Genomic DNA, 57671 nt, shown 5'->3' with positions numbered 1-57671 from the left:
GATCCAGGGGCCAATCGGACCGTGACCGTCCAGGCTCTTGCCCTTGAACCATTGGCCGCCATGATCGACCTGCATGTCCCGCGCAGTCGTGTCGTTGATTACGGCATAGCCGAACACATACTGCATCGCGTCGGCTTCCGCGATGTTATGGCCACGCTTGCCAATAATGACCGCCAATTCGCCCTCCCAATCGATCTTCACGGACACCGATGGATTAAAGGGGATGGGGTCAAAGGGACCGTTGATGGTATGCGTGCCCTTGGTAAAGAACACCGGGTGCTTCGGCAGAGCTGCCTGCTTCGCGGTCAGACTCTCGCCAAAATGCTCCAGATAGTTCCAGCCGACAGCGTAGACGTTGCGGGCAGGCACCGGGATCGGCGCGAGTAGCCGCACGCCGTCAAGTGACGCATGCGCTCGCCCGGAGGCCGCGCATCGACGCGCCTGCGCGACGGCATCGGGCCCGGCGGCTATCAACGAGACCATGCTCGCCGGGTCGAAGGCCAGCGTCATACCTAACTCACGAGCAGTCGCGCCAACGTCGATTACCATGCCCTGCGCCGTCACCACTCCAAGGCGCGGCGCTTTTGCGGCAGCATGTTGATAGGTCACCAGCCGCAACGCATCGCCAGCCAGTCCCGAGTCTGCGGGAACCTTGATTGCTACAGGAGTCGCTCCAGCCCAAGTGGTTACCGCCGAACTGAGGGCGAACCCCGTGCCTATTTTAAGGAGAGTGCGACGCGATTTGTCCAAGATCGTTCCTTTGGAGTAGTAGGCCTGAATAACAGTGCGTGGCAAGCCTGGCAACGTAGGGTCAACGCGGTCAGCTTCCAGCTAGTTCGCCTGTGAAACAGCGTCGAATCCATTCGCTTTCAATGACGCCTGCACTGCCGGTCCGGTGAGATAAGAGAGCAGCTTTTTTGCCAACGCCGGTGACCCGCTGTTGGCGCCGATACCCACTGCGTAGGTCGTCTTGAGCTGCAGGTCCTCTGGAATAGGCCCGACGAGTGTGACGCCATGAACGGGCTTGATTTCGCTGATCTGCCCCAGTCCGACGGATACTTCGCCCCGCGCCATGGCCTCCATAGCCGTTTGTCCTTCGGCGTAGTACTTGATCCGGGCGTCTACCCGGTCACCGATCCCAAGGCGGTCAATCAGTTTGGCGAGATAGATGCCCGACGTCGCTCCAGTTGCCGGGTCGGCCATACCGATCGATGGAGCGTCGAGCAAGACCTGCGCGAACGCCTGGTCATCCCCGATCGAGGGCACAGCGGTGCCGGTCTTGACCGCCATACCGAGTCGCACGCGAGCGAGGTCTTTTTCCGACCCCTCCAGCACCAGATGACGCTCGACCAGATTGGCGAGCGGCGTGGGAGGAACAATGACGAGATCGAAAGCTTCGCCCGACACTGCCCGATCGTGCACCTGGCCTGCGGTGCCATAGATCAATCGGACATGGTCGCCACTCGCCGCAAAGTATTGCTCTGGCAGTTTCTCAAGAGCGCCCTTCAGCGCGGCCGCCGAAAAAACTACCAGATCCGCTGCGTGAGCCGGCTGAACCCCCGCGAGCAGCACGCCGATCAAAAATCCCGCTTTGACTTTCACGAGAACTGTCCTCACGATTAGCCTCATTGAGTACTGTAGACGCCGATGCAACCACCGCACGGACCACCTGTCTTAGGAAGCGGTACAAACACGTGCCCATTCACGTCGCTCGTGGCAACCGAGTGGGCATTACCGCCCGTCGGGATGCTCTGCAAGAGCGTGTTGGTCCTGGCGTCGATCACGCCCAGAACCGGACCATTCGGCATCTGCCGGCCGCTAATGTAGTACTGCCCGTTTTTGGCGCTATAAGCCACTTCGTCAGCTGCGCCCATATCGGGGACCGAGGCGACAACTGCCCCGCTATCTCCGTTGACGATCAGCGTAACGGGCTTGAGCGTCGATTTCTTGCCGCCGGCGTTGCAACCGATCACCAGGTTCTTTCCCGGCCCGCGTGCCAGCCCGGCAGGTGTGCAGTCGGAAACCTTCATGACATTCGTGACTTCGCCCTTGAGCGGATCGATCATGGCGATTCCGCCCGTTGACTTGTCGCCCTTGATCTCTGGAACCGTCATCAGGAAGATGCTTTTCGGTGCGTAATAGATCGGCTGCTCGATTCCGTCGGTCGCGTCATTGAAGACGATCTTTTTGAGGATCTTATGTCCCGGCCTGGTCGAGATCAACGTCACGAAAGGAGGATCATCCGCATCGTTGGTGACGATAAAGATATGGTGCCTGGGATCGTATGCCATCTCGTCAGCGCGGTTTTTCCCGCCCGTCTTGATCGTATCGACGATTGTCTGGGACTTGAGGTCGATGACCTTGACCGAGCTGTCCCCATCGCCGGCCCAGGCTTCTTTGCCAATGACCAGGACGCCGTTAGGCCCTGCCGTATCGTTGTCCTTGTCGAAGCCGACAAAACCGGGGATCTGGCCGACTACCTTCTCTGTGGCTCCGTCAACAATATCAACGGCCTTGTTGCTTCGGTCGGCCAGGTAATACCGATTTGTCTTCTGGTCGACATAACTGATGTCGAACGAATCCAGGGGTGCGCCCGGAACCTGCACTTTGGAAATCATCTTGAGTTCAGCGGCGCCGACATGGCCGGTCAGGACACAAGAAAACACGCTGCCGAGCAGCGCGAGCGACTTTAGCTTGTATGACATCGTCTCGATCCTTTTTGTGTTACTGCCATTACTTGCTTCAGATTTAACAGCCGATTTTTTTGCACGAGTGGTGCCTTGCGGCGGCATCGAAAGAACCCGCTTCCTTCGCGCGTTGCCTGCAAGGTGTTCGTGAATCTCAGGTTCCATTTGCCAGCCGGATAATTTTTCAAGACACGCGTTCCGTCTGAGACGCCGCGGCAGTGACTATCAAAACGCTCGCGGCTTCTGCATGCGTCGTCAGAACTTGTGGGTAATGCCCATCATAAAAGCGACCTGATTTGGCGTGCTTGAGCTGGATTCGAGGTCACCCACCGAACCGCCGGCGGCCACGACGCTATTGCCGTCTGCGCTGAAGGTGGTGCCGTGTGCATGCGAGTAACCGCCGATTGCGTAGACGGTCGTACGCTTGGACAAGGAGTATTCCGTGCCTGCCGCAACAGTGTTGTACGTAGCCGAAGAAGCGCCGCTTGATCTCGTATAGGTGTAGCCGACGTTCACCGCAAGCGCTGACGTCACCTGGTAGTCGAGAGATGTGGCTCCGGTATTGAAGGTTTCGGTACGGTTGAATGCCGCGAAGCTTGTATAGGGTTTCCACTGCGCATTGCTGTACCGCACGTTAACGGTAAATAGTCCGATAGCATACTGAGCTGCAACGTGGGTGATCAGCCGTGAACCTACAAACGCGACGCTGCCAAAGAGCGGCGTGACGGAGTTGTTCTGAGTCTGATCGGCCGTGCCCAAACCGCCGGGACCGTCGTTCTTGGCGAAGATATAACCGACGGCTAGTCCCAGGCCGCCGTTGGTGTACGACGCAGCAGCCGAGGAAAGTTCCTGCGAAGATATGTTGCCCGCCACGCCGCCCAAGCCGTACATCAATTCATACTGCAGGCCGCCATAAGTCGGGCTCGTGTACTTGATTGAATTGTCAACCCGGAAGGTATTGTCGTTGTTGTCGGCATCTCCCGGGGTCGTAAACGCGGGACCATAACCGTCGGCCGTAAAGGGTTGAACCAGATCAACCGTCGGATCCAGCTGGCGACCGATCGTGATCGTGCCCAGGGTAGTGCTCGACAGACCCACCCATGCGTTCTTTCCAAACTCGCGGCCACCCTGCCTCAACTTGCCGGTGTTGATGTCAAAGCCGTTTTCCAGGTTGAAAATCGCCTGAAAACCACCACCCAGGTCCTCCTTGCCTTTAATGCCCCACTGGTTGGTGGCCAGGTCAGCACCCTGCATCGTAACCAGGGAGGCGTGACCCACATTGTTGTAGTACGCCAAGGCATCATCAATCTCGCCGTAAAGCGTGACACTGCTTTGGGCTTGGGCGATAGAAGCCGTGGACAGCATGGTCAGGGTAAAACACGAAATTGCGAGACGTCTCATAAAATCTCCAAGATATTATGGGTATAAGAATCCATAAATCCAGTCAGTTAGTAGACCGATTTAATTTGTGAGGAAGTGCCAACGCAAGACGCTGCGGCGCCCGGTGGAACGGATCGGCAGACCAAGCGATTCAAGCAGTGGAAAGCAAGGGATTCGGCTACGTCGATACGCTCTCACGCGCAGTCACGCAGTCATTCAAGGGCCTCCGTTGTCACTGTAATTGTCATCAACAATTACGCAAACAGCGTGCCAGTCTGTGCGACCACTAAGCGATTGATTTAAGGTGCGTTTGCCGTTTGTTCATTCGGCCTGATTGCGGAAAACCAGAAAAACGGCCATTTGATGGCTGGAAATATGGTCAAGGTCTTCCTGCCCCTGATCCAGGCCGCTTTATTTGAACTCCTCGGTACTGATGCCCAAGCGGCGCATCTTGTCGTACAGAGTTTTTTTGGGTACGCCCAAACGCTCGCACGCGACAGCCGCGCGGCCCGAACATCCGCGCAACGCCTCTTCGATCAATTGGCGCTCGAACAGATTAAGTTTGGTCTCAAGCGAGGGTTTCCCGGTATTGTCGTCGCTGCTGGCTGGGTCTACTCGCGTCGGCATACCTAACGTAAAGCGCTCAGCGACGTTACGTAGTTCCCTTACGTTTCCCCCCCATGGTCTCGACATCAGATCGTGCCTTTGCGCTGGCGAGATTTCCGGTATCGGCCTGTTGTATTCAGCCGCAGCCCGTACGACAAAGTGCTCGAACAGGAGGGGGATATCCTCGCGGCGTTCCCGCAGCGGAGGAATCTCAAGCACCATGACGCCTAGCCGGTAATACAAGTCATCGCGAAAGTGGTTTGTTGAAGACAGCGCCAACAGATCCGCCTTGGATCCCGCGACGATCCGGCAATCCATCTCAAGCAGATCGTTGGAGCCGACACGCTCGAACTTTTTCTCCTGCAGCAAGCGCAACAGTTTTACTTGCAGCGACATCTGCATTGTTTCAATCTCGTCGAGAAACAGCGTGCCTCCCCGGGCATACTCAATCTTCCCGATACGCCGCTTGATCGCGCCTGTGAAAGAACCAGCCTCATGGCCGAACACTTCACTTTCGAACAATAGCTCGGGAATACCCGCACAATTGATCGCCGCGAAATTCTTCGCCTTTCGATGCCCGTAATCATGCAGTGAACGGGCGACCAACTCCTTGCCCGTTCCCGTTTCGCCGAGAATCAGTGCATTTGCGTCGGCGTCGGCAAGTTCCAGGATCATTCGGCGCAGGCGTTCGATCGCTGGAGAACGTCCGAGAATCCTTGCTTCTATATTGTCCCGATGCGCAAGTGCCTGACGAACGGTTGCGAGTTCAAGCGTCAGGCGACGTTTTTCGAGCGCGCGCTGCGATACGTCGACGAGTTGTTCCGACGAGTACGGTTTCTCGACAAAATCATAAGCACCGCGGCGCATCGCGTCGACCGCCATCGGGATGTCACCGTGACCAGTCACGAGGATGACCGGCAGCGATGCGTCAGTTCCAACCGTATGCTCCAATAATGCGAGGCCGCTCATGCCAGGCAACCGGAGATCGCTGACCAGAATGCCGGGGAAGCCAAACTCTATATAACGCAGGGCATGTTCGGCCCGCTCGAAGGACTGGACCTCCAGGCCGCTCAAACGAAGTGCTTGTGTGCCGCCAAGGCGCACCGCCGCGTCATCTTCCACAAATAGCACTTTTAGATTATTAGACATTGTCTTCTCACAGTGTGGCCCGTTTTAGCCTGACGGTGAATTCAGTGCCGTCTGGTCTGTTTTTGGCGACCAGGGTGCCTCCGAACTCCTGGATGATGCCGATCGAAATCGTCAAACCCAATCCCAACCCTTCGCCCTTGTCTTTAGTCGTAAAAAACGGCTCGAACAAGTGATTTCGAACCTCGTCCGATATGCCCGTGCCGGTATCGCGCACGCCAATCGAAACGTGATCCGCTTCGTCACAGACGATAATTGTCAGCACGCGCGATCGAGCCAGTCCGTCGATGCCGATTTCGGCCATCGCATCCAGTGCATTACTAATCAGATTGATAAATACCTGCTCAAGACGGTTAGGTTCCGCGATCGCGTATACACTTTCTTCTGGCTCTTCGCGCACTAACTCGACATTGCCGCTGCGAATCCGGGCATCAAGCAGGAAGATGGCGTTGGAAATGGCTGAGCCGATCAGGACCCGTTCGAGGTAAGTGGGCGATTTGCGCGCAAAGCGTTTGAGCTGGCTGGTGATTTTTCCCATGCGTTCGGTCATGTCGCAAATGACTCGCAGGTTTTGACACGCCTCGTCGAATTCAAGCCGCTGCATGAACATCAACGCATTCGAAGACAACGTCCGTAGCGCCGCCAAAGGCTGGTTCAGTTCATGTGTGATGCTTGCGGACATCTGCCCGAGCGCTGCCATTTTTCCGGCCTGGACCAACTCCTGCAATGTCGATTTGAGTACGGTTTCTGCACGCCGGCGCTCCGAAATCTCAAGCTCCAACGTCTTGTTCATTCGATTCAACGCGTCGGTTCGGCGCGCTACTTTGCGTTCAAGTTCCTCATTCATGTGGCGCAGGTTTTCCTTGGCCGCAAGTTCCTGCGCGACGATCCGCCGCCGCTGCAAAAGATACAAAATGAAAACCATCACCAACGTCATCCCCAACCCGACCCCAAGGGCGACGTTCACTGCTGATACTTCTGCGGGCGTGATGTCCGACAGCGTGCTTATCGTCCAGCTTGTATCAGGCACCGCGCGGCTCAACAGCAAAAAACGGGATGTTAGAAAAGCCGGGGCGTGTGGGCTCAAATTGGCCTTAGGCGCGAATCTGGCTATATTGGCCGTGTCCCCTGCCGGCTCTTGCATGATCAAGCCGACCGGTTCCAGTGCGCCCGGCGCATCATATTGATGGTTGGCAATGATCGCCGCGCGCGCCTGCGCCGATAAGACGCCGAGTGACTTGAATCTCCAGCGGTCCTGAGTCGATAGAAAAATAACGCCGTGAATATCGCTGATCGTTGCCGTATCGCCCGCACGTTGCCAAATTTGCTCGATCTTGCTGAGGTTGATCTTGACGGTCGCGATTCCAACGACTTTTCCGCTGGCGTAGATTCGCTCGGCATAGAAGTAGCCAGCTTCCTTGCTTGCGGCCCCTAAGCCGTAGAACGTGCCACTGCCCGTCGAGAGCGCTTCCTGAAAATAAGGTCTGTAGCCGTAGTTAATTCCGACGAAACTGTAGGGCTGGTCCCAGTTACTCGACGCCAGCGTGTTGCCCTGTACATCCATGATGTACAGCGTATCCGAGTGCGCCCCCCGATTGACCGCGGCTAAATATTGGTCGACCCGCCCGGTGAGCGCGGCATCGTTAGGCTCGAGCAACAGTTGCACCACTTCGGGATTGAGGTTCACGAGTGACGGCAAGTAGGCATAGCGTGCCAATTCGCTCTTTAGTGCAGTGTCGTAGATATCGATGCGATGGACCGCCGCTCGGCGAATAGTCTCGATGCCGAGTTGCTCGGCATATTGATAGGACCAGTAGATGCCCGCAACAATGAGCAGCACGACTCCTGCATATCTCTTCAACCATTGCTGAGCATGCACGTGCTGGCAGAGCCAGTTGCGCACTGGCCGATCGCGTACTTCCAGCCTGGGACTAACGCCACCGCGTGGCATAGGCAGCTCTCGCTAATGCGGCGACGCAACAATGCGGCAAGCCGGATCGCTCGCTCTCCGGGCGACCGGCACGGGGCATCGCCCACTTGGTGATATAAGCAATGGCGCGGAGAACCGCCCGCGCACGCATATCAACCGCCGCGGCATTCACCGCGACAGCGCTTTAACTTGATCAGGCGCGAGACTTCGCGGTGAATAGGTTCTGGGTTGTTGGCGGCGCGTTCGCCATGTGTGCAAGAGGCGTCGCCAAATACGGAATGCGCAAGACGCGCGCTGCCAGCATGGTCGCTTCACCATGCCATTGCGCCGACCGCGACCCGATGACTGCATCGCCGGTGCCGGCATGATTGAGTGTGAAAGTCAGAACCGAGCCGGCCCGGTCGATCGAGACCGGGTGCGGCAAAGATGTGTTATCCAAGTTGTCTCCTGCTATATGATTATTTTATAGTTATTGTATACAGGGTATTCACCGAATAACAGAATGTCAATGGCCGCTGCAACGAAAGGCACGCTGGCGGGAGAAACCGTCGAAGGGCTGGACCAGGTGCTCGATGCCATCGGCCGCAAATATTACGCGCGGATGCGCACGGTCGATGCTCCCCCGGCATCGGTTGTAGCCTGTCCGGTGACCATTTGTTACGGCCATACCTTGCCCCGCAGTCTGGACAGCGATAAGGCGCAGGTCACTTCCGTTCAATCTCTGACGAACATTAGCATCGGGCGTTTTTGCGTATACCAAGTGCCCCGTTAAGCCTTAGCGCTTCACGGGGGTTTTTTGTTGCCCATAATTCCCTTGCGTTCCGCTAACAAACGACGCTCAGATCTGCGCTCTGCCCCCGTCGACGAAGAGTTCGATGCCCGTGACGAAACTCGAATCGTCTGAAGCGAGAAACAAAGCCGCTTTGGCAACTTCGTCGGCTTGCCCCATGCGTCCCATCGGGATGGTAGATAAAATCCTCGCAATAGCGTCCGCAGGCTGCTGACCAATGATCGGCGTATCAATTGGCCCCGGACTCAGTACGTTTGAACGGATGCCACGGTCCTTCAACTCCACAGTCCATCCTCGTACGAAATTGCGGATAGCGGCCTTGGTCGCGCCGTATACCCAGAAGGCATGCGTCCCCTTGGCGCTCGCGACGGAGCCCATGAGAATGATCGATGCACCGTTGTTCAAGAGCGGCAGAGCCTTTTGGACGGTGAAGAGCACGCCCTTCACGTTGGTATTGAACAGTTTGTCGAAATGCGCTTCAGTAATATCGTCCAACGTGGCGAACTCAGCGATGCCAGCGTTGGCGAAGACAATGTCGATTCTTCGCCCTGTCGCGTTGACGCTCTCATAAAGACGATCAAGATCATCCAGATTGGCGACGTCTCCACGGATGCCGGTCACATTGCCCCCGATGGCCCTCACGGCTTCGTCAAGCTCCCTCTGGCGACGGCCGGTGATGAAGACGTAGGCGCCCTCGGCGACAAAGAGCTTCGCGGCGGCGAGGCCTATCCCTGACGAGCCGCCGGTGATGACAGCCACCTTTCCCTGCAACTTATCCATAGCAACTACTCCGTTGATTGCGAATACCGGTTGGCACCTCTGGGCTGACGGCCAGTTGCCAAAAAATCACCGGACGTCGTGTCCGTCACATCGTCAAAATGACTTTGCCAAACGGCCGATCCTCTATCAGGTGACGCAAGGCTTCACGCGCTTCAGCGAGCGGGTAGACCCGCTCGACGATCGGCTTGACTGATCCGCTTACGACTAACGGAATGATGTGCTGCCACGCAGCGGCGATCGCGGCCGGTGACTGGGCGAACAGCGAGAAGCCGGCCATCCGCGCGCGCTTCCAGATCAGGTCCGTGACATCGATCGTGGTTTTGCGGCCAGCGGAGTAGCCCAACGTGATCAGGACACCGCCGTGACCGAGGCTGCTCAACGCCTCACTCGTCACAGCGCCGCCAATGCTCTCGATGACGATATCGACACCCTTGCCGGCCGTTATTCGACGAACGCCGTCAGCGAGACCTTCCTGGGTGAGGTCAATCACGTCCTCCCAGCCAAGCTCGCGCGCTCTTGCGGCTTTCGCCGCGCTGCCAGCCGTGGAGATCACCTTGCCGGCGCCCTGCGCCCGTGCGAGCTGATAGGTCGCGTTGCCGACCGACCCGCCGATTCCTGGCGCCAGCACCGTCATGCCCGGCTTGAACCCGGCGTCGGTGAGGCTGATCTGTGCGGTCAGATAAGCCACCGGAATGCTGGCCGCGACGACGTCGCCAATCGCGTCAGACAACGCCAGATGTTCCGGTCTCACCAGCAGCCATTCCTGCCATGTGCCATTCTCGCCAACGCCGTAGGGCCCGGTGAACATCACGCGGCTTCCCGTCGCGAACCCGGAGTCGCCTGCGTCCTCGATGACACCGGCGCCCTCATTGCCGAGCACCAGTGGCGCCTTGGCTCGAGGGTGTCCACCCGACAGGAGCGTGTAGTCGAGGGGAGTGACACCGGCAGCCGTCACACGAACCAGCACTCTGCCCTTCGCCGGTTGCGGCTTGGGCAATTCAATCTGCCGCAACCCGTCATAGCCCGAAAAGGTTTCCGCTTCGATCACACGCATGGGTATATCCTATAAAGTAACAGACCTGTAACTTTCATACTAGGTACCGATCTGTTACTTTGTCAATCAGAAAATCTGAATCAAAGGAGGTTGCGGATATGAAGGCAGGAGCCCGACCCCGGCGGGGAGCCCCGCCCAAGGGCGAAGTGAGCGCGCGAGAGAAGATCCTCGCGACGGCAAGCGATCTGTTTTACCGCGAGGGCATACGTGCCATCGGCGTCGACACGGTCGTCGAGCAATCCGGGGTGTCGAAGACGAGCCTCTATCGGGTATTCGACTCCAAGGACGCTTTGATCTGCGCTTTCGCCGCCGAGAAAGATCGGTTGTTCTGGGCGTGGTGGGATGACGTTGAAAAGAAGCACGCCGATGACCCGCGCGCTTTGTTGGAGGCACTGCTATCTGGAATCGCGAAACGGATTGCGCACCCCGCCTTTCGTGGCTGCCCCTTTCTTAATCTGATGGCGGAGTTTCCCGACGACAAGCATCCTGGCCGCGTTATCGCTCGAGACAACAAAGAGGAAATGCAGACGAGGCTCGCAGCGATCGTCGCCAAAATGCGTGTTAGTAATCCCAACCGCACCGCGTCTCAGATAGCGCTGGTCATCAACGGCGCATACGTCACTGGTTCGATAGCGGAGTCGGGCAATCTGAAGGGCGACCTCATTGATGCCGCCACGAAGCTGTTGGCCTAGTCGAACGCGATTACTTGCTGGAATCGGTTCTTGCCTCGAATGCGTGGACGACGGCCGCCATGTCGGATTGCCCGTGCCCCAACGCCAGGGTCTCGCCGAATAGTGCGTAGCAGACATCCAATAGCGGTGACGCGACTCCGCCTGCTCTGGCTGCATCCGCAATCAAGCGATTGTTCTCCAGCACATTGACAATCGACGCCTGCACTTCTTCGAAATCGCGTGCCACCAGCTTGTGTATTTTTACGCGCGAGATGCCGCTCGCCATCTGACCGGCGTCGACGATAGTGCGGAACTGCTGCATGTCGAGGCCATATCGTTCGGCAAAATGCGCCGCTTCCGCAAGGCCGGTGACTGTGGTCATTAGAAACAGGTTGACCGCGAGCTTCATGAGAAGCCCGTTCGGAACCGGGCCGCACATCATCGTCTGCTGGCACATTGGATCGAGCAGAAGGCGGACGCTTTCGATGGCCGCGTCTTCGCCTGCCAGCATCGCCAGGAGCTGCCCCGCTTCGGCGGGCTTGCGCGAGCCCGAGACGGGCGCTTCCACGTAGCTGCCGCCGGCTTTGCGAATGTCGGTGTCGAGTCCGCGCGAGTAGTCGGGCGAGGTCGTCCCCATATGGACGATCGTGTGGTGCGCAACGTTCGCGCCGAACTGCGACGTGCCGCGACCGAGGACAGCGTCGATTGCGTCGCCATCGACCAGCATCAGGAATACCACGCGGCTTCGTTTAAATATTTCGGCAGGACTCGTCGCGACGGTTGCGCCCGCGGCTCGCAAAGATTCGCATCTGCCAGCAGAGCGATTCCAGACAATGAGTTGTGTTCCTGCGCGGGCCAGATTGAGCGCCATGGGCTGTCCCATGATGCCTAAGCCAATGAAACCGATGTCCATGAATATCCCGCCTTCCGGTATCAAGACGAATGGTGTGTCCGGCGCGGCACGACCATGTTCACGACATGCACGAGCACGGCCTCGTCGTCCTGGTTCAGCGTGGTCGTTCGGAGCTTGATCAGGCCCTGCTCCGGACGAGACTTTGACGGTCGCACCTCGATCACCTCGCACTCGACCCGCAACTCGTCACCGGGGCGCACGGGCCGGGGCCAGCGGCACTCGTCGAGGCCGGCGCCAATGAAGCCGCCAGCCGGCTTGAGTTCGGTCTCGATCATCAACCGCATCGTCACGGCGGCGGTGTGCCAGCCGCTGGCGGCCAGACCACCGAAAATCGAGTGGCGCGCCGCCGCCTCATCGAGATGGAAGGGCTGCGGATCGAACTCGGCAGCGAACGCGAGCACCCGCTCCTTGTCGATGCGCAGCCGCCCAGAGCCGAACGTCTGCCCCACTGCAAAATCTTCCAGATAGCGCTGCTTGTTCAACTGATCCATGACCTGCTCACAATAAAGTGACTGACCTGTAACTAATTTTTATATTACGGACAGGTCTGTTACTTTGTCAAGCGAGAAATCGGAACGAGGAGCATGCAGGCATGTCCCCCCCTGCTATGCCCAAAACGCATGCCGCCCTTGCTTATAAGGTCTTTGTCGCACCCGTCACGGAAACCTACAATCGTTGCAGCAACGTACATCGAACGTTTGTACTGCAAATCTATTTTCTGATCCAGTGACGCGGTGAATCGCTCACGCATACTCAAGGAAATCAAATGTCTGCATTAGCCAAAAAAGTGGCACTCGTTACCGGTGGCTCACGCGGCATCGGTGCGGCAATCGCAAAACGTCTGGCCGCGGATGGAGCGAGTGTGGCCTTTACATACTCGAAGAACGCAAGCGCGGCGTCGGCAGTGGTCAAAGAGATCGAACTCAATGGCGGAGAGGCTATTGCAATCCAGGCGGACGCTGCTGACGTCAAAGCTGTCGAAGCCGCGGTCGAAAAAACTTTTGCGACCTTCGGCCGGCTGGATGTGCTGGTGAACAATGCCGGCACGGCCATTCCGAAACCGTTCGAAGACACGACGCTGGAGGAGATGGATAGAGTAATCGACATCAATATCCGCGGTGTATTCGCTACGACCAAGGCTGCGCTGAAGCGTCTGAATGATGGTGGCCGCATCATCATGATCGGTTCGGCGGTGGGCGAGCGCGCGATTGCGCCAGGGCTCGTGCCCTACGCAGCCACGAAAGCGGCCGTCAGGATGTTCACCCAGGCGCTGTCCAGAGAGTTGGGAGGCCGGGGGATTACGGTCAACAACGTCCAGCCAGGACCGATCGATACAGACCTGAATCCCGCCTCAGGAGACTGGGCGGTGCCGCAGAAGGCCGCCACAGCGCTCGATCGCTATGGTCGCGCTGAGGAGATTGCCGCAATGGTAGCGTTCGTTGCCGGGCCGGAGGCCTCGTACGTTACTGGGACGAATCTTACGGTTGATGGTGGGATGAATGCCTGAAGCCGTGGGCACGTTCGGTGTATGGATTTGAAGAAGCTCAACGTCCGAGCGGACGCAACGGAGAGTTGATGAGCTAACGCAGTTGGCTCTCCGTTAAAGATCCCGCAAATGGAGAGACTCGAAATCCTTTTTGCTGGAAGAGGAGGAACTGAAGCCGTCATCGCCCCCAATACAAGGGCAAACGAAAATGCGTATGACCGAGCGTCGCTGCTTCGTGGCAGCTACGCTACGGATGCTTGTTTTTCGGCCGCTATCGATCTGCAGCGGGCGAGTAGATGGTCGATTCTGGAAAGAAACAAACTCAATATCGGCGAAGTGTTGGCCTTGCTATAGCCGATGACCAGGTCGATAGTCGGCGGTTCAACATCAAGTGGACGGCTTGTCACCGACGCGGGAAGGAAATTCCTCGCGTAACACGGAAGCAACGCGAGACCGCGTGTCGATGCCACCATTGACACCGCCATCGCGAGGTTATCCACTTCGTAGCTTGCACGAATGTCCAGACCTGATTGCAGGACAAACTCGTCGATGACGGTCCGCACAGTAGGGGCAGTGTGCGAAACGGTGATGAACGTCTCGCCAACGAACTGCTGAAGAGCGATCTTTTCGCAAGCCGCGAGAGGGTGATCACTTGGCAAAACCACCACCAATGGCTCCTTGACAACAAGCCGGTACTCCAGGTCCGGCACGTTCGGCTCCGGCCGCATGAATGCGAGGTCGAGCTCGCCTTTCACCAGGGCATCGCGAAGCGACGGCGAGTATTGGCTGGAGACCGTAACCTCAATTTTCGGGAGTTCGTCGCGGAGAACCCGCATCGCCTCCGGCAACCACTCGATCTCCTGCCCAGTAAGGAATCCAAGCGCGAATACGGGCTTTAAACGATGCGCCGCGCGTCGAGCCGCTTCAATGGCGGATTGCGCTTGCGCTAACGTTCCACGAGCGTGCTCGAGGAACGCCTGACCTGCCGCTGTCAATTCAACTCCGCGGGCGCCGCGTATCAGCAAATCAACGCCCACCTCCTCTTCAAGATCGCGGATCTGACGGCTGAGGGAGGGCTGGGCCGTATGCAGCCGCTGTTCGGCCGCCGTCGTGAAGCTACCCGTCTCCGCAACAGCGACAAAGTAGCGAAGATGTCGAAGCTCCATTGCTCTCTCCCCATGCCTGCCGAATATGGCTCCAGATATACAAAGTCTTATTCCGGGCCGCCGAAACATTCTACGCTTAAGCCTAATTTGAGTTTCAACCCGGAATTGATCGCGAATTTAGCCGGGTGACGCCATGCGAACCCGAGCAGCAACGGCTAACCCATACCTCCAAGGACTTAACGTGACGAATCGTGTTGTTTTAATTACCGGCGCCCTGACGGGAATCGGCCGAGCCGCGGCGTTCGCTTTTGCGAACGACGGCGCACGGGTGGTGGTTTCTGGTCGCAGGGCGGCCGAGGGCAAAACGTTGGAAGAGGAATTGCGCCGCCTCGGTGCCGAGGCCGAGTTCGTTATTGCTGACGTACGTCGCGAAGACGACGTGAGTGCCCTGGTGGACAAGGCGATGACGCGCTTCGGCCGGCTCGACGTCGTCGTCAACAATGCGGGTGTCGAGGGCAAGCCAGGCCCCGTTACCGATGTATCTGCCGACGCCTACACAGCCTTGTTCGACACCAACGTGCTGGGAACGCTGTGGGGACTGAAACACGCTTTACGCGTCATGCAGCCGCAGGGCAGCGGGAACGTCATCAACATCTCATCGACGCTCGGAGAGCGCGGCGGCGCCAATCTCTCGCTCTACGCGGGCAGTAAGCATGCTGTGGAAGGGATCACGAAGTCCGCGGCGATCGAGGCCGCGGCTTACGGTGTCCGCGTGAATGCGGTGGCGCCAGGACCGACCGAGACAGCAATGCTGGACCGCCTCACTGGTTCAACCGACAAGCGTGCGGCGTTCTACTCCGCCGTACCGCTCAAGCGCGGCGCAACGCCTGAGGAAATCGCCGATGCCGTCGTCTTTGTCGCGTCAGACAAGGCAGCCTTTATCACCGGACAAATCATCAGAGTAAACGGCGGCAAGACGGCGAGTTGAAGATAGTCGATTCGATTTTGACGCGCCTGGAAAGCGCCGCTGGCCACGTTATTTACAGGAACCTGTATGTCAAAGCTTTTCTCACCGATCCGCATCGGCGCAATCGAATTGTCGCACCGTGTGGTGCTCGCGCCGCTCACGAGAATGCGGGCGGACGTCCCCGGTAACGTGCCGGGCGACCTGATGGTCACATACTACGAACAGCGTGCATCTCAAGGAGGGCTTCTGATAGCGGAGGCTACTTTCATCACGCCAGCCGGGAATGGGGGTTATGGATCACCTGGAATCTATACCGACGAACAGGTGGCAGGATGGCAGAGAATTGTCGACGCAGTGCACGCGAAGGGTGGACGGATCTTCCTGCAACTTTGGCACGTCGGGCGACAATCGCATGTCGACCTTCAGCCAAACGGCCAGGCGCCGATTGCGCCGTCCGTAACCAATGCCGAAGTTCGGGCGCTTCTAGCGAGTGGCCCCAGTGCCGCGTCTGCCCCGAGAGCAATCGAACTCTCCGAAATACCGGGACTTGTTGACGACTATCGCCAAGCGGCCCGACGAGCGAAGGAGGCCGGTTTCGACGGTGTGGAACTACACGCCGCGAATGGCTATATCATCGACCAGTTTCTTCAGGACAACTCCAACTTACGTACAGATGCATACGGTGGCTCTGTAGAGAATCGCGCCCGCTTCCTCCTCGAAGTTGTCGACGCCGTGGCAAGCGTCTGGGGCGCTGATCGCGTCGGTGTTCGCATTGGACCAAGCAATAAGTTCGGTGGCATGGGCGACAGCTCGCCAGCAGTGACTTTCCCTTACGTTGCCCGAGCGCTATCGGCATACGGTTTGGCTTATCTTCATGTCATCGAACCGCGGGTCACGGGAAACGTCTCAGACGATTCGCAGAGCCCCGTGGCCGCCGGGCAACTCCGACCTCTATTCGGTGGTCCGGTGATCGCCGCTGGTGGGTTTGACGCAACCGGTGCTGAAGCAATCATCAGAGCGGCCGACGCGGACCTTGTCGCGTTCGGCAGGCACTTCCTCGCAAATCCGGATCTTCCCGAGCGGATGAAGCGCGATCTCCTCCTCAATCCCTACGACCGCGACACGTTTTACTACGGTGGGAAAAAAGGATACGCCGATTACCCTATATACGAGGCCAAACATTGACCAAGGAGACCAGATGCGCCGGCTTTCGTAAGCTCGCGGCCAGCGAGGCCGACGCACCTGGATCAGAAACTCGAGAGCGGCCCGAGGGTGACCTTGGCCAGAGCACCTGGAACTAGAGAATGATCTTCGATCACCGTACTTACACCATCAAGCCGAACCGGCTCGCCCGATTTCTGGAGACCTACGAGCGCCTGGCGTTGCCGCTTCAGCGAAAATATCTTGGTGAACCCTATGGTTTCTTTGTGACCCATATCGGGCCGCTTAGCCGGGTTGTTCATCTCTGGCAATACGACAGTTTGGCGGATCGCGAGCAACGCCGCGACGCCATGGAAGCAGATCCGGAATGGCAAGCATACCGGCGCGTCGCGCTGGAAGAAGACACACTTGTCGATATGGAAAATCTGATCGTTAAGCCTGTTCCCTTCTTCCAACCGCGCGCAGTCACAACGGATTAACAAAATGCCAATCGAAACGCCCCTCCTGTACGAATCCAAAGGTTCACCAAATGCTCGCCGTGTTCGTGTCTTTATCGCCGAGAAGGGTATTGAAATTGCACGAAGAGCGATTGATCTTGGTAGCAGGGAGCAATTTTCAGACGCCTTCAAGGCCGTGAATCCACGAATGCAGGTTCCTGCGCTGCAACTCGCCGATGGAACGGTTATCACGGAAGTGCTTGCTATCTGGCGCTATCTTGAGGAAGCCTATCCACACAAGCCGCTTCTTGGTGCGACAGCCAAGGACAAGGCACTCGTCACCATGTGGGAGCGACGCGCGGAGCTGGATGGCTTCGCCCCGGTCATGGAAGCGGTCCGAAATGCTCTGCCCGGATTGAAGGGACGAGCATTGTCGGGGCCGCACGATTACGAGCAGATTCCTGCATTGGTAGAGCGTAGCAAGCAGCGCGTGTCGAACTTCTTCGCAGATTTCAATGCACGACTCGAAAGTGCCCCGTTTGTCGCTGGTGACGAATTCTCAGCTGCAGACATTACGACCCTCGTTACCGTCGATTTCGCGGCAAATGCTCTGAAAATGCCAATTCCCGAATCTCACCAATCGTTTAGGCGCTGGTACGAAAGCATCTCGTCCCGGCCAGCTTCGAGTGCATGATCGCGACATCGGGAAGGCTACTCGACCGTAGAAAAAATCTTTTGACTTTGTCAGTGTTGGGTAAGTCCTGTTGGGCAAGTATGGGATTGCTGACCGCGGCCCGCTGGCCGCGTCTCGCCTAAGCGTGTTCTATTAGTCAGTCCGACGACCTTAGGCCAATGCTGCTTCGACTTGATGCGGACTGAAGGTTGACCGGGTCCCATGCCGGCCGAAATCGTCGCCGCTTCCTCAAACAATCAACAGGAAATCTCTATGCGTTTGAAGGTCACTCCAAACGTCAGCGCCAGATACTGGGCGGCGATCATGCTTGCGAGCATCTGCGGAACGAACCTGGGTGACATCATTCCCGACGTCCTCAAGCTGGCACCGGCCAAAGGCCTGATCGTGCTAGCGCTTTTGTTTGCAATATTGGTGCTTGTTGAGCGTGCAAGCGCCAAAGGCAGCGAAGCCTTTTACTGGATCGCCATACTCCTTGTGCGAGCGGCAGCAACCAATATTGCGGACTATTCGATAGACCACGCGCATCTCACCTACTTCGACGTTGTTACCACCTTGGTGATCATCTTCATCGGAATTGTGATGCTACGACGTCGATCGACACTCGAACAAACAAAGGGCGCATTGCAAACAGACGGCTTTTATTGGCTGACCATGCTGATCGCGGGAACCCTTGGAACAGTAACTGCGGACGCAATTGGCCACTCCTTCAATTCAGTCAGGATTGGCGTCCCGATATCCGCGTCAATCGCAACGCTAGTACTGCTTCTGATCTTGATTGCGAGAGCACGCCTAATGAAGTTCGGTGCCACAAGCTACTGGGTGGCTGTCGCCGCCATCAGATGGTGGGGCACCAATGTCGGCGACATGTCGGCATTTTTTCTTTCGCTGATTCCAAGTGCTGCATTAAGCGGGTTTGCGCTCTCGGCCCTGTTGTCAGCTTCGGCCATCATTTCTTCATCCGCGACCAGGCGCCAGCTCGAAGAGCATTCGTAACACGTCCGCCATCGTCCGGATCGGCAGTGGGTGCCAGGATTGCACACGCCAAAATTACACTTGGGAGCTTACTCTAAAGATGGAAACAGTCTCGTCGAGGCGCGTCGCCTGTTCGTCGAGCGATTGCGCAGCGGCCGCCGCCTCTTCGACCAGCGCCGCATTCTGCTGTGTAACCTGATCGATCTGACCGATGGCAACGTTAACTTCCTCGATGCCATGACCCTGCAAATCCGACGCCGCAGCGATCTCCTCGACTATGCCTGCGACCCGGCGTATCGCCTGCTGCACCTCTGCGGTAGCGCGCCCCGCCTCTTGCGCCTGTTGCGAGCCCGCTTGAATCGTTGCTACTGATTGCTCGATTAGATCCTTAATCTCCTTCGCAGCAGACGAAGAACGTTGCGCAAGACTGCGCACCTCCGCCGCGACAACCGCGAAGCCCCGCCCTTGTTCGCCCGCGCGCGCCGCCTCAACCGCCGCATTCAGCGCGAGAATGTTGGTCTGGAAGGCGACTCCTTCGATCATCGATATGATTTCTGCGATCCGTGAGGAACTCGACGCGATTTCGTTCATCGTGTCGACCATCCGTTCAACCGCCCTATTTCCTTCATCAGAAATTCGCGTCGTGCTGATAGCAAGCGCGTTGGCCTGCCGCGCGGCGTCGGCGTTTTGCTGCACTGTTGCCGTGAGCTCGCCGAGGTTGCTGGCCGTCTGTTGCAGCGACGCGGCCTGCTGTTCAGTACGCGAAGACAAATCGAGGTTGCCGGCGGCAATCTGCTTCGACGCCACACCGACCGCATCGCTCGATGAACGCACCTCGGCGACAACGCCGGCCATCTGCTCAAGCAGGCTGTTCAATGCCGTTGCCGTGTGACCGATCTCGTCCATTCGCACAACGCTTGCGCGCTGCGAAAGATCCAGTGACTGGCTGACCCGCTGAAGCGTTTCCTGCATCTGACGCATACCCAGGCTGATAAGCGCATAGAGGCGGCTCCCCAGCACCCCGGTCACCACGAGTGCCGCGCCTGCAACGGCGAGCATCAGGCCGAATGCAAATCGGTACGCATTCGCGTTTTCTTCGCGCACGAGGTTACCGCGAGCGATGTCCTCGCTCAGATGCTCGTGCAACCCATCGTTCAGCGCCAGCGCAGCGTTATGAACGGCGCCGCCGTCGTGAAGCATTGCGAGGGCGCCATCGCGCTCGCCCACCTGCATCTTCTCGAAGAACGCTTGACGGGCGTCGCGATACGCGGTCATGCGGGTACGATCCGCTTCGAACAGTTTTCGATCGGCGTCGTCGGAGACTTCGTGAGCCAGCGCGCGAGCAATCACGTCGTCAAACTGACGGTCTGATTCGGCAATTTCCCGTTTCATGCCCGAGCGGCTGGCATCGTCGACGCCGTCGACCACATAGCGGTAAACGGCAAGCCGCATTGCGGCAACGTTATCAAGCGCGGCCGATATCGATTTCAGGCTCGGCACCGTGCGCGTCTCCAGCCCTTCGATACGCTGGTAGGATGCGCGAAGTTGCATTAATCCGTAGCCGCCAACCACCGCCAGCGCGAGCAACGCGCCACCGAGTGTCATAGCGAGCCAGCGAACAATCGTCATGTTTTTCATTATCTTTGCGTTTCCTGCGATTGCGCGCGGTGGATCCCGAGAGCATCCGTGTATAACGGCTCACCGCAGACGATTATTCAGCGTTGCCGGCATCAAATTAATCAAAAGGCCCGATAGATAAAAGTTATGTGTTGCGCACGAGCTGGCGCTGCTGTGCCGCTATCAACTTAAACCAACCCGCCTCCACGATTCCCGGGGCAATTCCGGGGCAACTCAATCGGCAGCAGGTCTGCGGCAAGCGCTCATTCGTCAGCCGGTTTGGCAATGGCGTCCAGTTGATAGAGTTCCAGCTTGCGATATAGCGTGCTGCGCGAGACACCCAATGAGCGGGCCGCCTGGGCGAGATTGCCGTGAGCATCCTGCACTGCCCGGACGATGGCCAAGCGCTCCGTTTCCTCCAGACTGCCCGATTGCTTGTGCGCAGGCAGTACAACGCCGGCGGTACCGGTTTCGTCGAGCAGTTCAGCAGGCAGCTCGTCGAGCGTCACCGCCTCTTCGTTGGACGTCAGGAGCAGATTTTCGATGACGTTGCGCATCTCCCTGACATTACCGGGCCATGAATAAGCGCGTAGCACCGTCATGATGTCGTCGCTTAGTCGCCGCTCGGGCACCGCGTGGCGTTGCGCGAGTCGCCGGTTGAAAAACGCGACGAGGAGATCGATATCGATGTCCCGTTCGCGCAGCGGCGGAATGCGGATACGCGTCACGCTGATGCGGTAGTAGAGATCACGTCGGAAGTGGCCCGAGTCGACCTCTTCGCGCAGATTGCGATTGGTCATTGCCAGCAGGCGCACGTCGACGCGCCGCGGCTGAGTGTCCCCTAGCCGGTAAATGACGCCCTCCTCCAGGGCGCGCAACAGGACCGGTTGAAGTTCGAGCGGCATCTCTCCGATTTCGTCGAGACATAGCGTGCCGCCGTGAGCCAGTTCGAATCGGCCGGGCCGCCCTTCGGCAGTCGCGCCCGTAAAGGCACCACGCACGTGGCCGAACAACTCGCTGGCGATCAGTTCTTTCGACGCGGCTCCGCAGTTGTACGCGACGAAAGGCCCACCTCCTCCTTCTTCGCCATGGATGGCGCGCGCGAAGAGTTCCTTGCCGACCCCGGTTTCGCCCTCGATCAGAACCGGAACACGCCTGCGGGCAAGCTGACGACCGCGGTTGATGGCGGCCAGCATTGCTGCACTTTGCCCCTGGATCTGCGCGAAGCAGCTGCGCTGCGGATCGGCCTCGCCACTGCGCTCGGCGATCCGGGCGTTGATGGGCTGCGATCGCACAGGAACAACGAGCATGGCACCGATCGTGTTGCCATCGACCACAACCGGGTTGAGCCAGTCGGCATGCAAACCTTTGGGCAGATGTTGCGCCCAGTCCTCCACCGCGGAACTCTCATCCATACCGGGGAAGCGTTCTCCAATGCTGACCGGCAATGGCACCCTGCCGGTGGTATGCACAAGCCGCCCGGCCCGATCGATCGCGATCATCCCGGTGGCATCGGATGACGACAGGCGCTGCAGACAGAAGGCCAGCAGGCGCATATGCTCGCGAGCCGCCTGTTCGGCCAGCACCATTTCAATCTGACGCGCGGCCGTTACCGCCAAGGTGAGATTGTTGATCTGATAGGTGGAAGGCGGCCCGGAAATGTCGAGCACGCCGAGAATCTTGCCGGTGCCAGGTTCGCAAATCGGCGCCGCCGCGCAACTCCACGACTTGATCCCTTCGCAGAAGTGCTCGGAGCCGTGGATATAGCTGGGCTGGCCGGTGGCGAGCGTGGTGCCGATGCCGTTGGTGCCGGCCTGGCCTTCACGCCAGTCGCCACCCATCGTCAAATGAATTTTTTCGCCGGCCGCCAAGGTACGCAAGTCTCCTGCGGCCTTGAGAATCACACCATCCTGATTGGTGAGCAGCAGGATCGAATGCGAATCCGCAAAGAGATCTGCGGTCACCGTGAAAAGACGATCAGACGCCGCCAGCAACTCCCGGTGCCGCCAGCGCAGCGCCTCGACTGCGTCGCCGTGAACCGCGAACGGTGCCGATCCCGCAGTGGGATTGACCCCAGATTGCAGACTGCGTCGCCAGGAGTCGATCAGCGCCGAAGGCGCGGACGTGGACGGCTCGCCCGCGAGAAAACGCTCCCATGCGAGCATCGTGACCCGGTCTGAGTGACGGTCGTTCGCACGCTGCGCGTTAGCCACTACCCGGCGCAGAGCGGCCTGATTGCCAAGACCCGACATGGTGCTGAGCTGCTGTCTCGTCACAACTCTCCTCCTATGCGATGGGTCAGCTCGGAACCTGCTCTGCGGCTGGCTTCGGCGTGACTCGCAAATATGTCGCGGCGTGCTTTTTTGCTCGACTGCCAGTCAAACCCAGCGACGCGATCGCTGATAAGTATATGCCTGCATCGCGATCCATTCAGCCTGGCAAGCCAGGAATCGCAACGCCGAACGTTTGCAGTATCAGCACGACATTGAACAATAAGACCACGAATGCCGCCAGGGTGGCGATCACAGCGATGAACGCGCGATTTCTGTAGATGCCCATCACGTCCTCGCGGCAGGTGAACCATAGCAACGCGGCCATCGGCAGCGGCAACGCGAGGCTTAATACAACCTGACTGAGGACGAGCGCCTGGGTCGCATTGACTCCAAGCGCCACCACGACGAAACTCGGCACCATCGTGACGGCCCGGCGCAACCATAACGGAATGCGAAAACCCACGAAGCCTTGCATGATCATCTGACCCGCCATCGTGCCGACCACGGAACTCGATATGCCCGAAGCGATCAGCGACAACAGAAAAATCCCTGCCGCCCCAATGCCTAATAGCGGCGCCAGTGTGTGATAGGCCGTTTCGATCTCCGCCACCTCGGGATGCCCGTGATGAAATGCACCTGCGGCCATGATCACCATCGCCATATTGATGAGACCGGCGATGGCCAATGCAATGACGACCTCGATATTCGAGAATTTCAGCAACTTTTCCCGCTCGCGCTCCGTTCTCGCGGGTGCTCGCCGTTGCGTTAGTCCGGAGTGCAGGAAAAGCGCGTGCGGCATCACCGTTGCACCCACGATTCCGACCGCAATCGTGAGCGCATTCGCGTCGGGCAATTGAGGGGAAAACGTATGGGCCAGGACACTCGGCCACGCGATCGGCGTGATGAACAATTCGGCAAGGTAGGACAACCCGATGATGCCGACGAGCGCTCCGATCGCCAGTTCAAGAGGACGGAAACCGGCGCTCTCGAACAACAGCAGGCCGTAAGTCACTACCGCCGTGACCGCCATACCGGCGAGCAAGGGCATATGAAACAGTAACGAGAGTCCGATCGCGCCGCCGAGAAATTCGGCCAGATCGGTTGCCATCGCGGCAATTTCGCTTACACCCCACATGATCAGCAAGACGGGTTTCGGAAACCGTTCGCGACATAGCTCCGCGAGGTTTCGCCCTGTGACGATGCCGAGCTTCGCCGAGAGCGCCTGAAACAGCATCGCCACAAGGTTTGCCAACAGCACCACCCAGAGCAACGCGTAACCGTATCTGGCGCCCGCCTGAATATTCGTCGCAAAGTTGCCCGGATCCATATAGGCAACAGAGACCACCACTGCCGGTCCCGCAAACGGCAGAAGCATCAGCGCGCCGCGGCGGCGGCCATCCAATACCTCTCTTACCGCAAGCGTTGTGCGCTCGGTTCTCGTCGCCGGTCTGGCTGCCTTACGAACGCGATCGTCCAAGCTGTGGCTCCTTGCTCATGAAAATGACAGGAGTGCCCGATTTACCGGGCAGGCATGGCATTCACGGCATCGCACTGCTGATTGCACCGAATATGCCTCGCAACAGCGGAGCGACCGCCGTGCCCATATCGGACATAATAATCAATGTACCGCAGAGTGTGATTGTCCACCCCGACGCGAGCTTGAGCAGGCGAATCGGGGACCGTGCACCGAGGTACCGAGCCGTCGTCGCGACGGCATTGAATCGAGGAGCCGCGCCAATACTCATCGTTGTCTCCGTGTCTATTGATGGCCGCCCGAAACACGCCGGCAACGGCCGTTTTTTTGCCGGTCCTCGACCCGAAGACCGGTTGTAGCGTCACTATTTTCGGCCGAGCAATTCGGCGCCGGCGCCAAGCGCCGGTCCAGCGGTCGGATCGATCATGTCCGGCTTTTTGGCAATCAGTGTCTGGGTGGTCAGGATCAAACCGGCGACCGAAGCAGCGTTGCGTACCGCGCTATAACTGACCTTGACCGGATCGATGATGCCCGCCTCCATCAGGTTGACGAACTTGCCCGTGCGGGCGTCGAGACCCACGCCCGGTTTCGCACGCACCGCCTCGGACACGATCGCCGCGCCGTCAAGGCCGCAATTGGTCGCGATGTGATAGAGCGGTTTCGTCAGCACGCGCTGCAGCAATCTCGCACCCTGTTGCACACTGCCGTGGGTTCGCGCAATCACGCCTTCGAGTTCCGCGGACACGCGCAGCAGCGCCATCCCGCCGCCTGGCACGATGCCCTCGGCAATCGCCGCGCGTGCCGCATTGATTGCATCCTCGATCAGGTGAAGCCGGCGCTTCTGTTCGACCGGCGTGGCGCCGCCGGCGAGGATCATCGCGGTACCGCCGGACAGCTTGGCGAGACGCACCTGAAATTTGTCGCGTTCGACATTCTCCGGGGCCATCTCATACTGCCGCGCGACCTGCTGACGGCGTGCGGCAACAGCAGCCGGATCGCCGCCGCCAGCGGTAATGATGGTCTGGTTCGACGAGATGCGCACCTGCCGTGCGCTGCCAAGATCGCGCAGTTCCGTGGTTTCGAGCTTGCCGCCCAGATCACGGGCGATCACCCGCCCGCCAGTGACGATAGCAATATCCTCGAGCATGGCCTTGCGCCAATGCCCGTACTCCGGCGGATGAATCGCCGCCACCGGCACCCCGCCGTTGTCCCGCCACGCCAGCAGGGCCATGACACAGGCGGGGGCGACCTCCTCCGCAATGATCAGCAGCGGGCGTTTGCTGTGTGCGGCAAGCGCCTGTAGCGCCGCCACTTCCTCTGCCGACTGCAGCCGCTGATCGGTCATCAGAATGAGCGGATTGTCGAGCACCACCTGCATTCGTTCGATGTCCGTGACCATATGGTGAGAGAGGTAGCCGCGATCGAACGCCATCCCATCCACCACTTCAAGACGGGTTTCGACCGTCGTGCCGTACTCGACATCGACGATGCCATCCGGCCCCACCCGCTCGAGCGCTTCGGCCACCATCGCGCCGGTGACCTCGTCATTGGCGGCGACCACGGCCACGGCGCGTACCTCTTCGCTCCCGCGCAACGGTGTCGCTGCCCGCCTGAGCGCCGCGATCACCTCGTCTACCGCGATCTCCAGCCCCTGAACCAGTTCAACGGGGTTGGCGCCGTCCGCGAGACACGAGAGACCCTCCTGGACCAATGCATCGGCCAGCACGGTGGCCGTGGTGGTGCCGTCGCCGGCGACTTCATTGGTCTGCTTGGAGACTTCGCGCACCACCTGCGCGCCGATGTTTTCGAACGGATCTTCCAGCTCGATCTCGTTGGCGATGCTCACACCATCGCGCGAGATGATCGGCGTGCCAATCGGACGGTCGATGATCGCATTCATTCCGCGAGGCCCGAGCGTGCCTCTTACCGCTTTGGCCAGTTTGGCGACACCGCGGCCGAGCGCCATGCGGGCCTCGTCGTCGTGCAGCATGATATTCGGCATGATTCATCTCCTCCTGTTGGAATATTCTGGATTGCTACATTTCGAACCGATTCCACCGTGTTGCCGAACTACGCGAGCCTGACAGCGCTCTTCCAATCGCCGAGCGGCACGAAATGCACGGGCTTGATCTCGACTTGCGGCACGGCTGCGGCTGCGTCCTCCTCGCCGTACCGCGCCGCCAGCAAGCCGCGACACAATGCACTGTTGAATTCCGCATTGACGCCGACCCGCCGTAAGGCGCGCAAGTATGCGCCAAGCCCGTCCGCATCGAGCAACGCACCGTGACTGTCGACGAAAGCTGCTTCGTCGGCCTGCGCAGCGTCAATGGCACAGCCTCTGACGACGAAGCGCCGCGCCAGGTAGCGTTCCACGAGTCGCCGGCTTGCGGAATCATCAGGCAAGCCAGCGAGTTCCGCCACGCTCATGCGCACGAGCCGCGCAGGTTCAAGGCCCCGTTCGAGCAGCGACGTCAGGAGCGCTTCCTGTCGCCGCTGAAAAGCCTTGACCATGAAGGTCCGGCGGATGTCCTCGAGTTCACCGCTAGCCTCAGCGCCGAAGGTGTCCTGGAATGACCGCCCGGCCGCCACACCGCGGTTGATCTCGTCGGCATACATATGTTCGCCGAGTCCGATCGTCACCTTCGTCACCCACGGTAAGCCCGCGACAGCAATGCGCATGTCGTCGGCCATCAGGAAGGCAAAGTTGGCGGCGCACCAGTACGTCGGCAGCCGGAAGCCAATCTGCACGCCGCCGCCGGCGTCCACCTCCACGCGGGTGACGAAACCCAGCTCGGTCACCGATTCGTCGAGTTCGGGATCGGCGACCGATGCGAGTTGCGCCCACACCTCGGCGGCCCGATCGACGGCGGCCGTTGCAGCTTTCGCGCTCGTGGCGACCATGGTATTCATGCCCCGACCGCAGCCGGTTGCCGGACATCCTTCAGCAACTTCTTCTGCGCCTCGACGTCAATACCGTACAACCGCGCCGCATTGAGCCCGAGAATCTTCTTCTTCGCCGTCAGCGACAGTTGCACGCCGGTTTCCTTGCTGACGGACTCCGGCAATTCGAAAGCCATGAACTTCTCGATCAGCCACTTGGGCGACCAGATACCGTAGTCGCTGCCGTAGAGGATCTTGTCTTCGCCGATCCAGAACAGCAGCTCCGAAATCACATGCGCGAAGTACTCGGGACGCGTGTGAATGAACGGCAGCACCACCGCAAGACCGCCGTAGACGTTCGTCTCCTGGGTCGCGATCCAGCAGAAATCGTCCAGACGCGGCAGGCCGCAGTGCTCGACAATGAAGTTCAGGTTCTGGAAGCTGGTCGCGACGTCGTCGACATCGGCAACGTCGAAAGCGTCGCGATTCAGCGGCAGGATCGTCGGGCCCTTATGGACGTGGATATTCCTGATGCCCAGCTTCTCGCAACGCTCCAGGTACTTCTGCACGCTCGGGTCCGACAGCTTGTAGCCCTTGCTGTCACCGCGCCACTCCGCCGTGTAGAGCTTGACGCCCTTGATCCCATACGTCTCGGACAGCTCGTCCAGATAGTCGAGTCCGGCCTCGCCGTCGCGCGGGTCGAACGCGCCGTTGACGATGAAACGGTGCGGATGCTTTTTCTTCAGCTCATAATTTTTCTCAGTCGTGTTGAATCCGTTCTTGTAAAAGTCCGTCAGGTAAGTCGGCTGGCAGATTGCCATGTCGTCGTAACCTTTGACAAACAGGTCGTCATACATGACTTCCGGGCCGTAGTTGTCGAACTTCTCCTTCGGCCACAAATACTCCTTGGGACTCAGGTTCGAGTGATACGCGTAAAAGCAATCGATGAACTGCTGGCCATGCACGTTCTTCAAGTTGGCCTTGCTGCCGTCCCATAGATGGACGTGTCCGTCGATGATGAAAATGTCTTCACCGTCCGTGGTTCGATACATGGCATGTGTCTCCGTAGTTGTTGCGAGCGGCCCGCCACCCGTCAGGGCGGCCGGACGCCTCATCAGATAGCGGGCTGCACGATCACTCGTAGGCCATCGCGTCGTCCATGTTGCCGAACAGCACGACGGTCTCGTCATCGACCATCACCATCCGCCCATAGTGAGTCGAGGTGGATATCTCGAACAGATGCGGGGTCATCTCCCGGCCCAGTGCTTCGCTGATCTCGCCCATTTTGAATTCGATCTTGCCCTGCCCATCGATTCGGATCATGGCGGGCAGATAGGTCACCGTGATGCCGGGCTTATGGGTCATCAGTTCGGCGATAGCACGAGCCTCGACGCTGTCGTTCATCGTGACGCCGCACTGATGGGAAATGGTCTGCTCGAAGCGAACATCTTTCATCGACTTGAAAATGTTGTCGTTGTGCACTGACATTGCGTACTCCTCTTCGCGGTTGGGTTGTGCGGTTAGCTTGCGCGGTCAGATCAACTGGGCAAGCAACCCGTCAGGCCTGGAGTGTCAACGGAAAGTGGACGCCAATCTCTCTGGCGATCATCTCCGCCCGCTCGATCGAGCTGTTCAGGCAGTCATTGAACTGCGCCGTCTTCACATGCGGAATCGACCAGATCGGCTGCAGGTGCTTCGCGGCCGAAGCGGCAAGCGCACCGTGCTTTTCCAGCCACTCTCCGAACAGCTTCCGATTGGCCTCGCCGTGCCTCGGATCGTTGGCCAGCATGTGAAACAGTTCAACGGCATTGGCCAGATTGCGCTCGTAGTCCCCCTCCGCTGCGGACACGACCGTGGGCGTCAGGAAATCGTTCTGCGAAGCGGCGACCTGCATGATGAAACCGCTGCGGAACAGGTCCGCCACCATCGGCTCGAACACGACATTCACCGCAAAGTACTTTTCGAGGAAGTCGGTGGCGCCGCCGATAGCCTCGACCGCGCGACGCGTTTCCTGCCAGATGGGATCGTTCAGCCAATGCTCCTTGCCGGCATCAAGATCCATATTCGCCAGGTCTAGTGCGATCTCACCCAGGTAGAGCGTCAGGTCCTGAGCGAAGCGCAGCTTGTAGGAGGCGTTGGTCAGGATCGCGCTATTGATCATCTGCGTGTAGCCGTAGCGCTGAGCGTGCATGGCGGCGGTGCCGAGACCGAACTCCGCATGTTTGTACGCGCCAAGATGCTGCTCCAGCACCTTGACCCAGGTCTTATCGAAGCGCTTCACCGCGCCCGAGCGCCGCGCGTTGTTGACGGCGCCCGTGATCATGCCGACGATCGTCGACTGACGCTGGTAGTGCGTGCGTTCCCACTCCTCGTCGACCGCGCGGAATTTATGCCAGTCCGTGCTTTTGACTGCCGTCCACGTTTCCGAATAGGTCGGCGTACCATCTGCGAACGCGAGAATCCAGTCCTGAAGCAGATAGCGCTTCGGGTCCGGCTGGACATCGACGGTCATGTCCTCGTAGTGAGTCGCCTTGCGTCCCTTGGGTTCGAAGTAGTTGTACTTGCGGCTCTCCGAGCCCGCAAACTGGGCCGCGCCGGCTGCGCCTGATTTCATCGGTGCGACTTCCTGTAGCGACGTGCTCATGTTGCTCCTCCTTCCTCTTTCGGTTATCGGACTTTCGATCTGGCGCGATGCCTTGGCTTCCGTCAGCGAATAGCCTGGGTAAACTTGTCGAAATAGAGCCGCTCGGGCGCAACGCCCGCCATCTGCAGGACCGGCATCACTGCGTCGATCATCGGCGTCGGACCGCATGTATACGCGTCGATCTCACCGTCCAGCGATTCCTCACGCAATGCACGGCCCAGCACTTCGTGAATGAAGCCGGTCGCGCCGGTCCAGTCATCGCCCGCCTCGGCATCGGAAAGCGCCGGAATAAAGCGGAAATCAGGCAGCCGATCCTCCAGTTCCGCGAAATCGTCGAGATAGAACAGATCGCGACGGCTGCGAGCGCCGTAGAAGAAACGAATCGGTCGTTCTTCGCCGCTTTGCACGTGATCGTTGAGGATCGACCACAGCGGCGACATCCCCGACCCTCCGCCTACCAGCACCATCGGCCCCGGTTGGTCCTCACGCCGGAAACACGTGCCGTACGGTCCCTTCGCCACCAGCCTGTCGCCCGGTTTCAGACCGCCGTCCAGTTGCGACGAGAAGGCGCCGTTGGGATACTTCTTGATGATGAATTCGAGCTTTCTCTCACCGTTTGGCGTGCTCGCCATCGAGAACGATCGCGTAATACCGAGGCCGGGAATCGTCAAGTCCACATACTGACCCGCCCAGAAGCGCAGCGGCCGGGACAACTCCACCTCCAGCAGCCTGATGTCATGCGTCAGCGCGGTGATCTTCGTCAGCGTTGCGTCGTATTCACTCACGGCTATCGAACGGCGCATGAGGTCTTCGTCGTAGTTCAGCAGTTCGACCGTCAGATCGCTGAAGGCGAGTGTCCTGCACAACAGGATGTGATTGGTTTCGCGCTCGTAGTCAGGCAAAGCGAAGGTCGAATACTTCTTCATTTCGACATCGCCCTCGATCAGCAAAGACTTGCAACTGCTGCACTGCCCCTCCTTGCAACCGTGCATCACCGAGATACCCTGGCGAAAAGCGGCATCGAGCACGGTCTCGCCTTCCTCAACCGTCATCTCCACGCCGACCGGTTCGAATCGCACGGTATGAAGTACCTTGTCCTCTTCTGCATCCGGCATGTCGGCCCTCTTCTCTTGCGTGTCACTCATGTCCATGTCGCCCACCTCGCGCTTCTCGTTCGTCCGGGGCAGCCGCGCCGCTGCCGCCGGACGACATGACCTCGTCAGTTCACCGGATTGATCTTGAAACCGGCGCGATATTCGGCGATGTGCTTCTCGCGCTGTTCCGGTGTCATGTTGCGCAGCAGAACGATCGGGCTCTGGATCGTGTGGCCGCGAACATCGTCGAGCGTCCACATGTTCCTGTCGTCGAAACGCAGGTGCGGTTGCGGCACCAGTGTCTTGCCGTCACTGCGCACAAAACCGAGATCCTTGATGCAATCGGCCAGATCCCAGCCGTGGTAGCACTCCTCCCATTCGCGGCGTCCGCTGAAGCGTCCCATTGCCGGAGTCGGCCGCCCCTCGTATTCCGAGGCGAACGCCACCTTGTGAGTCCAGCGGCACAATTCAGAGCAGTACGTGTAGAGCTGACCATCGACCTCGTCGACCACGAAGTCTTCACGGATCAGGCAAGGCACCAGACAGCTCCAGCAGCGGTGCGGATACACATAGCCGTTCTCCTGGTCGAACAGCATGTTGGTCTCGCCGGGCACGCTCTTTTTCGCGTACCACTTCCAGAAGTCGCCGAATTCGGCGTACCAGCCCGGGTACTTGTGCTCGAACCACTCGAAGTCTTTTTCGGTCTGCGCTTCGATGCGCCAGAAGTTGACCGGCCAGCCCACGGCAAAGAACTGCGCGACCTTGTGGACATAGTTCTGTTTGACGATGCGATCCCAGGCGGCGGCGACATCGTCGTGATGGATCTTGATACCGTATTTTTCCAGCGGAAGCATGTAGGTACGGTAGTAATCCTCATAGATCCACCGGTGCCACAGCTCGGCATACGATTCCTTGTTCTTGTCGCGATCCGCGGTGCCGTATTCGATGAACGTACCGATTGCCGCATCGACGATCGCGTGGTTTTGCCAGAAGGCGTAGCGCAGGTCGCGCTCGAGCAGCAGGTGATTGTCCGGGTCGTTGATGATCGACATCACCAGCGAATGGCCGTTGCCGATGTGCCGGCTTTCATCGGACTGCACCGAAAGAAACACCGTCGGCAGCGCATAGTCGCCGTTGCGTGCCGCTTCCGACGGCATGGCGACGAACAGCGTATTGGTGAATGCCGTTTCAGCGACCACCTGTAGAAACACGTTGGCCGCGGTGACTGCATCGCCGGTGAGGAAGCCTTCGGCAAACTGACGGCCGATGGTGGTGGCGTAGCATTTGCCGAATGCCGCCTCGGTAATATCGAATCCGGCGGGATCGATATAGTTCTCCATGTACCACTTCTTCAGATTCATCTGGATCGTCGAGTGCCGGAACTCGTCGACCATCTGCATCGTGAAGCCGGTTCGCAGCTCTTCGCCGGGCGCGAGCCGTCCAAGCATCGCCATCGAACGTGCCGCCGAGATTTCCGGGAACGGGATGATCGCAAGGAACAGCTTCATCCACTCGACCCAGCGCGGCTCGACATTGCGGAACATGTCGCCGCGCAACGCCGCGTCGAGCGCGCCATAGACACGATTATCCTTTTCCTCCTGCATCGGAAAATAGGAGCGCAGCACCTGCTTCATCGGGTCACGCGGCGCCTTGCTGATCTTGTAGTCGGTCGGGAAGGTCATCGCTTCCTGGACGTAACTGGGTGTCCAGCCGAGATCGGCGACGCGACGGGCCGCCTCGCCGATACTGATCCCTCGCTGCGAGGTGATCTTGTTTAGCGTTAATCCATCAGACATTGGGCTCTCCTTGTTCCATTTCACGATAACCGTCGTACGGCGACGCTTCGGGGCAGGGCTGGCCAGTGCCGCGGCCAGAGTCAACAACGCGGGTGTAGTCGCACACGCTAGCGAAGATTGGCGGGAGCAATGCTGAAGGACGTATGTCCAGATTCGTTCTTCATGAATGTGTCTCCTGCCATTTCTGTTTTGCGCTTCGGGACTGCAACGCTTTCCTTGTGACTTGCCCTAATAGAGCGACAAGCGTGCCAGGCAACGTTGGCTCAGCGTTGATGAGGCTGAGCCGTGCAAACAGGTCTTTGTGAAGCCATCAGCGCAAGTGTTCTGTTGTGTTATGCGACATTCGCGTTTGATGGACCTGTCCGATATTGGGACATATCCCCTGCCGATTAAATAATCTGGTGTACTGATCTAACTTCGTGAATGACGGCAAGAGGAACCGCAAAAAATTCAGATGCGAACCGCTACTACAGGCCGATCCCCCCGTGACTCTCGCCCTTATAGATCACGCTGGGAGAGTTATTAGCAGGCGGCTTGCCCTCGGCGACAAAGCGCGCGGCGAGGATCATCGCGCCCATGGCGAAATCTTTGCCATAGGCCGCGATCATCGCGTCTGCGAGCGAGCCTAAGCGCTCGAAGAACTGGTCCTTGGACGGGTATTGCTCATTCATAGCTGCCTCCTTCCTCGCATGTGATGAATCTCGTTACAGGCTCATCCCGGACTTCTGAAGCGGAACAGCAGGTCCGGCAAGAACACGAGCGCAAGCTCGCCAGCCTCCGTGCCCAACGCTAAGCGTGCGCCGTCAGGAGACCATGCAACCGTGCTGACCGGACTGCTGCCGGAATGCTTGACGACCAGGACATCGCCGCTGCCCGGCTGGCACAGCAGCACCGCGCCGCTGTGGTAACCCACCGCGATTAGCGGATGCGTGGGATGGCAGGCGACCTGGCTGACCGGCGTCTTGCCGGCCACGCCGCATTCGTGCGGCTGGTCATCGCCGCCGGGCGGATCGAACCGCCAGCAGACAGGTCGCAGACCACCGCTCGTTGCAAGAAACCGGCTGTCCGCGGAAAAAGATAGCGATCGAGGTTGTCCCGGGTACCCGCCCATTTCGATGTCGCCACCGTCGGAGAGCCGCCAGCCGTGCAGCGCGTTTTCTTCCATACCGCTCACCAGATAGCGGCCGTCAGGGCTCCACGCGACGGTGCGGTGATAACCGGGCCACGCCAGATGGCGTTGGTCAAGGGTGTCAGCGGACCATAGGGTGACTCCGCCTTGATGCGAGATCGCCAATTGCGTGCCGGCAGGGTCGAAAGCGAGGGCAGTCGCCGAACCGGGCAACGTCAGGCTGCCGGGCTTCGTCCCCAGCAAGTGAACCCGGCGGCCGCTTGCATACGCACGGCTGCCTGCAGGACTCGCGGCGACCAGGTCGATCCACTCGCCGGCCAGGTCCGCCAGGACTTCGCTGGCGCCATCGACGTTCAGGTGAACGAGGCGACCGTCGTCACCGCCGCTGAGAAATCCTCCTGCAGGGTCGGCGGCCAGCCCAAGGCAGGTACCCTCGTGGACGCTAAAGCGCGCCAGTGGCGTGGGCGGCGCTTGCGCCTGCACGAACTCGACACCGCCGCTCTCGCGCGGCGTGAGCCGCGGCCCGCCTTCCCATGTGCCGGTTGCGAGCGCCAGCGTGCCGTCACCCAGCGCGAAGCCGGCGTATAGCCCGGTGACGTCCCAGACGGCCGCGACAACGGGCGCCTCCGCCACCCAACGCGCGCCGAGCAATTCGATCAGAGGCGGGGGCGCATTCATGAGTCGATCTCACAGTGTCGGATGCTCTCGCGCAAGCCGCGCCGATCGAGATTGCGCCCGATGAATACCAGCCGGCTATCCCGATGTTCGTCCACTCGCCAGGGTCGGTCGAAGTCCGTGTCCATCGTCATGTGTACGCCCTGGAAGACGAAGCGGCGCTCCGATCCGGCCAGGTCGACGATGCCTTTCGCCCGCAGCAGATCCTGGCCTTGCTCAACCACCAGTTGCTGCAGCCAGGAGAGGAAGCGGGTGCGCTCGAGCGGCTTGTCGACGCGCAACGACACGCTGTCTATGTCGTGACTGTGCCGTCCGCGATGCATGGAAGCGCGAGAATCAGCGCGAGAGTCGAGGGGAACATAGCGATAGCTGCGGTCGCCACGCGGCAACGCGCTACCCTCCTCTTGCGACGGGGCGAGACGCATACGCTTGAGATCGAACGCGCCGCGATCGAGCAGCGTAGCGAGTGGCACCGCACATCTGACACTGGGCAGCAGTTCCGCGGTCGGGTTGATGCGCCGGATTTCCTCCTGTATCGCCGCGAGCCCGGCCATGTCGACCAGATCGGTCTTGTTGAGCAACACGATGTCCGCTTGTGCGAGTTGCTCCGCCGCCTCGCGACTGTCGGAGAGGCGCGCTTGCAGGTGGCAGGCATCGGCGACGCAAATCACGCTGTCGAGGCGCGTGTGCTGCCGGATGAGATCGTCGATAAAGAATGTTTGCACCACGGGCGCGGGGTCCGCCAAACCGGATGTTTCGATCAGGATTCCATCGAAACCGCCCTTGCGTCTGACGAGTCCAGACACCACGCGAATCAGGTCGCCCCGCACCTTGCAGCAGATACAGCCGTTATTCAGATCGACGACTTCGTCTTCAGCGCCCACGACGAGATCACCGTCGATACCGATTGCGCCGAATTCATTGACGATCACCGCATAGCGCCGGCCATGCTGCTCACGCAGAATGCGATTAAGCAGTGTCGTCTTACCCGCGCCGAGAAAACCGGTGAGAACAGTGACCGGGATTCGATTCATTGCCAGCCTCCCCGGTTCGCGCCCGGAAGCATCGCGTCGAGATTGACCAACTCGTCTTCGAGCCGGATGCGCTCGGATTCGATCGCCTGCAACGCGCGTTCGGCGTCACTCAGCCGTTCACGCAATTGCGCGATGTTCCGCGTGCCATCGGGCGAGACGCCGTCGCGCTTCTCACATGCCAGCGCGCACGCCAACTCGATCTCGGCGCCCGCACGCCGGCTCTCGCCGCGCAAGTGGTGGGAGTTAACCTCAGTCAGTGCGATGACCAGTCGCATGCGCTCAAAGAGCCGCATTGCGTCTTGCTGCGCCACGGTGTTCTCCCTTCAAGCCGAAGCCGATCCGCTACGGAATCAGCACCGCACGGCCCTTGATCTTGCCGTGGTGCAAGTCTTTGAGCGCCTGGTTCGCGTCGCTCAAGCGGTATTCCCGGGTCGCCAGATGAACCAGTCCACGGTCGGCGAGCGCCATCAATTCGACCAGCTCGGGATAGGTGCCGACCAGATTGCCGACAATCGTTTTCTCGCTGGTGATCATGTCGATGGTCGGCAACTCGATCTTCCCGCCATAGCCGACGATGTAATAGAACCCGGCGTTGCGCGTCATGGCGAGTCCCTTGGCAATCGCATCGCCTTCGCCGACAAAATCGATGACTGCCTCCGCGCCGTTGCCGCCAGTCAACTCAAGCACGCTCTCGACTTCGTTTCCATCGCCCTTGACGGTATGGTGCGCGCCGCATTCCTTCGCAAGCTGCAGCGCGGTCTCGGACCGATCGACCACGATGATTTCCGCCGCGCATAGGGCGTTCAATACCTGAATGCCGATGTGACCCAGGCCGCCCGCGCCGATCACGACCGCAAACTGGCCGGGAAGCAGGTGGCGCGACGCCTTCTTTGCAGCGCGATACGCCGTGAGTCCGGCGTCGGTATAAGGTGCGACATCTTTGGGAGCGAGCGACTTCGGTAGCTGAATCAGCGAGCGTTCGCCGGTCAGCAGGTACTGGGCATAGCCGCCATTCGCGTTGATGCCGGGAAACCGGCTGTCGGTCGCGTGCATATCGTCGCCACGGCGGCATGCAAGACAATGGCCGCTTGTCACCAGCGGATGGCAGATCACAGGATCACCCACCTTCACGCTTTCGACGCCGCGTCCGACCGCTTCGACCCAGCCGGCATTCTCGTGGCCCATGATGTAGGGCAAAGCCACGTCGACCTTGCTGCGCCATATGCCTTCAACAACATGAAGATCGGTGCGGCAGACACCGGCGCCTCCGATACGGACGATCACGTCGGTGGGGCGTTCGATTTTCGGATCCGCGAATTCTTCGTAGCGCACGAATTCGTCGCGGGACAATGACTCGTCGTACTGATGCAGCACTGCGGCTTTCACGCTTCGCCTCCTCCAATCGTTGTGTTTCGAGTTCGAGCAGATGGCCGGCCACTGCAAGACTCGCCTCGGACGCTTGCGACTTTTTTGTAGCTTTCTGAGCAAGCCCTATGCCAATGATCCTGAATTCACCAGGCGTGGGCGCGGCCTACACGATGGACAAGGCGCGATTGATACGCACGGAACTCAACGCCAGTCGTGGCCGGCCCGTGCTGTCGCAAAATCGGACATATGGTTAGAGACAGACTGCCGGGTCTGTTTCAAAATGGGACATATCGCTTTTGCTGAAGTGTGCGATTTTTCGAGGCATAGCGCGGCGAGTATGTTCAGCCACCAGCCGCTCGTCATGAATTCGTCGAAATCCAACTCAGTGTCCGAACATCAGTGAGTAGCGGCGCTCGGTCTGCAGCGACTTGACGTCGGCGTTCGACTTTCGGAGTGCTGATGCTGTCCGGCAAAGGCAAAAAATCCTACCGCGCTTTGCCCGCACTACCCCAATTGAAACCAGAACCGAACTGCAGCGCCGGCGCCCACTTCACGCATGCCTGAAAACTCAACGCAGCGCCACCGACGGCAAACAGAACCGGAATCAGAAAGTCTTGGCTCACACGGGTAAATTCAAAAACGAGCACCACCGCCGTAATCGGCATCTGCATCGAAGCAGCCAGAAACGCCGTCGCGCCGACAACGGCAAACGCGCCAGAAGAAGCGCTCGGCCAGAACAGACTCCAGACACCACCGAGCACGATCGCCAGCAACGCGCCATTCGCAAGCCCGGGCGTCAACAAACCGCCTTCGGCACCCGCACGCAAACTACTCGCGGTGATCACCACCTTCAGCACCAGCAACATCGCCGCGAGCGCCATCGTCAGGTTGCCATCGAACGCCAGTCCCGCAGGCCCTTTGCCATTGCCGAGCAACTGCGGAAAGTGCATCGCCAGCACGCCGATGATGGCGAAGTTCAACAACGACAACACGGGCAAACGCCAATCCTTCGGCGCCTCTGCACGCGCGCGTTTCGTGAGCTCCGTAAAGCCCCACGCCGCAGCACCGAAAATCGGACCGCACACAACAGACCAGACGACGAGCGAGGTACTCACCGTCAACGACGGCACGAGATACTGATGCTCGTTGCCCAGACCGAATTGCGCGACCAGCGCCGCGACGGCCGATGTCACCGCAGCAGGCACCACAGCTTTCCAGCCAAACGTGCCCAACAGCACCTCGAGCACGAACACCGCGCCGCCGAGCGGCACGTTGTACACAGCGGCCAGACCCGCGCCCGCACCGCACGCAACCATGATCCGGCTCTGCTCGACCGATAAGCCCGCGCGGTGCGAAAGCCAGCCGGCCAGCGCCGAACCGATCTCGCGCGGCGCGACTTCGCGTCCGAGCGGCGAGCCGAGCGCCACCGTCACGATCTGCAGCAACGCATGCACGGTGGTGCTCAACACAGGCATACGTGGATCGTCGGATTTGACGGCCTGGCGAATGCTCACGAGCGGCCGCCCGAAGCGATACAGCAACCACCAGCCGAACCCGGCTACAAGTCCGCACATCATCAGGACGAGTACACGCCGCTCAGGCGATGCATCGGTGACACCTTCCAGGAAACTCTCGCTGCTGATTGCGTGCGTCACGCTGTAGCCGTATGCGAGGTGCTGAATACCGTGCAGCAGCAAGGCGAGCAACATGCCGCCGAAACCGGCCCCGATCCCCGTCAGCAACGTGACGACGGCCAGTGCAGCAAGTGGATTGCGCGCGCGGCGCCGTGACTCCGAAGTGATTGATTTGGCTGACATGATGCGTCGACAGAGGCGGAATTAATGGGATAGCGATCATCTTATTCCGCGTCGCAACATGAATCAAATTGCTTTTTCTACTCGACTGATGCGTCATGCGCATAGGTCGAACGCACCCACGTCCTCGTGTGCCCTCAGTTCATCGACGCGAAAAACATCGACAGCACGCAAGCGACGCCGACGAACCACACCAGCGAGCGAAGCGGCGCCAGATTCGCCACATACAAAACCCCGTGCAGCACGCGCGCGACGACAAACGTAATCGCCAGCCAGTTGATCCACGGGCTCGAACCCGACCCGCCTGCCTGCCCTGCGACGACGATCGCTGCGGTGAACATCGCCAATGCTTCCCACGCGTTCTGATGCGCAGCGTGAGCACGCGCGCGCCAGCCTTGGAGGCACGCGAGATAGGTGCGCGGCACGAATGCCGCGAGCCGCTGTTATACCCGCCAGAATCCACTGTCGCCAACCTGAATCCCGCGAGCGCCGCCTCTACAGACGCTCGAAACGAGGCAGTCAGATTGACCGGTTTACCCGGCTCGTAAACGCGAAGAAAAGCGCCAAAAATACATTACAAATAACAAACAATTCATCAAACGTGATTAATACAATAATTACATTAAGCCAACATTCGCCATGCGTTGAGATTCGCACCGGAATTCGCTCCAGGGATTAATACGGATAAACGCGGCATCTACCATGCAAGCGTTTAACGCTCGGCGTACACTCGCTCGAAGCCCGCGCTACGGGTCGCACGGGGCTGCAGAGCCGCCCGTCGTCAAACACGGGTTATTGGAGACTCAGGAGAACAATCAATGAGCTGGACACGGGAACAGAGAAACGTCACGATCGCCGCCTATCTGGGCTGGACTCTCGACGCATTCGATTTCTTTCTAATGGTGTTCGTATTGAAAGATATCGCGGCGGAATTCAATACAAAAATCCCGACGGTTGCCTTCGGCATTATGCTGACCCTGATAATGCGTCCAGTCGGCGCATTGATTTTCGGCTGGCTCGCTGACAAGTACGGTCGCCGTCCGACGCTGATGGTCAACATCGCGTGCTTCTCCCTGCTGGAATTGCTGTCCGGCTTCTCGCCTAACCTGACCACCCTGCTCGTGCTGCGCGCCTTGTTCGGTATCGCGATGGGCGGCGAATGGGGCGTGGGTGGCGCACTGACGATGGAAACCGTGCCGCCCAAGTCGCGCGGCATCGTCTCGGGTCTGCTGCAGGCCGGCTATCCGAGCGGCTACCTGCTCGCTTCCGTCGTGTTCGGCGTCTTCTATCAATACATCGGCTGGCGCGGCATGTTCTTCGTCGGCGTGCTGCCGGCGTTGCTCGTGCTGTACGTGCGAGCACACGTGCCGGAGTCGCCGGCCTTCAAGACGCTCGAGAAGAAAGTGCGCCCGGGTCTCGTCGCCACGTTGAAGCAGAACATCGGCCTGTCGCTCTACGCGATCGTGCTGATGACCGCGTTCAACTTCTTCTCGCACGGTTCACAGGATCTGTATCCGACCTTCCTGCGCGTGCAGCATGGATTCGACGCGCACACAGTGTCGTGGATCACGATCACGCTGAACATCGGCGCGATTTGCGGCGGCCTGTTCTTTGGCTGGTTCTCGGAGAAGATCGGCCGCAAGCGCGCAATCTTCATCGCCGCCCTGATCGCGTTGCCGGTGTTGCCGCTGTGGGCCTTCTCCACCACGCCTGTGCTGCTCGCAGCCGGCGCGTTCCTGATGCAGATCTCCGTACAAGGCGCATGGGGCGTGATTCCGGTGCACCTGAACGAAATCTCGCCCGATGAAATTCGCGCGACGTTCCCGGGTCTCGTGTACCAGCTCGGCAATCTGATCGCATCGGTGAACGGCCCGCTGCAGGCGAGCGCCGCCGAAGCGCACGGCAACAACTACGCGCTGATCATGGCCATTGTGATCGGTATCGTGGCGGTGGTGATCGCCGCGCTGATTCCGTTCAGCCGCGAACGCCGCGGCATCGACATGACACAATCGGCTAAAGAGGTCGCGGCGAGCACCTAGGGAAGCCGCCTCGCGGCACAGCTTTAAGCGTTCGAACTAAACAGCTATTTCGCCGGCGCGTTATCGGGCACAATAGCGACAAAGACGGCTCGAACCGTCATAAAGCAGCATAGGCAGCACTGCAGGCGCCGGGTAAACGCAAAGCAGGATCACGCGAACCCGGCGCCAGAAAACAAACGCAAGGCCAAACACAGGTAGCAAGCAATACGAGGCCGTTCCGATTTCGATCGGAACGGCCTTTTTTATTTCCGCGCGGTTTGACGGGCCCGCGCACATTGGAAAAACGGACCTTCGTCAGGTCTTCTAGAGGAGTTAGTCCACACCGAGCCCTTGATCGCAGTCCCGATCCTTCTTTATCCTGAAAAAAAACGGCTGTTTCAAATAGTCATTTGAATCGCTTGTTTGCGGGCCGGATGCCCGGCAACTGGGAGACGCAAAATGGCAGTTCGCACAACAGGCCGGCATGCCGGCGACACGAAGTCCCGCATCCTCGACGCCGCCGAAACACTTTTCATCGAATGCGGCTATGAGGCCATGTCCCTGCGCCAGATTACTTCGCGGGCCGAAGTGAATCTCGCGGCAGTCAACTACCACTTCGGCAGCAAGGAATCGCTGATTCACTCGATGCTGTCGCGCCGGCTCGACCGGCTCAACCAGGAGCGGCTCAAGCTGCTCGACCGCTTCGACCAGATGCTCGGCACGCGTCTGACCTGCGAGCACGTGCTTGGCGCCATGTTCATTCCGGCGCTGCGGCTGTCGCGCGATCCACGCGTCGGCGGCAAGGCGTTTCTGCGTTTGCTGGGGCGCGCCTACACGGATCCATCGTCGTTCATTCGCGACTTTCTGAATGCGCACTACGAATCCGTGGCGATACGCTTTTTCGATGCGTTCCAGCGTGCGCTGCCGCATCTGCCGCGTGAAGAACTCGGCTGGCGTCTGCACTTCGCAATCGGCGCGCTGTCCGGGGTGCTGGCCGGCACCGATACCGACAGCCTGATCTCGGAGTTCTCGCAGGGCAAGTCGATGAACGACCTGCAACTGATCGCACGTCTTGCTTCGCTCATGGTCGCTGCGTTGAAAGCGCCCTTGCCCGACGGCTCGCAACTGGCCACGTTCGCCGCCGTGCTGGGCGACGCCACAGAAGGCGGCGCCGAAGGTCTGACGGAAGGCGCAAATCCTGCTGCAGGTACGCAGCAGGCGTCGTGCGGGTTTGAATCGTCGGCACCAGCAGTCTCGGACGGTGAGCATCGCGGTGGCAGCGTGGAGGCGAGTTCGTTCCAGCCCGCGTTGCACGGCACGGCTTGAACCGAACGACGCGGGCGGCGCCGCGATGGGCCGTCCGCGTGCAAAAACATGAATGGATACCGCATATCCGAGCAGCACGTCTAAGTCCCGCACCTAAACAACGTCACGCTGTCGAATTGAAAAAACGACACGAAAAACGCAGCAGGGGCGCAACGCAAAAGCGTCCTGAGCACGCGACGTAGCAGCAACATCGCCAGTAGAAGATCAATAGAACGCGAGCCGTCCGCGACCCGTGGATGCGTCCGCACGCACCATCGAAACAGGAGGAAACGTCATGCCGTGGTTCATCCTAGTGTTAGTCATTGCCGCTCTCGCGCTCGTCTACGTTCAGGCGCGCGCCTCATGGTGGCTTGCCTTCATGATCGTCTGGGTGGCTGCCGCGCATGTCAGCGGAGCAGCGGGGCCGGTGGCGACAACCTTGCTCGCGATCGTTTTCGTCCTCCCCGCCCTCGTCCTTACGATCAAACCGCTGCGCCGTACGTGGCTCACGAAACCCGTGCTCGACATTTTCCGCAAGATCCTGCCGGAGATGTCGCCGACCGAGCGTGACGCCATCGAAGCCGGCACCGTCTGGTGGGACGCCCAACTCTTCTCCGGACGCCCGCATTGGGACACGCTGCTCGGCTACGGCCCGGCCACGCTCTCCGCCGAAGAACAAGCGTTTCTCGATGTCGAATGCGAGCAACTCTGCGATCTCGCGAACGACTGGGAAACCAGCATGGTGTGGCAGGACCTGTCGCCGGAAACCTGGCAGTACATCAAGGAGCGCGGCTTCCTGGGCATGATCATTCCGAAGCAGTACGGCGGCAAGCAGTTCTCCGCTTACGCGCATTCGCAGGTCATCATGAAGCTCTCCACGCGCTGCTCGGCCGCCGCCGTTTCGGTGATGGTGCCGAACTCGCTCGGCCCGGCCGAGTTGCTGATGCACTACGGCACCGAAGAGCAGAAGAACCACTATCTGCCCCGCCTCGCTCGTGGCGACGATATCCCGTGCTTCGCGTTGACGAGCCCTTACGCCGGTTCCGATGCCGCGGCAATTCCCGATGTCGGCATCGTCTGCAAGGGTACGTTTGAAGGTCGCGAAACGCTGGGCTTTCGCGTCACGTGGGACAAGCGCTACATCACGCTCGGACCGATCGCGACCGTGCTAGGCCTCGCGTTCCGCGCGCTCGATCCGGATCATCTGCTCGGCTCGGAAGAAGAGCCCGGCATTACCTGTGCGCTGATTCCGACCGACCATCCGGGCGTCAACATCGGCCGCCGTCACTGGCCGCTGAACGCGGTGTTCCAGAACGGTCCGAACTCGGGCAAAGACGTCTTCATTCCGCTCGACTGGGTGATCGGCGGCCGCGCGCAAGTCGGCAACGGCTGGCGCATGCTGATGGAGTGTCTCGCAGCAGGCCGTGCGATATCGCTGCCGTCGTCGAATGTGGGCATGGCGAAGATCGCCGTGCGCGGCACCGGCGCCTATGCCGCGATTCGCCGCCAGTTCCGCACGCCCGTCGGCAAGTTCGAGGGCGTGCAGGAAGCGCTCGGCCGCATGGGCGGCAATCTCTACGTGATGGACGCCGCGCGCCGCCTGTCGGCGCATGCGGTGGACCTCGGCGAAAAACCCTCAGTGATTTCGGCGATCGCGAAGTATCACATCACCGAACGCGCCCGCATGGTCATCAACGACGGCATGGACGTCGCCGCCGGCAAGGGCATCTGCATGGGACCGTCGAACTTCCTCGCGCGCGCGTATCAGCAGGTGCCGATTGCGATCACCGTAGAAGGCGCGAACATTCTCACCCGTTGCCTGATCATCTTCGGCCAGGGAGCGATTCGCTGTCATCCGTATGTGCTGAAGGAAATGGAAGCCACGCGTGAAACGGATCGCAGCAAGGCGCTGCGCGATTTCGATGCGGCCTTCTTCGGCCACGTGAGTTTCACGCTCTCTAATGTGGTGCGCAGTTTCGTTTATGGCGTCACGGGCGGCGCCTTCATCACCAAACCGCGCACGGCGTACGCCCCGCTGCTGTCGTACTACCGCGCGGCCACTCGCATCTCCACCGCGTTCGCGTTGCTCGCCGACGTCTCCATGTTCGTGCTCGGCGGCGACCTGAAACGGCGCGAACGCATCTCTGGGCGCCTTGGCGATGTGCTTTCGCAGCTCTACCTGATCTCCGCAACGCTCAAGCGTTTCGAAGACGAAGGCCGTCAGGAAGAAGACCTGCCGCTGGTGCGCTGGGGCGTCGAAGATTCGCTGTACAAGGCACAGCATGCGCTCGACGGCGTACTCGCGAACTACCCGAACCGCCTCGCCGCGGGTCTCGTGCGCGTGCTGGCATTTCCGTTCGGACTGCCGCATCGCGAGCCGTCCGATCGCCTCGGCACCGAGATCGCGGAACTGATGCAAACGCCGGGCGCGGCACGCGACCGCCTCGTGTCCGACTCGTACGTGCCGCATCCGGATGTCGACGCGCTCGGCTACGGCGAGCTCGTATTCGAGCTGAACCCGCGCTTCACGGAGATCGACCAGAAACTGCGCGACGCGGTCAAACAAGGCCTCCTCGAACCGATGCCGCAGAGCCTGCCGCAACTGGCCGCGTGGACCGAGACGGCGCAACAGAAAGGCCTGATCGACGCCGACGATCGCCGCGTGCTCGAGGACTATGCACGGTATGGCGCACAAGTCGTGAAGGTCGACGACTTCCCGGCCGACTTCGACATGCTCGCCAATTTGCAAAAGCGCAAGGACGCGCTCGAAAAAGCGCTGGAGCTCGCGGCCTGAGCACCTTGAAAAAAACATCCAGGCGGGGCACCCCCAGATGCCCCAAACTGGGTGCACACTGACACACGTTTGAAGTCCGCGATGGGACTTCCTTCGGAGCGTGGCCAGCGGAGCAACCAATAATATGAACGACTCTTACCTGAACTTCGTCAATTCGCCATTCGGCGCGCGCCTCGCGCGCTCCTTAGGTTTACCGAAGCCCGAGGTGCTGCGCCGCTATCGTGCCGACCGTCCCGAGTTCGACGGACTGATCGCGATCGGCGCGGGCCGCGAACCGCATCTGCTCGACGCACTCGCGAATCTCGTGGCGAGCGTCGGCATGACCAGCGTGGCGCATGAGAGCGCGGGGCTATGGGTGCCGCTCGCGAATCGCCATGGTCTGATGACGGGCCGTTTCGAGGCGGCGGAGTCCGGTTCGCACGGCAAGCTCACCGCCCTGCTGTTCGATGCGAGCGGCATCGAAGACAGCAGCCAGCTCGAACCGCTGCACGGATTTTTCCACGACACGTTGCGCTCGCTTGGCAAGTGCGGCCGCATCATCGTGCTGGGACGGCCGCCGGAAACCTGCGCGAGCCCACGCCAATGGACCGCGCAACGCGCGCTCGAAGGCCTCACGCGTTCGCTAGGTAAGGAGGCGCGGCGCGGCATTACCGCAAATCTGGTCTACGTGGAGCAAGGCGCCGAGAACGGTATCGAAGCGACGTTGCGATTCTTTCTATCACCGCGTTCCGCGTATGTGTCGGGCCAGGTGGTGCGCATCGGCGTTCGCGCCGGCGCCGATGCCTTGCCGGCATTCGACTGGAATCAGCCGCTCGCGGGCCGGCGTGCTGTCGTGACCGGTGCGGCGCGCGGCATCGGTGCATCGATTGCGAGCGTGCTCGCCGCGGAAGGCGCGCATGTGATCGGCATCGACATTCCGTCGGCACGCGAGGCACTCGACTCGACCATGCGCCAGTTGAACGGCACCGCCCTCGCCTTCGACATCGCCGCGCCCGAAGCGCCCGCGCAGATAGCGGCGGCGCTCGACGAACAGGGGGTGGATATCGTCGTGCACAACGCGGGCATCACGAAAGACAAAACCATCGCGAAGATGACCGACGCCGCCTGGCAAAGCGTAATCGACATCAACCTGTCCGCGCAGGAGCGAATCGATGACGCCCTGCTCGCGGCAGGCATTCTGCGCGACGGTGGCCGCATCATCGGCGTGTCGTCAATTAGCGGCATTGCCGGCAATCTCGGCCAGACCAATTACGCCGCGTCGAAAGCCGGCGTGATCGGCCGCGTGCAAAGCATGGCGCCGCATCTGCGCGCACGCGGCATCACGATCAACGCGGTGGCGCCCGGCTTTATCGAAACGCAGATGACCGCGAAGATTCCGTTGACCATCCGCGAAGCCGGCCGCCGGATGAACTCGATGAGCCAGGGCGGCCAGCCGGTGGATGTCGCGCAGACCATCGCCTGGCTCGCGCATCCGGGATCGGCGGGCGTAAGCGGCCAGATCGTGCGCGTGTGCGGACAAAGCCTGATTGGAGCATGAGCATGGGTGAGCCGGGTGATCCGTTCCGGGGTGGTCACGCAGCGGGCGCGGCCCGTCCGAAGACCATCGTCATCGAGCAATTGCCCGCGCCGGCGAAGCTGTATGGCCGTGCGTTGTCCGGCATCGTCAAACGCGGCCGCGACACGCAACTGCCAGCGTTGCGCCTCGTACGTCCCGCGGTCGCCCTCGACCCCGGACCGATCTGGCGTTATTCGCGGGTCTGCGGCTTCATCCCCGAGCACGGTGTGCCGCTCACGTATCCGCATCTGCTGGCCTTCCCGCTGCATCTGCTGATGCTGACCGACCCGGCGTTTCCCTGGCCGGCGCTCGGCCTCGTGCATCTGGCAAACCATGTGCGGCTGCGCCGTCCGCTCACTTATAAGGACATGTTGCGCGTCGAGGTGGAATTCGGCGCGCTGCTGCGTCATGACAAGGGTCAGGCGTTCGTGCTGCATACCCGCATGTACCGCCGCGGCGAAGCGGTATGGGACGGCGACAGCGTCTATCTGAAACGCGGCGTGCCCGCGAGCGGCAGTCCGCTCGATCCGCTGGAGCTCGGACCCGATGCGTTGGAACGCATCTCGCGCTGGCAACTGCCGCCGCAACTGGGCCGCGACTATGCACGTGTGTCCGGCGATTACAACCCGATTCACCTCAGCGCGCTATCCGCGAAGGCATTCGGCTTCCCGCGTGCAATTGCACACGGCATGTGGACGTTGGCGCGCGCCGCCGCCGCGCTGCAACCGCCGAAACCGCTCGCCGAGGCTACGTTGAGTGCCGAATTCAAATTGCCGATGCTGCTGCCGGGCGAGGCGTCGTTGTGGAGCGCATCGCCCTCGCTGATCGAGCGCGACATCGAAGTACGCGACATTGCCGGAGAAAAACCGCATTTGCGCGGCCGCATGCAGTGGAAGTTGCTATGACGCACGCACAGGTACACGCAGGTTTTCGTCACAGTACGGGACTCGCCATTCGTCTCATTCGCACCGTTCAATAACCAGGGAACGACCCAAAGGAGCCAAGCATGTCAAACCCGCTGCCCGCCGTGCGCCGCGTCGCCATTATCGGCGGCAACCGGATTCCGTTTGCCCGCTCGAACACCGCTTACGCGACCGCGTCGAACCAGGACATGCTGACCTTCACGCTGCAAGGCCTGATCGACCGCTACAACCTGCACGGCGAACGTCTTGGCGAAGTGGCGGCAGGCGCCGTCATCAAGCATTCGCGCGACTTCAACCTGACGCGTGAATCCGTGCTGTCCACCACGCTCGCCAAGGAAACGCCCGCCTACGACGTGCAGCAAGCCTGCGGCACCGGGCTGGAAGCGGCGATTCTCGTCGCTAACAAGATCGCGCTCGGGCAGATCGAAGTGGGCATCGCGGGTGGCGTCGATACGACCTCCGATGCGCCGATCGGCGTCAACGAGCGCATGCGCAAGATCCTGCTCGAAGCGAATCGCGGCAAGAGCACCGGCCAGCGTGTCGGTGCGCTCGCCAAACTGCGGCCGGGCATGTTCTTCAAACCGCTTTTGCCGCGCAACGGCGAGCCGCGCACAGGGCTTTCGATGGGCGAGCATTGCGAGCTGATGGCCAAGCGCTGGAACATCTCGCGCGAAGCGCAGGACGTGCTCGCTTACGAGAGTCATCGCAAGCTCACCGATGCGTACGCGCGCGGCTTCGTCAACGATCTGATGACACCGTATCGCGGCCTTGCGCGCGACAACAATCTGCGTTCCGACCTGACGCTCGAGAAACTCTCCGGTCTGAAGCCGGTATTCGATCGCGACGCGGGCACGCTGACCGCCGGCAATTCGACACCGCTAACAGACGGCGCTTCCGCCGTGCTGCTCGCAAGCGAAGACTGGGCAGCCAAACATGGCCTGCCGGTGATGGCGTATTTGAGCTGGTCCGAAACCGCCGCCGTCGACTTTTTCGACAAGAAGGAAGGCCTGCTGATGGCGCCCGCCTACGCCGTGCCGCGCATGCTGGCGCGCGCCAGGCTCACCTTGCAGGACTTCGATCTATACGAAATTCACGAAGCCTTCGCGGCGCAAGTGTTGTGCACGCTCGCGGCGTGGCAGGATGACGAGTATTGCCGCACGCAACTCGGTCTGCCCGGGCCGCTCGGCGCGATCGATCGGACAAAATTGAATGTGAATGGCAGCTCGCTCGCCACCGGCCATCCGTTTGCCGCCACGGGCGGCCGCATCGTCGCCGGACTCGCAAAGATGCTCGCGCAACTCGACAAGCCGGCCGGCACCGCGCGCGGACTGATTTCGATCTGCGCGGCGGGCGGCCAGGGCGTGGTGGCGATTCTGGAACGCTGAGCGTCGCGCGTGTTTCAACGAATACCTTATTTCGAAGGCTGCAGCAATGACCGCTTTGATTGCCGCCTTGATGACTTCAATGACTGGCTGCAAGACCAGCATACAAACCGATGAAGCGATTGCTTCAGGAGACGACCGATGACCCAGCCCACGCAAGTCCCGCTCTCGCCCGCCGCCGGATCCACACCGCTCGCGAATGCAGCGGACCCGGCGCCCAGTCAGGCAGCGAATCGCGCGCCCAACACCGACGGCATCTGGTACGCGTCCTATCCTGCAGACGTCCCGCATGAGATCGACGTCAACCAGTACGAATCGGTCGTGCAGTTCTTCGACGAATGCATCGCGAAGTTTCGCGAGCGCGTTGCGTATGTGAGCGTCGGCGCGAACATGACGTATGGCGAACTTGGCCGCAAGGCGGCCGCATTTGCAGCGTACCTGCAAAGCATCGGCGTGAAACCCGGCGAGCGCGTTGCGATCATGCTGCCGAATACGTTCCAGTATCCGGTCTCGCTGTTCGGCGTGCTCAAGGCGGGCGGCGTGGTGGTCAACGTAAATCCGCTCTACACGGTGCGTGAACTCGCGCATCAGTTGAAGGACAGCGGCGCGCAAACCATCATCGTGTTCGAGAACTTCGCGAAGACCGTCGAAGACGCGCTGCCCGGCACCAAAATACAGAACGTTATCGTGACGGGTCTCGGCGATCTGCTCGCCGACGGCCTGAATCTGAAGGGACGTCTGCTCAATTTCATGCTGCGCCATGTGAAGAAGATGGTGCCGGAATACAAGCTGCCGAAAGCGGTGCCGCTGCTCGACGCGCTCTCGATCGGTTACACGCGGCCGCTGACGCCCGTGCGTCCCACGCACAACGACATCGCCTTCCTGCAATACACCGGCGGCACCACGGGTGTGGCCAAAGGCGCGATGCTCACGCACAGGAACATCATCGCCAACCTGCTGCAGGCGAAGGTCTGGTCCGAGGGGCAGTTGAGCGGCGACATCGAAACGGTGCTCACGCCACTGCCTCTCTATCACATCTATTCGCTGACGGTGAACGCGCTGATCTTCATGGGCCTCGGCGGACGCAACATCCTGATCGCCAATCCGCGCGACATGAAGCGCGTGATGATGATCATCCGTCACGAGAAATTTACCGGCATCACCGCGGTGAACACGCTCTACAACGCGTTCCTCGACAACGAAGAATTCTGCAAGCGCGACTTCTCGAACCTGAAACTCGCGATGGCCGGCGGCATGGCCACGCAGAAGTCGGTCGCCGATCGCTTCAAGGCAGTCACCGGCAAACCGATCATCGAAGGCTATGGGCTGACCGAGTGCTCGCCGATCGTGTCGATGAATCCGGTAGACCTGACCAATCTTCGCGACTTCGAAGGCTCGATCGGTTTGCCCGCGCCGTCCACGCAAGTACGTTTCAGGAAAGACGACGGGTCGTGGGCAAACATCGGTGAAGCCGGCGAACTGTGCGTGAAGGGTCCGCAGGTAATGAAAGGCTACTGGAACCGTCCGGAAGAAACCGCCAAGGCGATCGACGATGACGGCTGGCTCGCTACCGGCGACATCGGCGTGATGGATTCGCGCGGCTTCATCCGCCTGATCGACCGGAAGAAAGACATGATCCTGGTGTCGGGCTTCAACGTCTATCCGAACGAAATCGAAGACGTGATCGCGATGCTTCCGGACGTGCGAGAAGTCGCCGCAATCGGCGTGCCCGATGAGGCGCAAGGCGAGCGCGTGAAGGTATTCATCGTCAAGCGCAATCCGTCGCTGACCGCGGACCAGGTGATCGCCCACTGCCGCAAGAACCTGACAGGGTATAAGGTGCCGAAGCTCGTCGAATTCCGGGACGAGCTGCCGCAAACCAATGTCGGCAAGATTCTGCGCCGCGCGCTGCGCGACGAGGAACTCGCGAAGCAAAAACCTGCCTGACAGGCAAGGCGCCTGGCACCATGCCTTGCGCCATCCTTTCGGAGAGATTCATGAAGCACAGCATGTCCGCACGCTCACGCCGCGCGAGTCGCTTGAACCGCTCGCCGGCCTTCATGCGCCTCGCCCGTTTTTCGTCGGAGACCGCCATGTTGGGCGCGTCTCTCGCCGCTTCATGGCGTGCGGGTTCGTCACGCGGACTTCTGATCGGCGCGCTGGTGGCCAGCGTCGCCGCTCTGGCAACGCCAGCGGCGTTCGCGCAGAACGACGACACGCCGCCCGCTCTCGACACCGCTAACGCCGTCAAGGCGCCCACCACGCCGTCCTCGCAGGTCGGCAAGCTCACGCTCGATCAGCAAGTCAAGTGGCTGCGCGCTGCGCAACAGAGCGGCGCCATGGAAAAACTCGACGACGCGCAACTGGTCGCCCTGTTCCAGTCGCTCGATCCGCTTGCGTTACCGCGCTACATCAAGGAAGGGCCAAACGGTTTTCCGTCATATGAGTTCACCATGTCGCGCTCGGAACGCATTCACGGCCAGTGGCCCGACAAGCCCGATCACATGCTGGTGCGTATCGCCCACGATCCGCTGCGAATCTACGCAAAGTGGCTGCCCGACGGCGCGCACGCCGGCCAGGAAATCATCTACGACGAGTCCAAACGCACCGACGAAATGTATGGTCACCTCGGCGGCATCATGAACGTGATGCCGCTGTGGACCTCGCTGACCGGTGCGCTCGCCCGTGCGCAATCGAACCACCAGGTGCGCGATCTCGGCACCGAGTACATTGCTGGCCAGTATCTCTCCGAAGGCAAGAAATACGTCGAGGCCGGCTTGCCGCGCTCGACTCAGGTGGAAGTGAAAATGATCGACGGCGTGCGCGTGGTCGCCTTCACCTTCGAAACGCCGAACGGCCAGCCGCAGTTCTATGCGAAGAAAGAAACGCTCGGGCTGGATCTGCGGCATCCGTATTTCCGCACCGTCGAGTCTTATGACAACGACGGCAAGATCTTCGAGAAGATCGTCTTCGAAAGCATCACGCCGAAAACGTTCGACGACTCCACCTTCGATCCGAAGAACAAGGCTTATAAGTTCTAGGGTTCTAGCGGCTAAGGCGTGGCGTCAGCGCAAAAGCGACATGTGCGACGGGCCCCGCGCCCTGCTCGTGGCTGTGCTCGACCAGTTGGCCTACGCGGGTGGCAAGCTCCCTGAGCACGAAGTAATCGGATACGCGTGTGAGGCCGATCAGCGACGCTGGCGATTGCCCGGACGTCTGCCCGAATCGCAGTGCAAGTGTCGTGTACCAGAGCGCGCCGATGTCGTCACCGGCTTCGAAGACGGGCAGCTTCATGTGTGCCACGTAGGCGGCGAATGCGGGGCCGCCGGCGAGCGTGGAATCGATCACGGCAAACGTATCGTGGCGAGCGGCTGCGTCAGCGAGCCACGGCCACACGCCCCCTGCCGCGGTCGAGAGCCATGCACCGGTCATCATGAAAGCGCGTCGGTCCATTTCCTGTTCACCTCACTCACTGACTCACTCGCCTCAGGTATAACCCCGCCGGTCGCGCCATGCCGCCGGCCAGATCCCCTGCTTGCCCGGCGCGAGAATGCCGTTCGGGTCGAGTGCGTCCTTGATCGTTTCCGAGAGCCGCAGCAACGCGCCGTCGTTGAAACTGTACTGCGCCGCCGCGAAATCCATATACGCGAGATGCGCGCGATATTCGCCGTAACCCGCCGCGCGTGCATCGCTCATCAGCGATCGCAATAAAGCACCCGCCTGCTCGACCTGATTCGCGTCGTCGCGGTCGAAGATCGCCGCGAAGATGTGATGCAGATGACGCACGCCCGCCGTAAAACCGCCGTAGTAATCGAAGCCATATTCCGCCGCGCGCGTCTTGACCATCGTATATTGACGCAGCGCGTCGCGGCCGGTCGCTGGGCACACCGGCGCGAAGTCCACATGCGCGCCCGCGCCGCCGCGCCAGTCGAGCATGCGAAACGCGCTCATCGCGGGGATACCAGCCAGGTTGCGATCGCCGCCCGCGGTGGGTTGCGCATCGCCCTTATAACGGACCGCTGACAGTTTCGCCTGTGGCACGCGAGCGAACGCGCGCTGCACGATCGCATAACGCGCGTCGATCACTTCAGGCGTGCCGTATAGCGCGAAATGAAGATTCCAGCGGCCCACGTTCAGCTTGTCGAGCATGGCGGCCACTGCGCTTTCGGGCATCGCGCCTTTGCCTTCGTACCACTGCTGACGGGCCGACAGTCCCGCGGCCCTGCGCAAACCGCCTTCGATCACCGCGTTGTTGCGGATCGTTTCATCGAGCCGCAATGGCCGCAGAATATCGACGATCGTTTCGAGATCCTCTTCATGCCGGAACTGGATTTCGCCGAGCAGATACGCGGGCGGCGCGGGCATTAGCCAGACACCGAGCTTGGTGACGATGCCGTAGTTCGATTGCATGAACATCGCATCGAAGGAAGGCCCAAAGCCCGGTTGATACAGTTGCCAAGCGGTGCCGATTTCGATTCCGCCCATCCCGGTTCGCAACACGTCGCCGTTGGCGAGCACCACTTCCATGCCGCACTGCGTCGCCGCGTGATCGCCGTACGCGGTATAGCCGAAGCCGCGCTCGAGCGTATTGCCGACCACGCTGCCCCAACCCGCAGCGGGCGGATCGACCCAGAGCTTGTAGCCCTTTTCGCGCAGATGCGCATAGAGATCGAAGTAGCTGACGCCCGGTTCGACCAACGCGTAGGCGAGCGTCTCGTTCACTTCGATGATGCGATTCATCCGCTGCAGATCGAGCACGACTGAACCCGCCAGTCGCGGTGCGGCGCCACCGTATGCGAAGTTGCGTCCGGTCGAGACTGTCCACAACGGAATGCGAAATTGATTGGCAATCCGCAACACTGCGCGAATCTCGTCGACCGATGCGGGCAACAGCGCGGCCGACGCGGAAAACGCTTCGCGCTCGCCGGGCGCGAACGGATCGAGGTAGGAGGAGAGCCCGGCGGCCGAGGTCACCACGTACGACTCGCCGACGATCGCGCGCCAGCCGGCGAGCGCGCGATCGAACCCGGCGGCGGAAACTTTCGGCGGCAAGCTACGCGTCAAGGCATCTCCTTTGCGGCGATACGTGTGTGCGGCGGCAAGCTAGCGGTGCATCCCGCCACCGCCGTGCGACATGCCATGCGACATGCCGCCCCACATGTGTGCCGACCCGCCGCCGTGCCAGCCACGCCCACCCATTCCGTACGATCCGTGCACATAATGCACGTGATCCATGTGATGAAAATGATGAAAACGGTCGACGAAAATGACCGACACGCCGCCAAACAACACCGGCGGCCCCCAGTACCACGGATCGTTGTAATACACCGGCGCCGGCGCCATAGCCTGTGCGGCGGCATCGTCTTCGACGATCTGCCAGCTGCCGTCAGGCTGCTGGCACGCGCGGCCGCTGACCTGCTGCATGACGCCGTCGATTTCCGCCTGGCCCACCACAAAACGGCAGGTCGACGTGTCAGTCGACGGCGCATTCGCATTCGCATCCGATTGCGCTTCGACCGGCGCCGCGTAAACGGCGCACAGGCACAGACACGCTACGCCGAAACGCAGCCGCGTGCCGAACTGATGAGAAGTAAGCATGATTTCGCTGCCTCGACGCGCCGGCGTTGCGACTCGCAAAAAGCGTGTCGACACCGTAAAGACCCCGTCGGTTTGCCTCGCACGAGACCCTGCCGTACCAGCGTGCTTGCAAGGAGGAACAGCATGATCCTGCATCGAGTAAACGTTGCGCCGCGCGACGCTATTCCGGCGGCGCGCGCGAACGCACGGCGTTTCTGTTACCGCGTGTTGCAGGGGAATCCAATGGGGGTGCTCGCCGTGCGCTCAGTGCTACTGCCAGGCCTCCGGCTTGCCGCCTAGCGCGCTGCATACTTCGATGGCAATCGAGCGCAACTTGTCTTCCGAAATCGGCCCGGATAACGCGTAGCCCATGCGGTCGCTGACCCAGTAGAAGGTCCGGCGGTTACCGTCGCGGAACAGGCGGAACGCGGTTTCGTCGCGAGCAATTCCGGTGATGTACAACGTGAGGCGCGCGCCGCTGGTATTTTCGTACATGAACTGCGCGGCCGGTCCTGCTTCGCCGGGCAACAGACGCCCACCCACCAGCGAATAACCGTACTCCTGCAACGACGGCACCGAGAGCGGCCGGTTCAGGCGTTTGGACAGCCAGTTGATCAGATGCTCTTCCTCGTTCGCGGCGACTTCTACGGGATGACGCCGCTCGGGCGTGTACACCGCGTAGGCGATATCGGCGCGTTCGGCAAAGCTCGGCGGCTGGCCGCCCAGACCGTTCCACGCGCCGCCCGTCAGACGCGGGGCGAGCGGCCCCAAGGCGAGCGCAATTCCCGCGCCGGCTGCGAGCCAGCACGCCGCGAGACCGACGCGCTGCCACCACGGCGTCGGCCGCCGCACCACGATGAAGGCCGGCTCGTCGTCCGCGTCGCTCTGTCCGACGCTTGGTCCGACGCTCTCGCTGCGTTCGCTGCGCTGCGGCGCACCACACAGCGCCTGCAGCGCCGCTTTTTGCGCGCGCCACGCCGCGACTCTGGCGGCAGCCTGCGGCTGCTGCGCCAGTTGCGCCTCGATCGCGGCGCGCTCCCCGGCCGGCAATTCTCCGTCGACAAACGCCGACAGCGCCCGCAGATCGGGCTCCTCAGGCAAGCTGGAATCGTGGTCGTTATTCATCACGGATTTCTCACTACTTTCAGCGGCGGGACTTTTCGCGCCAACCCCACAGCGCCCCCTTCAAGCGGCCCCTCCGTCATCAGCACGCGCATGTGTTCCCGCGCGCGCGACAGCCGCGACATCACCGTGCCGATCGGCACGCCGAGCGCTTTCGACGTTTCCTGATAAGACAGTTCCTCCACGCAAACGAGCAGCAGCACTTCTCGCTGCTCGACCGGCAGGCAATACAGCGCCCGCTGCAGATCACGCAACACCAGACCGTCGACCTCGCCATGCGGCGCTTCGAGATTGCGCCACGGCGCGCTTTCGTCGTCAACGGCAATTTCGCGGCGGCCGCGCAACTGATCGATGTAAAGATGCCGCAGAATCGTCAGGAGCCACGCACGCAGGTTGCTGTTCGGACGGAACGCCGACCAGCGCGCGAGCGCGCGCTCCGCCGTATCCTGCACGAGGTCGTCGGCCCAGGCGCGGTCTCCCGTCAGTGCGCGCGCGTAGCGGCGCAACTGCGGGAGCCACGAAATCACTTCCGCTTCGAAACTCACCCGGCGTGGCAATGCTCAGTAGCCACCGCCACTACTACTGTTACCGCTGGCGCCCGAAGCGCTGCCGTCAGTGGTGCAGCCGCTCGTTGCGAGCGAGCCGAGCGCGAGCGCCAGCAGCACGAAGGTGGCGGAAAGAATGCGGGATACTTTCATGGTCAGTCTCCTGATGAGCGCCCGGCCGGCGCCTGCGAACCGGGGATCCGATCGGCCACGTGCGAAATGCAACGCTGCCATGTCTGACATAACGTGGGCAGGCTGTGTTTTATTCCATGTGTGGCACCGGCACGAGCCATCTTTTTCCGCCGCCCCGTTCGGGCGCGCCGAACGGGGCCGATGAAGGCGCTATTCGTCGGCAGATTCGTAACTCAACGTTACAGCTAATAGTTATCAGATGCTTATGTCCGCGCAAGCCGTTATAGTGGACGCAGTTCGCCCGCCGACGCGTTCTGCCCCCACACAGGGTAGAATCGCGGCGAACAACCGTCTTTCTAACCTGAATTGTCCATGGCTTCCGCAGAATCGCATCCGCAAAACGACTTCATGAACGCTGCGCGCAAAGAACGAAAGCGCGTCGAGATCTATCTTGTCAACGGCATTCGCCTGACGGGGTGCATCGAGTCGTTCGATCAGTATCTGGTGATGCTGCGCACGCCTGTCGGCCTGCAAGGCATCTACAAGCGCGCGATCTCGACGATCCAGCTCGACACCGGCACACGTCCGGCGCCGCGCGCCGGTGGGCGGCCTTCGCACGGCGAGCACACCACGCGTGGCCCGCACGGTTCGCGTGAACCGCGCGATCACCGTGAGCCGCGGGAACCGCGCGAATCATATGGCGCGCCGTCTTCGGATCGCCCTGCGTCCGACCGTAGCAGCAGCACGTCCGACGGTCCGGTGGTCGTAACACGCCGCCGGCGTCTGTTCGGCACGGGCGGCGGCGACGGTGGCAACCATGGTGGCGGCAATCATGGTGGTAATGGTGGCACCGGCGGTGGCACCAGCGGCGGCAACGAATAAAGCGCCGTTTTGGCGGCCGGCTACTCCGACGGATAGCCGAGCCGCTGCAAGATTTTCTCTAGCCGCATCACCTGCAATTCCGTCAGCTCGAATCCGCATTTGACCGCCAGCACGCGGCGGCGCCAGTACACGGCGTCCAGCATGCGTAGCGCCGGTTGCCGTGTTGCCCAATCCAGATGTTCCAGTTCGGCTTCCACCACGTGTGACGCGTTGAAGCGCTGCGCGCGCGCCGGTTTTTTTCGGTCCATGTCGTTCGCTGCCTAGTTGTTCGCTGCTTCTGTTTGCTCCCCTCCCGAGCTTGAACGTTGCCCGTTCACGGTATGCCGTGGTTTTTTTGCCGGGCTGTTTGGCCGGCGGGTGCTTTTGTTGTCAGGCGACATTCGGAGAACGACTTGATGCGGGTTGGTTTTAAGTTTTGTTTTTTGCCTGGTGGTTTCTGGTTTCTGTTTTTTTTTGGGGTTTGAAGGAAATGCTTACGGTGAGAGGTTGTTCGGCTGATGCTCGGCCGGGGTTGCTTTGCGCTATGCTGGGTTGTTGAGTCTCTTCTCGTGGAGTACGTCATGACCAAGTCGAAGCAGCATGCAACTCATCCGAAGGAAGCGGTGCGGCCGCCCGCTGAGTCCGCCGATAGTCGGCTCGATGAGGCTCTCGAAGAAAGCTTTCCTGCTAGTGATCCGATTGCAGTTGATATGAGTGAGCCGCGGCACCCGGCTGTGGATGAAGTGCCTTCGGCGGGGAAGAAACGGCATTAGGTTTTGGGTTTTTCCTTCGCGGGGCGCGTGTTTTGGTGGGGCGCCTGGGGTTTTGGCCTTTCCTTGTTTTGTTAGTGGTCTATTAGCGTTGCCCCTGTGCGGGGCG

53 protein-coding genes and 1 pseudogene (1 of these 54 running past the window's edge) are annotated in these 57671 nt (G+C 60.5%); 18 read left to right on the top strand and 36 right to left on the bottom strand.

From position 1 onward, the window contains the following. The 7 genes from M0D68_RS28325 to M0D68_RS28295 form a co-directional block, all read right to left on the bottom strand. Positions 1 to 750, bottom strand: partial view of a fumarylacetoacetate hydrolase family protein gene (locus tag M0D68_RS28325; RefSeq protein ID WP_266226028.1) — the 5' portion only. The gene continues 291 nt to the left of window position 1, outside the view; the window shows 750 of its 1041 coding nt (coding positions 1-750); its start codon is at positions 748 to 750; the stop codon falls past the left edge of the window. Positions 751 to 831: 81 nt separating this feature from the next. Then, a complete protein-coding gene (locus M0D68_RS28320) occupies positions 832 to 1602 on the bottom strand; it encodes a substrate-binding domain-containing protein (protein WP_266226027.1) in 771 nt (256 codons plus the stop codon). Positions 1603 to 1625: 23 nt separating this feature from the next. After that, on the bottom strand, positions 1626 to 2852 hold the full coding sequence (locus M0D68_RS28315; RefSeq protein WP_266226025.1) for a YncE family protein: 1227 nt from the start codon (positions 2850 to 2852) through the stop codon (positions 1626 to 1628). 90 nt (positions 2853 to 2942) lie between these two features. Next, positions 2943 to 4088 carry a porin gene (locus M0D68_RS28310; RefSeq protein ID WP_200622072.1) on the bottom strand — a complete coding sequence of 382 codons (1146 nt, stop codon included), beginning with the start codon at positions 4086 to 4088 and terminating at the stop codon, positions 2943 to 2945. 390 nt (positions 4089 to 4478) lie between these two features. Then, the gene (locus M0D68_RS28305; protein ID WP_093632527.1) at positions 4479 to 5822 is read right to left on the bottom strand and encodes a sigma-54 dependent transcriptional regulator; all 1344 of its coding nucleotides are present in this window, start codon (positions 5820 to 5822) and stop codon (positions 4479 to 4481) included. Between the two features lie 7 nt (positions 5823 to 5829). Continuing rightward, the gene (locus tag M0D68_RS28300) at positions 5830 to 7659 is read right to left on the bottom strand and encodes an ATP-binding protein (RefSeq protein WP_266226024.1); all 1830 of its coding nucleotides are present in this window, start codon (positions 7657 to 7659) and stop codon (positions 5830 to 5832) included. Positions 7660 to 7942: 283 nt separating this feature from the next. Next, entirely contained in the window at positions 7943 to 8188 is a 246-nt protein-coding gene (locus tag M0D68_RS28295; protein ID WP_266226023.1) for a hypothetical protein, read from the bottom strand. A 69-nt stretch (positions 8189 to 8257) separates the two neighbouring features. Here M0D68_RS28295 and M0D68_RS28290 point away from each other — a divergent pair, with 69 nt between their 5' ends. Beyond that, entirely contained in the window at positions 8258 to 8521 is a 264-nt protein-coding gene (locus M0D68_RS28290) for a hypothetical protein (protein ID WP_256456427.1), read from the top strand. 66 nt (positions 8522 to 8587) lie between these two features. Here M0D68_RS28290 and M0D68_RS28285 read toward each other — a convergent pair whose 3' ends face one another. Continuing rightward, positions 8588 to 9319 carry an SDR family oxidoreductase gene (locus M0D68_RS28285; protein ID WP_266226022.1) on the bottom strand — a complete coding sequence of 244 codons (732 nt, stop codon included), beginning with the start codon at positions 9317 to 9319 and terminating at the stop codon, positions 8588 to 8590. An 85-nt stretch (positions 9320 to 9404) separates the two neighbouring features. After that, complete coding sequence (locus tag M0D68_RS28280) at positions 9405 to 10373, bottom strand: zinc-binding alcohol dehydrogenase family protein (protein WP_266226020.1); 969 nt, start codon at positions 10371 to 10373, stop codon at positions 9405 to 9407. A gap of 98 nt (positions 10374 to 10471) precedes the next feature. On the opposite strand from M0D68_RS28280, the gene M0D68_RS28275 reads away from it, so the two are divergent. Next, positions 10472 to 11065, top strand: coding sequence for a TetR/AcrR family transcriptional regulator (locus tag M0D68_RS28275; protein ID WP_200622693.1), 594 nt, complete (start codon positions 10472 to 10474; stop codon positions 11063 to 11065). Between the two features lie 10 nt (positions 11066 to 11075). Here the strand turns inward: M0D68_RS28275 and M0D68_RS28270 are convergent, their stop codons facing one another. Next, complete coding sequence (locus M0D68_RS28270; protein WP_266226019.1) at positions 11076 to 11957, bottom strand: NAD(P)-dependent oxidoreductase; 882 nt, start codon at positions 11955 to 11957, stop codon at positions 11076 to 11078. A gap of 20 nt (positions 11958 to 11977) precedes the next feature. Beyond that, the gene (locus tag M0D68_RS28265) at positions 11978 to 12439 is read right to left on the bottom strand and encodes a MaoC family dehydratase (protein ID WP_200654905.1); all 462 of its coding nucleotides are present in this window, start codon (positions 12437 to 12439) and stop codon (positions 11978 to 11980) included. A 284-nt stretch (positions 12440 to 12723) separates the two neighbouring features. Between M0D68_RS28265 and M0D68_RS28260 the strand changes: the two genes are divergently transcribed. Then, positions 12724 to 13464, top strand: a complete 741-nt coding sequence (locus M0D68_RS28260) for an SDR family NAD(P)-dependent oxidoreductase (RefSeq protein ID WP_266226018.1) — start codon at positions 12724 to 12726, stop codon at positions 13462 to 13464. Between the two features lie 221 nt (positions 13465 to 13685). Here the strand turns inward: M0D68_RS28260 and M0D68_RS28255 are convergent, their stop codons facing one another. Further along, positions 13686 to 14609, bottom strand: coding sequence for a LysR family transcriptional regulator (locus tag M0D68_RS28255; protein ID WP_200654904.1), 924 nt, complete (start codon positions 14607 to 14609; stop codon positions 13686 to 13688). A 181-nt stretch (positions 14610 to 14790) separates the two neighbouring features. Between M0D68_RS28255 and M0D68_RS28250 the strand changes: the two genes are divergently transcribed. From M0D68_RS28250 to M0D68_RS28230, 5 genes are all read left to right on the top strand, one after another. After that, entirely contained in the window at positions 14791 to 15537 is a 747-nt protein-coding gene (locus M0D68_RS28250; protein ID WP_093632517.1) for an SDR family NAD(P)-dependent oxidoreductase, read from the top strand. A 66-nt stretch (positions 15538 to 15603) separates the two neighbouring features. Beyond that, entirely contained in the window at positions 15604 to 16701 is a 1098-nt protein-coding gene (locus M0D68_RS28245; RefSeq protein ID WP_266226016.1) for an alkene reductase, read from the top strand. A 119-nt stretch (positions 16702 to 16820) separates the two neighbouring features. Next, positions 16821 to 17156 (top strand): NIPSNAP family protein, encoded by a 336-nt coding sequence (locus M0D68_RS28240; protein WP_266211967.1) that lies wholly within the window; start codon positions 16821 to 16823, stop codon positions 17154 to 17156. Between the two features lie 4 nt (positions 17157 to 17160). Beyond that, complete coding sequence (locus tag M0D68_RS28235) at positions 17161 to 17808, top strand: glutathione S-transferase family protein (RefSeq protein ID WP_266226014.1); 648 nt, start codon at positions 17161 to 17163, stop codon at positions 17806 to 17808. 201 nt (positions 17809 to 18009) lie between these two features. Then, positions 18010 to 18801, top strand: coding sequence for a hypothetical protein (locus tag M0D68_RS28230; protein WP_266226012.1), 792 nt, complete (start codon positions 18010 to 18012; stop codon positions 18799 to 18801). Between the two features lie 54 nt (positions 18802 to 18855). Here M0D68_RS28230 and M0D68_RS28225 read toward each other — a convergent pair whose 3' ends face one another. The 17 genes and pseudogenes from M0D68_RS28225 to M0D68_RS28145 all read right to left on the bottom strand — a co-directional run. Then, positions 18856 to 20409: a methyl-accepting chemotaxis protein gene (locus M0D68_RS28225; protein ID WP_266226010.1), complete on the bottom strand. Its 1554-nt coding sequence runs from the start codon at positions 20407 to 20409 to the stop codon at positions 18856 to 18858. A 251-nt stretch (positions 20410 to 20660) separates the two neighbouring features. After that, on the bottom strand, positions 20661 to 22649 hold the full coding sequence (locus M0D68_RS28220; RefSeq protein WP_266226058.1) for a sigma-54-dependent Fis family transcriptional regulator: 1989 nt from the start codon (positions 22647 to 22649) through the stop codon (positions 20661 to 20663). A 178-nt stretch (positions 22650 to 22827) separates the two neighbouring features. Then, positions 22828 to 24147 (bottom strand): Nramp family divalent metal transporter, encoded by a 1320-nt coding sequence (locus M0D68_RS28215; protein ID WP_266226009.1) that lies wholly within the window; start codon positions 24145 to 24147, stop codon positions 22828 to 22830. 361 nt (positions 24148 to 24508) lie between these two features. Then, positions 24509 to 26146, bottom strand: a complete 1638-nt coding sequence (locus M0D68_RS28210; protein WP_266226008.1) for a molecular chaperone GroEL — start codon at positions 26144 to 26146, stop codon at positions 24509 to 24511. A gap of 68 nt (positions 26147 to 26214) precedes the next feature. Then, the gene (locus M0D68_RS28205; RefSeq protein WP_266226006.1) at positions 26215 to 27054 is read right to left on the bottom strand and encodes a metal-sulfur cluster assembly factor; all 840 of its coding nucleotides are present in this window, start codon (positions 27052 to 27054) and stop codon (positions 26215 to 26217) included. Beyond that, positions 27051 to 28076, bottom strand: coding sequence for an amidohydrolase family protein (locus M0D68_RS28200; protein WP_266226004.1), 1026 nt, complete (start codon positions 28074 to 28076; stop codon positions 27051 to 27053). Before M0D68_RS28200 ends, M0D68_RS28205 begins: the two co-directional genes overlap by 4 nt. An 82-nt stretch (positions 28077 to 28158) precedes the next feature. Next, complete coding sequence (locus M0D68_RS28195) at positions 28159 to 28512, bottom strand: MmoB/DmpM family protein (protein ID WP_093632508.1); 354 nt, start codon at positions 28510 to 28512, stop codon at positions 28159 to 28161. Positions 28513 to 28582: 70 nt separating this feature from the next. Continuing rightward, complete coding sequence (locus M0D68_RS28190; protein WP_200652856.1) at positions 28583 to 29668, bottom strand: aromatic/alkene monooxygenase hydroxylase subunit beta; 1086 nt, start codon at positions 29666 to 29668, stop codon at positions 28583 to 28585. A 62-nt stretch (positions 29669 to 29730) separates the two neighbouring features. After that, positions 29731 to 30813, bottom strand: coding sequence for an NADH:ubiquinone reductase (Na(+)-transporting) subunit F (locus M0D68_RS28185; protein WP_266226003.1), 1083 nt, complete (start codon positions 30811 to 30813; stop codon positions 29731 to 29733). Positions 30814 to 30887: 74 nt separating this feature from the next. After that, entirely contained in the window at positions 30888 to 32558 is a 1671-nt protein-coding gene (locus tag M0D68_RS28180; RefSeq protein WP_093632506.1) for an aromatic/alkene/methane monooxygenase hydroxylase/oxygenase subunit alpha, read from the bottom strand. Positions 32559 to 33025: 467 nt separating this feature from the next. Next, complete coding sequence (locus tag M0D68_RS28175) at positions 33026 to 33229, bottom strand: hypothetical protein (RefSeq protein ID WP_093632505.1); 204 nt, start codon at positions 33227 to 33229, stop codon at positions 33026 to 33028. Between the two features lie 41 nt (positions 33230 to 33270). Then, on the bottom strand, positions 33271 to 34365 hold the full coding sequence (locus tag M0D68_RS28170; protein ID WP_266226002.1) for a WD40 repeat domain-containing protein: 1095 nt from the start codon (positions 34363 to 34365) through the stop codon (positions 33271 to 33273). Further along, positions 34362 to 35396, bottom strand: a complete 1035-nt coding sequence (locus M0D68_RS28165; protein ID WP_266226001.1) for a GTP-binding protein — start codon at positions 35394 to 35396, stop codon at positions 34362 to 34364. The genes M0D68_RS28170 and M0D68_RS28165 overlap by 4 nt, the downstream gene beginning before the upstream one ends. Beyond that, positions 35393 to 35707, bottom strand: a complete 315-nt coding sequence (locus M0D68_RS28160) for a hypothetical protein (RefSeq protein ID WP_244179206.1) — start codon at positions 35705 to 35707, stop codon at positions 35393 to 35395. Before M0D68_RS28160 ends, M0D68_RS28165 begins: the two co-directional genes overlap by 4 nt. A gap of 31 nt (positions 35708 to 35738) precedes the next feature. Next, complete coding sequence (locus M0D68_RS28155) at positions 35739 to 36782, bottom strand: NAD(P)-dependent alcohol dehydrogenase (protein ID WP_093632502.1); 1044 nt, start codon at positions 36780 to 36782, stop codon at positions 35739 to 35741. A 467-nt stretch (positions 36783 to 37249) separates the two neighbouring features. Continuing rightward, positions 37250 to 38581: a chloride channel protein gene (locus M0D68_RS28150; protein WP_200652853.1), complete on the bottom strand. Its 1332-nt coding sequence runs from the start codon at positions 38579 to 38581 to the stop codon at positions 37250 to 37252. 134 nt (positions 38582 to 38715) lie between these two features. Continuing rightward, positions 38716 to 39000, bottom strand: a pseudogene (locus tag M0D68_RS28145) (MAPEG family protein); the annotation flags it as partial. 396 nt (positions 39001 to 39396) lie between these two features. Here M0D68_RS28145 and M0D68_RS28140 point away from each other — a divergent pair. The 8 genes from M0D68_RS28140 to M0D68_RS28105 all read left to right on the top strand — a co-directional run bounded on the left by M0D68_RS28140 (position 39397) and on the right by M0D68_RS28105 (position 51596). Beyond that, the gene (locus tag M0D68_RS28140) at positions 39397 to 40617 is read left to right on the top strand and encodes an MFS transporter (RefSeq protein ID WP_093632500.1); all 1221 of its coding nucleotides are present in this window, start codon (positions 39397 to 39399) and stop codon (positions 40615 to 40617) included. 438 nt (positions 40618 to 41055) lie between these two features. Then, complete coding sequence (locus M0D68_RS28135) at positions 41056 to 41922, top strand: TetR/AcrR family transcriptional regulator (protein WP_266225999.1); 867 nt, start codon at positions 41056 to 41058, stop codon at positions 41920 to 41922. Positions 41923 to 42196: 274 nt separating this feature from the next. Further along, positions 42197 to 44695: an acyl-CoA dehydrogenase gene (locus M0D68_RS28130; protein ID WP_266225997.1), complete on the top strand. Its 2499-nt coding sequence runs from the start codon at positions 42197 to 42199 to the stop codon at positions 44693 to 44695. Positions 44696 to 44819: 124 nt separating this feature from the next. Then, positions 44820 to 46232 (top strand): 3-oxoacyl-ACP reductase, encoded by a 1413-nt coding sequence (locus M0D68_RS28125; protein ID WP_266225994.1) that lies wholly within the window; start codon positions 44820 to 44822, stop codon positions 46230 to 46232. Positions 46233 to 46234: 2 nt separating this feature from the next. Continuing rightward, positions 46235 to 47155 (top strand): MaoC/PaaZ C-terminal domain-containing protein, encoded by a 921-nt coding sequence (locus M0D68_RS28120; RefSeq protein ID WP_266225992.1) that lies wholly within the window; start codon positions 46235 to 46237, stop codon positions 47153 to 47155. A 101-nt stretch (positions 47156 to 47256) separates the two neighbouring features. Then, positions 47257 to 48558, top strand: coding sequence for an acetyl-CoA C-acetyltransferase (locus M0D68_RS28115; RefSeq protein WP_266225990.1), 1302 nt, complete (start codon positions 47257 to 47259; stop codon positions 48556 to 48558). Positions 48559 to 48696: 138 nt separating this feature from the next. Beyond that, the gene (locus tag M0D68_RS28110) at positions 48697 to 50502 is read left to right on the top strand and encodes an AMP-binding protein (RefSeq protein ID WP_093632494.1); all 1806 of its coding nucleotides are present in this window, start codon (positions 48697 to 48699) and stop codon (positions 50500 to 50502) included. 146 nt (positions 50503 to 50648) lie between these two features. Next, positions 50649 to 51596, top strand: a complete 948-nt coding sequence (locus M0D68_RS28105) for a DUF1571 domain-containing protein (RefSeq protein ID WP_234486992.1) — start codon at positions 50649 to 50651, stop codon at positions 51594 to 51596. Positions 51597 to 51600: 4 nt separating this feature from the next. Here the strand turns inward: M0D68_RS28105 and M0D68_RS28100 are convergent, their stop codons facing one another. From M0D68_RS28100 to M0D68_RS28075, 6 genes are all read right to left on the bottom strand, one after another. Next, positions 51601 to 52008 (bottom strand): hypothetical protein, encoded by a 408-nt coding sequence (locus M0D68_RS28100; RefSeq protein ID WP_266225988.1) that lies wholly within the window; start codon positions 52006 to 52008, stop codon positions 51601 to 51603. Positions 52009 to 52041: 33 nt separating this feature from the next. After that, on the bottom strand, positions 52042 to 53619 hold the full coding sequence (locus M0D68_RS28095; protein ID WP_200621311.1) for an FAD-binding oxidoreductase: 1578 nt from the start codon (positions 53617 to 53619) through the stop codon (positions 52042 to 52044). Between the two features lie 39 nt (positions 53620 to 53658). Continuing rightward, complete coding sequence (locus M0D68_RS28090) at positions 53659 to 54153, bottom strand: hypothetical protein (protein WP_093632491.1); 495 nt, start codon at positions 54151 to 54153, stop codon at positions 53659 to 53661. Positions 54154 to 54402: 249 nt separating this feature from the next. Next, positions 54403 to 55257 (bottom strand): anti-sigma factor, encoded by an 855-nt coding sequence (locus M0D68_RS28085; protein ID WP_093632490.1) that lies wholly within the window; start codon positions 55255 to 55257, stop codon positions 54403 to 54405. Further along, complete coding sequence (locus M0D68_RS28080; protein WP_054034633.1) at positions 55257 to 55799, bottom strand: RNA polymerase sigma factor; 543 nt, start codon at positions 55797 to 55799, stop codon at positions 55257 to 55259. Before M0D68_RS28080 ends, M0D68_RS28085 begins: the two co-directional genes overlap by 1 nt. Before the next feature lie 15 nt (positions 55800 to 55814). Continuing rightward, positions 55815 to 55952: a hypothetical protein gene (locus M0D68_RS28075; RefSeq protein ID WP_200621312.1), complete on the bottom strand. Its 138-nt coding sequence runs from the start codon at positions 55950 to 55952 to the stop codon at positions 55815 to 55817. A 351-nt stretch (positions 55953 to 56303) separates the two neighbouring features. On the opposite strand from M0D68_RS28075, the gene hfq reads away from it, so the two are divergent. Further along, the gene (hfq, locus tag M0D68_RS28070; RefSeq protein ID WP_093632488.1) at positions 56304 to 56813 is read left to right on the top strand and encodes an RNA chaperone Hfq; all 510 of its coding nucleotides are present in this window, start codon (positions 56304 to 56306) and stop codon (positions 56811 to 56813) included. A gap of 20 nt (positions 56814 to 56833) precedes the next feature. On the opposite strand, the gene M0D68_RS28065 is transcribed toward hfq, so the two are convergent. After that, positions 56834 to 57061 carry a hypothetical protein gene (locus M0D68_RS28065; RefSeq protein WP_093632487.1) on the bottom strand — a complete coding sequence of 76 codons (228 nt, stop codon included), beginning with the start codon at positions 57059 to 57061 and terminating at the stop codon, positions 56834 to 56836. 312 nt (positions 57062 to 57373) lie between these two features. Here M0D68_RS28065 and M0D68_RS28060 point away from each other — a divergent pair, with 312 nt between their 5' ends. Continuing rightward, complete coding sequence (locus M0D68_RS28060; protein ID WP_211701708.1) at positions 57374 to 57565, top strand: hypothetical protein; 192 nt, start codon at positions 57374 to 57376, stop codon at positions 57563 to 57565. Positions 57566 to 57671 lie beyond the last annotated feature (106 nt).

Source organism: Paraburkholderia sp. SEWSISQ10-3 4 (genome assembly GCF_030464785.1).
GTDB lineage: Bacteria > Pseudomonadota > Gammaproteobacteria > Burkholderiales > Burkholderiaceae > Paraburkholderia > Paraburkholderia aspalathi.
This window is presented reverse-complemented; position numbering and strand designations above follow the sequence as displayed.

Bases quoted from the DNA above. Each gene is read 5' to 3' on its own strand.
- M0D68_RS28060 (WP_211701708.1), top strand. From the start codon at position 57,374: ATGACCAAGTCGAAGCAGCATGCAACTCATCCGAAGGAAGCGGTGCGG.
- M0D68_RS28090 (WP_093632491.1), bottom strand. From the start codon at position 54,153: ATGCTTACTTCTCATCAGTTCGGCACGCGGCTGCGTTTCGGCGTAGCG.
- M0D68_RS28245 (WP_266226016.1), top strand. From the start codon at position 15,604: ATGTCAAAGCTTTTCTCACCGATCCGCATCGGCGCAATCGAATTGTCG.
- M0D68_RS28140 (WP_093632500.1), top strand. From the start codon at position 39,397: ATGAGCTGGACACGGGAACAGAGAAACGTCACGATCGCCGCCTATCTG.
- M0D68_RS28125 (WP_266225994.1), top strand. From the start codon at position 44,820: ATGAACGACTCTTACCTGAACTTCGTCAATTCGCCATTCGGCGCGCGC.
- M0D68_RS28200 (WP_266226004.1), bottom strand. From the start codon at position 28,076: ATGTATCGAACCACGGACGGTGAAGACATTTTCATCATCGACGGACAC.
- M0D68_RS28105 (WP_234486992.1), top strand. From the start codon at position 50,649: ATGTTGGGCGCGTCTCTCGCCGCTTCATGGCGTGCGGGTTCGTCACGC.
- hfq (WP_093632488.1), top strand. From the start codon at position 56,304: ATGGCTTCCGCAGAATCGCATCCGCAAAACGACTTCATGAACGCTGCG.
- M0D68_RS28175 (WP_093632505.1), bottom strand. From the start codon at position 33,229: ATGAATGAGCAATACCCGTCCAAGGACCAGTTCTTCGAGCGCTTAGGC.
- M0D68_RS28230 (WP_266226012.1), top strand. From the start codon at position 18,010: ATGCCGGCCGAAATCGTCGCCGCTTCCTCAAACAATCAACAGGAAATC.
- M0D68_RS28170 (WP_266226002.1), bottom strand. From the start codon at position 34,365: ATGAATGCGCCCCCGCCTCTGATCGAATTGCTCGGCGCGCGTTGGGTG.
- M0D68_RS28255 (WP_200654904.1), bottom strand. From the start codon at position 14,609: ATGGAGCTTCGACATCTTCGCTACTTTGTCGCTGTTGCGGAGACGGGT.
- M0D68_RS28280 (WP_266226020.1), bottom strand. From the start codon at position 10,373: ATGCGTGTGATCGAAGCGGAAACCTTTTCGGGCTATGACGGGTTGCGG.
- M0D68_RS28240 (WP_266211967.1), top strand. From the start codon at position 16,821: ATGATCTTCGATCACCGTACTTACACCATCAAGCCGAACCGGCTCGCC.
- M0D68_RS28235 (WP_266226014.1), top strand. From the start codon at position 17,161: ATGCCAATCGAAACGCCCCTCCTGTACGAATCCAAAGGTTCACCAAAT.
- M0D68_RS28290 (WP_256456427.1), top strand. From the start codon at position 8,258: ATGGCCGCTGCAACGAAAGGCACGCTGGCGGGAGAAACCGTCGAAGGG.
- M0D68_RS28120 (WP_266225992.1), top strand. From the start codon at position 46,235: ATGGGTGAGCCGGGTGATCCGTTCCGGGGTGGTCACGCAGCGGGCGCG.
- M0D68_RS28115 (WP_266225990.1), top strand. From the start codon at position 47,257: ATGTCAAACCCGCTGCCCGCCGTGCGCCGCGTCGCCATTATCGGCGGC.
- M0D68_RS28185 (WP_266226003.1), bottom strand. From the start codon at position 30,813: ATGAGTGACACGCAAGAGAAGAGGGCCGACATGCCGGATGCAGAAGAG.
- M0D68_RS28210 (WP_266226008.1), bottom strand. From the start codon at position 26,146: ATGCCGAATATCATGCTGCACGACGACGAGGCCCGCATGGCGCTCGGC.
- M0D68_RS28075 (WP_200621312.1), bottom strand. From the start codon at position 55,952: ATGAAAGTATCCCGCATTCTTTCCGCCACCTTCGTGCTGCTGGCGCTC.
- M0D68_RS28275 (WP_200622693.1), top strand. From the start codon at position 10,472: ATGAAGGCAGGAGCCCGACCCCGGCGGGGAGCCCCGCCCAAGGGCGAA.
- M0D68_RS28310 (WP_200622072.1), bottom strand. From the start codon at position 4,088: ATGAGACGTCTCGCAATTTCGTGTTTTACCCTGACCATGCTGTCCACG.
- M0D68_RS28205 (WP_266226006.1), bottom strand. From the start codon at position 27,054: ATGAATACCATGGTCGCCACGAGCGCGAAAGCTGCAACGGCCGCCGTC.
- M0D68_RS28085 (WP_093632490.1), bottom strand. From the start codon at position 55,257: ATGAATAACGACCACGATTCCAGCTTGCCTGAGGAGCCCGATCTGCGG.
- M0D68_RS28180 (WP_093632506.1), bottom strand. From the start codon at position 32,558: ATGTCTGATGGATTAACGCTAAACAAGATCACCTCGCAGCGAGGGATC.
- M0D68_RS28110 (WP_093632494.1), top strand. From the start codon at position 48,697: ATGACCCAGCCCACGCAAGTCCCGCTCTCGCCCGCCGCCGGATCCACA.
- M0D68_RS28260 (WP_266226018.1), top strand. From the start codon at position 12,724: ATGTCTGCATTAGCCAAAAAAGTGGCACTCGTTACCGGTGGCTCACGC.
- M0D68_RS28195 (WP_093632508.1), bottom strand. From the start codon at position 28,512: ATGTCAGTGCACAACGACAACATTTTCAAGTCGATGAAAGATGTTCGC.
- M0D68_RS28270 (WP_266226019.1), bottom strand. From the start codon at position 11,957: ATGGACATCGGTTTCATTGGCTTAGGCATCATGGGACAGCCCATGGCG.
- M0D68_RS28150 (WP_200652853.1), bottom strand. From the start codon at position 38,581: ATGTCAGCCAAATCAATCACTTCGGAGTCACGGCGCCGCGCGCGCAAT.
- M0D68_RS28190 (WP_200652856.1), bottom strand. From the start codon at position 29,668: ATGAGCACGTCGCTACAGGAAGTCGCACCGATGAAATCAGGCGCAGCC.
- M0D68_RS28285 (WP_266226022.1), bottom strand. From the start codon at position 9,319: ATGGATAAGTTGCAGGGAAAGGTGGCTGTCATCACCGGCGGCTCGTCA.
- M0D68_RS28135 (WP_266225999.1), top strand. From the start codon at position 41,056: ATGGCAGTTCGCACAACAGGCCGGCATGCCGGCGACACGAAGTCCCGC.
- M0D68_RS28100 (WP_266225988.1), bottom strand. From the start codon at position 52,008: ATGGACCGACGCGCTTTCATGATGACCGGTGCATGGCTCTCGACCGCG.
- M0D68_RS28225 (WP_266226010.1), bottom strand. From the start codon at position 20,409: ATGACGATTGTTCGCTGGCTCGCTATGACACTCGGTGGCGCGTTGCTC.
- M0D68_RS28305 (WP_093632527.1), bottom strand. From the start codon at position 5,822: ATGTCTAATAATCTAAAAGTGCTATTTGTGGAAGATGACGCGGCGGTG.
- M0D68_RS28315 (WP_266226025.1), bottom strand. From the start codon at position 2,852: ATGGAACCTGAGATTCACGAACACCTTGCAGGCAACGCGCGAAGGAAG.
- M0D68_RS28130 (WP_266225997.1), top strand. From the start codon at position 42,197: ATGCCGTGGTTCATCCTAGTGTTAGTCATTGCCGCTCTCGCGCTCGTC.
- M0D68_RS28220 (WP_266226058.1), bottom strand. From the start codon at position 22,649: ATGTCGGGTCTTGGCAATCAGGCCGCTCTGCGCCGGGTAGTGGCTAAC.
- M0D68_RS28065 (WP_093632487.1), bottom strand. From the start codon at position 57,061: ATGGACCGAAAAAAACCGGCGCGCGCGCAGCGCTTCAACGCGTCACAC.
- M0D68_RS28165 (WP_266226001.1), bottom strand. From the start codon at position 35,396: ATGAATCGAATCCCGGTCACTGTTCTCACCGGTTTTCTCGGCGCGGGT.